54 protein-coding genes and 2 rRNA genes (2 of these 56 only partly in view) are annotated in these 57,071 nt (G+C 50.7%); 28 read left to right on the forward strand and 28 right to left on the reverse strand.

All coding sequences use genetic code 11. The features are described 5' to 3' along the window. The 3 genes from P0078_RS15305 to P0078_RS15315 all read left to right on the forward strand — a co-directional run. Positions 1–1,431, forward strand: a 23S ribosomal RNA gene (locus P0078_RS15305) (it extends 1,451 nt beyond the left edge of the window). A 203-nt stretch (positions 1,432–1,634) separates the two neighbouring features. Next, a 5S ribosomal RNA gene (gene rrf / locus P0078_RS15310) occupies positions 1,635–1,750 on the forward strand. Between the two features lie 796 nt (positions 1,751–2,546). Beyond that, complete coding sequence (locus tag P0078_RS15315; RefSeq protein WP_282930795.1) at positions 2,547–3,539, forward strand: YncE family protein; 993 nt, start codon at positions 2,547–2,549, stop codon at positions 3,537–3,539. A 32-nt stretch (positions 3,540–3,571) separates the two neighbouring features. Here P0078_RS15315 and P0078_RS15320 read toward each other — a convergent pair whose 3' ends face one another. Together P0078_RS15320 and dtd are read right to left on the reverse strand one after the other, a co-directional pair. Further along, positions 3,572–4,102: a GNAT family N-acetyltransferase gene (locus tag P0078_RS15320; RefSeq protein WP_282930796.1), complete on the reverse strand. Its 531-nt coding sequence runs from the start codon at positions 4,100–4,102 to the stop codon at positions 3,572–3,574. Positions 4,103–4,211: 109 nt separating this feature from the next. Beyond that, a complete protein-coding gene (gene dtd, locus P0078_RS15325) occupies positions 4,212–4,649 on the reverse strand; it encodes a D-aminoacyl-tRNA deacylase (RefSeq protein WP_282930797.1) in 438 nt (145 codons plus the stop codon). An 87-nt stretch (positions 4,650–4,736) separates the two neighbouring features. On the opposite strand from dtd, the gene P0078_RS15330 reads away from it, so the two are divergent. The 5 genes from P0078_RS15330 to P0078_RS15350 all read left to right on the forward strand — a co-directional run bounded on the left by P0078_RS15330 (position 4,737) and on the right by P0078_RS15350 (position 11,700). After that, the gene (locus P0078_RS15330; RefSeq protein ID WP_282930798.1) at positions 4,737–6,845 is read left to right on the forward strand and encodes a prolyl oligopeptidase family serine peptidase; all 2,109 of its coding nucleotides are present in this window, start codon (positions 4,737–4,739) and stop codon (positions 6,843–6,845) included. A 230-nt stretch (positions 6,846–7,075) separates the two neighbouring features. Beyond that, on the forward strand, positions 7,076–8,065 hold the full coding sequence (locus tag P0078_RS15335) for an SDR family oxidoreductase (protein ID WP_282930799.1): 990 nt from the start codon (positions 7,076–7,078) through the stop codon (positions 8,063–8,065). A gap of 107 nt (positions 8,066–8,172) precedes the next feature. Continuing rightward, a complete protein-coding gene (locus tag P0078_RS15340; RefSeq protein WP_282930800.1) occupies positions 8,173–8,766 on the forward strand; it encodes a DNA-3-methyladenine glycosylase I in 594 nt (197 codons plus the stop codon). Positions 8,767–8,797: 31 nt separating this feature from the next. Beyond that, positions 8,798–9,619, forward strand: a complete 822-nt coding sequence (locus P0078_RS15345; protein ID WP_282930801.1) for a mechanosensitive ion channel family protein — start codon at positions 8,798–8,800, stop codon at positions 9,617–9,619. Positions 9,620–9,807: 188 nt separating this feature from the next. Beyond that, positions 9,808–11,700 carry a DUF885 domain-containing protein gene (locus P0078_RS15350; RefSeq protein ID WP_282930802.1) on the forward strand — a complete coding sequence of 631 codons (1,893 nt, stop codon included), beginning with the start codon at positions 9,808–9,810 and terminating at the stop codon, positions 11,698–11,700. A gap of 140 nt (positions 11,701–11,840) precedes the next feature. On the opposite strand, the gene P0078_RS15355 is transcribed toward P0078_RS15350, so the two are convergent. After that, positions 11,841–13,058 carry a patatin-like phospholipase family protein gene (locus tag P0078_RS15355; protein ID WP_282930803.1) on the reverse strand — a complete coding sequence of 406 codons (1,218 nt, stop codon included), beginning with the start codon at positions 13,056–13,058 and terminating at the stop codon, positions 11,841–11,843. A 218-nt stretch (positions 13,059–13,276) separates the two neighbouring features. Here P0078_RS15355 and P0078_RS15360 point away from each other — a divergent pair, with 218 nt between their 5' ends. From P0078_RS15360 to P0078_RS15370, 3 genes are read left to right on the forward strand one after another with little or no spacing between them, the layout of a single operon-like run. Further along, positions 13,277–14,056 (forward strand): hypothetical protein, encoded by a 780-nt coding sequence (locus P0078_RS15360; RefSeq protein WP_282930804.1) that lies wholly within the window; start codon positions 13,277–13,279, stop codon positions 14,054–14,056. A 35-nt stretch (positions 14,057–14,091) separates the two neighbouring features. Then, positions 14,092–14,574, forward strand: coding sequence for a GNAT family N-acetyltransferase (locus tag P0078_RS15365; RefSeq protein ID WP_282930805.1), 483 nt, complete (start codon positions 14,092–14,094; stop codon positions 14,572–14,574). Positions 14,575–14,585: 11 nt separating this feature from the next. Then, positions 14,586–15,356, forward strand: a complete 771-nt coding sequence (locus P0078_RS15370) for a VIT1/CCC1 transporter family protein (RefSeq protein WP_282930806.1) — start codon at positions 14,586–14,588, stop codon at positions 15,354–15,356. A gap of 3 nt (positions 15,357–15,359) precedes the next feature. Here P0078_RS15370 and P0078_RS15375 read toward each other — a convergent pair whose 3' ends face one another. Beyond that, complete coding sequence (locus tag P0078_RS15375; RefSeq protein ID WP_282930807.1) at positions 15,360–16,442, reverse strand: GGDEF domain-containing protein; 1,083 nt, start codon at positions 16,440–16,442, stop codon at positions 15,360–15,362. 290 nt (positions 16,443–16,732) lie between these two features. Here P0078_RS15375 and P0078_RS15380 point away from each other — a divergent pair, with 290 nt between their 5' ends. Together P0078_RS15380 and P0078_RS15385 are read left to right on the forward strand one after the other, a co-directional pair. Beyond that, positions 16,733–17,140, forward strand: a complete 408-nt coding sequence (locus P0078_RS15380) for a macro domain-containing protein (protein WP_282930808.1) — start codon at positions 16,733–16,735, stop codon at positions 17,138–17,140. 535 nt (positions 17,141–17,675) lie between these two features. Continuing rightward, complete coding sequence (locus P0078_RS15385) at positions 17,676–18,437, forward strand: hypothetical protein (RefSeq protein ID WP_282930809.1); 762 nt, start codon at positions 17,676–17,678, stop codon at positions 18,435–18,437. A 113-nt stretch (positions 18,438–18,550) separates the two neighbouring features. Here the strand turns inward: P0078_RS15385 and P0078_RS15390 are convergent, their stop codons facing one another. The 3 genes from P0078_RS15390 to thiI form a co-directional block, all read right to left on the reverse strand. Next, on the reverse strand, positions 18,551–20,587 hold the full coding sequence (locus tag P0078_RS15390) for a glycosyl hydrolase family 18 protein (protein WP_282930810.1): 2,037 nt from the start codon (positions 20,585–20,587) through the stop codon (positions 18,551–18,553). Positions 20,588–21,120: 533 nt separating this feature from the next. Further along, on the reverse strand, positions 21,121–22,929 hold the full coding sequence (typA, locus tag P0078_RS15395) for a translational GTPase TypA (RefSeq protein ID WP_282930811.1): 1,809 nt from the start codon (positions 22,927–22,929) through the stop codon (positions 21,121–21,123). Between the two features lie 200 nt (positions 22,930–23,129). Next, entirely contained in the window at positions 23,130–24,611 is a 1,482-nt protein-coding gene (gene thiI / locus P0078_RS15400) for a tRNA uracil 4-sulfurtransferase ThiI (protein ID WP_282930812.1), read from the reverse strand. 101 nt (positions 24,612–24,712) lie between these two features. Between thiI and P0078_RS15405 the strand changes: the two genes are divergently transcribed. From P0078_RS15405 to P0078_RS15430, 6 genes are all read left to right on the forward strand, one after another. Next, positions 24,713–24,961, forward strand: coding sequence for a hypothetical protein (locus P0078_RS15405; RefSeq protein ID WP_282930813.1), 249 nt, complete (start codon positions 24,713–24,715; stop codon positions 24,959–24,961). Next, the gene (glnA, locus tag P0078_RS15410) at positions 24,937–26,343 is read left to right on the forward strand and encodes a glutamate--ammonia ligase (RefSeq protein ID WP_108734896.1); all 1,407 of its coding nucleotides are present in this window, start codon (positions 24,937–24,939) and stop codon (positions 26,341–26,343) included. The genes P0078_RS15405 and glnA overlap by 25 nt, the downstream gene beginning before the upstream one ends. Positions 26,344–26,527: 184 nt before the next feature. Next, complete coding sequence (locus P0078_RS15415; protein WP_282930814.1) at positions 26,528–27,088, forward strand: DUF4124 domain-containing protein; 561 nt, start codon at positions 26,528–26,530, stop codon at positions 27,086–27,088. Between the two features lie 330 nt (positions 27,089–27,418). Further along, entirely contained in the window at positions 27,419–28,501 is a 1,083-nt protein-coding gene (gene glnL / locus P0078_RS15420; protein ID WP_282930815.1) for a nitrogen regulation protein NR(II), read from the forward strand. Positions 28,502–28,504: 3 nt separating this feature from the next. Further along, positions 28,505–29,911: a nitrogen regulation protein NR(I) gene (gene ntrC / locus P0078_RS15425; protein WP_282930816.1), complete on the forward strand. Its 1,407-nt coding sequence runs from the start codon at positions 28,505–28,507 to the stop codon at positions 29,909–29,911. A 245-nt stretch (positions 29,912–30,156) separates the two neighbouring features. Then, complete coding sequence (locus P0078_RS15430) at positions 30,157–30,495, forward strand: PAS domain-containing protein (RefSeq protein ID WP_282930817.1); 339 nt, start codon at positions 30,157–30,159, stop codon at positions 30,493–30,495. 68 nt (positions 30,496–30,563) lie between these two features. Here the strand turns inward: P0078_RS15430 and P0078_RS15435 are convergent, their stop codons facing one another. Next, on the reverse strand, positions 30,564–31,085 hold the full coding sequence (locus P0078_RS15435) for a peroxiredoxin family protein (RefSeq protein WP_282930818.1): 522 nt from the start codon (positions 31,083–31,085) through the stop codon (positions 30,564–30,566). 155 nt (positions 31,086–31,240) lie between these two features. Between P0078_RS15435 and P0078_RS15440 the strand changes: the two genes are divergently transcribed. Beyond that, positions 31,241–31,444: a hypothetical protein gene (locus tag P0078_RS15440; protein ID WP_282930819.1), complete on the forward strand. Its 204-nt coding sequence runs from the start codon at positions 31,241–31,243 to the stop codon at positions 31,442–31,444. Between the two features lie 268 nt (positions 31,445–31,712). Then, complete coding sequence (locus P0078_RS15445) at positions 31,713–32,303, forward strand: bestrophin-like domain (RefSeq protein ID WP_282930820.1); 591 nt, start codon at positions 31,713–31,715, stop codon at positions 32,301–32,303. Between the two features lie 73 nt (positions 32,304–32,376). Here P0078_RS15445 and P0078_RS15450 read toward each other — a convergent pair whose 3' ends face one another. The 11 genes from P0078_RS15450 to P0078_RS15500 all read right to left on the reverse strand — a co-directional run bounded on the left by P0078_RS15450 (position 32,377) and on the right by P0078_RS15500 (position 41,811). Beyond that, on the reverse strand, positions 32,377–33,456 hold the full coding sequence (locus tag P0078_RS15450; RefSeq protein ID WP_282930821.1) for an AI-2E family transporter: 1,080 nt from the start codon (positions 33,454–33,456) through the stop codon (positions 32,377–32,379). 82 nt (positions 33,457–33,538) lie between these two features. Continuing rightward, positions 33,539–34,249: a D-Ala-D-Ala carboxypeptidase family metallohydrolase gene (locus P0078_RS15455; RefSeq protein WP_282930822.1), complete on the reverse strand. Its 711-nt coding sequence runs from the start codon at positions 34,247–34,249 to the stop codon at positions 33,539–33,541. 16 nt (positions 34,250–34,265) lie between these two features. Beyond that, a complete protein-coding gene (locus tag P0078_RS15460; RefSeq protein ID WP_282930823.1) occupies positions 34,266–34,667 on the reverse strand; it encodes a hypothetical protein in 402 nt (133 codons plus the stop codon). Positions 34,668–35,130: 463 nt separating this feature from the next. Next, on the reverse strand, positions 35,131–36,678 hold the full coding sequence (locus P0078_RS15465) for a phosphoenolpyruvate carboxykinase (RefSeq protein WP_282930824.1): 1,548 nt from the start codon (positions 36,676–36,678) through the stop codon (positions 35,131–35,133). Between the two features lie 279 nt (positions 36,679–36,957). Continuing rightward, positions 36,958–37,836, reverse strand: a complete 879-nt coding sequence (hslO, locus tag P0078_RS15470; protein WP_282930825.1) for an Hsp33 family molecular chaperone HslO — start codon at positions 37,834–37,836, stop codon at positions 36,958–36,960. 110 nt (positions 37,837–37,946) lie between these two features. Beyond that, positions 37,947–38,387, reverse strand: a complete 441-nt coding sequence (locus tag P0078_RS15475; RefSeq protein ID WP_282930826.1) for a DUF4124 domain-containing protein — start codon at positions 38,385–38,387, stop codon at positions 37,947–37,949. 25 nt (positions 38,388–38,412) lie between these two features. Then, positions 38,413–39,906: a S1C family serine protease gene (locus P0078_RS15480; RefSeq protein WP_282930827.1), complete on the reverse strand. Its 1,494-nt coding sequence runs from the start codon at positions 39,904–39,906 to the stop codon at positions 38,413–38,415. 85 nt (positions 39,907–39,991) lie between these two features. Continuing rightward, complete coding sequence (locus P0078_RS15485) at positions 39,992–40,369, reverse strand: RNA-binding S4 domain-containing protein (protein ID WP_282930828.1); 378 nt, start codon at positions 40,367–40,369, stop codon at positions 39,992–39,994. 15 nt (positions 40,370–40,384) lie between these two features. Continuing rightward, positions 40,385–41,068 carry a GMP/IMP nucleotidase gene (gene yrfG / locus P0078_RS15490; RefSeq protein ID WP_282930829.1) on the reverse strand — a complete coding sequence of 228 codons (684 nt, stop codon included), beginning with the start codon at positions 41,066–41,068 and terminating at the stop codon, positions 40,385–40,387. A gap of 78 nt (positions 41,069–41,146) precedes the next feature. After that, positions 41,147–41,437 (reverse strand): lysoplasmalogenase family protein, encoded by a 291-nt coding sequence (locus P0078_RS15495; protein WP_282930830.1) that lies wholly within the window; start codon positions 41,435–41,437, stop codon positions 41,147–41,149. After that, positions 41,437–41,811: a lysoplasmalogenase family protein gene (locus tag P0078_RS15500; protein ID WP_282930831.1), complete on the reverse strand. Its 375-nt coding sequence runs from the start codon at positions 41,809–41,811 to the stop codon at positions 41,437–41,439. Before P0078_RS15500 ends, P0078_RS15495 begins: the two co-directional genes overlap by 1 nt. A gap of 202 nt (positions 41,812–42,013) precedes the next feature. Between P0078_RS15500 and cysK the strand changes: the two genes are divergently transcribed. The 5 genes from cysK (at position 42,014) to P0078_RS15525 (ending at position 45,244) form a co-directional block, all read left to right on the forward strand. Next, positions 42,014–42,931 carry a cysteine synthase A gene (cysK, locus tag P0078_RS15505; RefSeq protein WP_282930832.1) on the forward strand — a complete coding sequence of 306 codons (918 nt, stop codon included), beginning with the start codon at positions 42,014–42,016 and terminating at the stop codon, positions 42,929–42,931. Positions 42,932–42,969: 38 nt separating this feature from the next. Further along, positions 42,970–43,806 carry a 3'(2'),5'-bisphosphate nucleotidase CysQ gene (cysQ, locus tag P0078_RS15510; RefSeq protein ID WP_282930833.1) on the forward strand — a complete coding sequence of 279 codons (837 nt, stop codon included), beginning with the start codon at positions 42,970–42,972 and terminating at the stop codon, positions 43,804–43,806. Between the two features lie 104 nt (positions 43,807–43,910). Continuing rightward, the gene (locus tag P0078_RS15515) at positions 43,911–44,114 is read left to right on the forward strand and encodes a hypothetical protein (protein ID WP_282930834.1); all 204 of its coding nucleotides are present in this window, start codon (positions 43,911–43,913) and stop codon (positions 44,112–44,114) included. Between the two features lie 219 nt (positions 44,115–44,333). Then, positions 44,334–44,591, forward strand: coding sequence for a type II toxin-antitoxin system HicB family antitoxin (locus P0078_RS15520; RefSeq protein WP_282930835.1), 258 nt, complete (start codon positions 44,334–44,336; stop codon positions 44,589–44,591). Between the two features lie 47 nt (positions 44,592–44,638). Then, complete coding sequence (locus P0078_RS15525; protein ID WP_282930836.1) at positions 44,639–45,244, forward strand: outer membrane beta-barrel protein; 606 nt, start codon at positions 44,639–44,641, stop codon at positions 45,242–45,244. A gap of 110 nt (positions 45,245–45,354) precedes the next feature. Here P0078_RS15525 and P0078_RS15530 read toward each other — a convergent pair whose 3' ends face one another. From P0078_RS15530 to P0078_RS15570, 9 genes are all read right to left on the reverse strand, one after another. Beyond that, complete coding sequence (locus P0078_RS15530; protein ID WP_282934624.1) at positions 45,355–47,496, reverse strand: TonB-dependent copper receptor; 2,142 nt, start codon at positions 47,494–47,496, stop codon at positions 45,355–45,357. Beyond that, positions 47,381–48,178 carry a hypothetical protein gene (locus P0078_RS15535; RefSeq protein WP_282930837.1) on the reverse strand — a complete coding sequence of 266 codons (798 nt, stop codon included), beginning with the start codon at positions 48,176–48,178 and terminating at the stop codon, positions 47,381–47,383. The genes P0078_RS15530 and P0078_RS15535 overlap by 116 nt, the downstream gene beginning before the upstream one ends. A 328-nt stretch (positions 48,179–48,506) precedes the next feature. Next, positions 48,507–49,898 (reverse strand): DUF58 domain-containing protein, encoded by a 1,392-nt coding sequence (locus tag P0078_RS15540; RefSeq protein ID WP_282930838.1) that lies wholly within the window; start codon positions 49,896–49,898, stop codon positions 48,507–48,509. After that, the gene (locus P0078_RS15545; protein ID WP_282930839.1) at positions 49,895–50,899 is read right to left on the reverse strand and encodes an AAA family ATPase; all 1,005 of its coding nucleotides are present in this window, start codon (positions 50,897–50,899) and stop codon (positions 49,895–49,897) included. The genes P0078_RS15540 and P0078_RS15545 overlap by 4 nt, the downstream gene beginning before the upstream one ends. After that, a complete protein-coding gene (locus tag P0078_RS15550; RefSeq protein ID WP_282930840.1) occupies positions 50,896–52,206 on the reverse strand; it encodes a DUF4350 domain-containing protein in 1,311 nt (436 codons plus the stop codon). The genes P0078_RS15545 and P0078_RS15550 overlap by 4 nt, the downstream gene beginning before the upstream one ends. After that, complete coding sequence (locus P0078_RS15555) at positions 52,196–53,788, reverse strand: DUF4129 domain-containing protein (RefSeq protein WP_282930841.1); 1,593 nt, start codon at positions 53,786–53,788, stop codon at positions 52,196–52,198. The genes P0078_RS15550 and P0078_RS15555 overlap by 11 nt, the downstream gene beginning before the upstream one ends. Beyond that, positions 53,778–54,752 (reverse strand): stage II sporulation protein M, encoded by a 975-nt coding sequence (locus tag P0078_RS15560; RefSeq protein ID WP_282930842.1) that lies wholly within the window; start codon positions 54,750–54,752, stop codon positions 53,778–53,780. The genes P0078_RS15555 and P0078_RS15560 overlap by 11 nt, the downstream gene beginning before the upstream one ends. A gap of 12 nt (positions 54,753–54,764) precedes the next feature. Next, positions 54,765–55,448 carry an RDD family protein gene (locus P0078_RS15565; protein WP_282930843.1) on the reverse strand — a complete coding sequence of 228 codons (684 nt, stop codon included), beginning with the start codon at positions 55,446–55,448 and terminating at the stop codon, positions 54,765–54,767. A gap of 30 nt (positions 55,449–55,478) precedes the next feature. Beyond that, the gene (locus P0078_RS15570) at positions 55,479–56,222 is read right to left on the reverse strand and encodes a DUF2189 domain-containing protein (RefSeq protein ID WP_282930844.1); all 744 of its coding nucleotides are present in this window, start codon (positions 56,220–56,222) and stop codon (positions 55,479–55,481) included. A gap of 171 nt (positions 56,223–56,393) precedes the next feature. Here P0078_RS15570 and P0078_RS15575 point away from each other — a divergent pair, with 171 nt between their 5' ends. Both P0078_RS15575 and P0078_RS15580 read left to right on the forward strand, forming a co-directional pair. Next, entirely contained in the window at positions 56,394–57,017 is a 624-nt protein-coding gene (locus P0078_RS15575; protein ID WP_282930845.1) for a DUF2939 domain-containing protein, read from the forward strand. Further along, on the forward strand, positions 57,008–57,071 hold the 5' portion of the coding sequence (locus tag P0078_RS15580) for a DUF2237 family protein (protein ID WP_282930846.1). Its footprint extends 314 nt past the window's final position; the window shows 64 of its 378 coding nt (coding positions 1–64); its start codon is at positions 57,008–57,010; the stop codon falls past the right edge of the window. The genes P0078_RS15575 and P0078_RS15580 overlap by 10 nt, the downstream gene beginning before the upstream one ends.

Raw genomic sequence — 57,071 nt, forward strand, 5'->3', positions numbered from 1 at the left:
TGTAGGCTGGGGACTTAGGCAAATCCGGGTCCCTAAGGCTGAGAACTGATGACGAAGCCCACTTAGTGGGTGAAGTGGTTGATGCCCTGCTTCCAGGAAAAACTTCTAAGCTTCAGGTAATAGTGAATCGTACTCTAAACCGACACAGGTGGTCAGGTAGAGAATACCAAGGCGCTTGAGAGAACTCTGGTGAAGGAACTAGGCAAAATGGTACCGTAACTTCGGGAGAAGGTACGCCGGTTTTGGTGATGGGACTTGCTCCCTAAGCTGAGGCCGGTCGAAGTGACCAGGTGGCTGCGACTGTTTATTAAAAACATAGCACTCTGCAAACTCGTAAGAGGACGTATAGGGTGTGACGCCTGCCCGGTGCCGGAAGGTTAATTGATGGGGTTAGCTTCGGCGAAGCTCTTGATCGAAGCCCCGGTAAACGGCGGCCGTAACTATAACGGTCCTAAGGTAGCGAAATTCCTTGTCGGGTAAGTTCCGACCTGCACGAATGGCGTAACGATGGCCACGCTGTCTCCACCAGAGACTCAGTGAAATTGAAATCGCTGTTAAGATGCAGTGTACCCGCGGCTAGACGGAAAGACCCCGTGAACCTTTACTACAGCTTTGCACTGAACTTTGAGCCTATTTGTGTAGGATAGGTGGGAGGCTTTGAAGCAATGACGCTAGTTGTTGTGGAGCCGTCCTTGAAATACCACCCTGGTATGTTTGAGGTTCTAACTCTGGTCCGTTATCCGGATCGAGGACAGTGTATGGTGGGTAGTTTGACTGGGGCGGTCTCCTCCCAAAGAGTAACGGAGGAGTACGAAGGTGCACTCAGCATGGTCGGAAATCATGCAATGAGCATAATGGTATAAGTGCGCTTGACTGCGAGACAGACATGTCGAGCAGGTACGAAAGTAGGTCATAGTGATCCGGTGGTTCTGTATGGAAGGGCCATCGCTCAACGGATAAAAGGTACTCCGGGGATAACAGGCTGATACCGCCCAAGAGTTCACATCGACGGCGGTGTTTGGCACCTCGATGTCGGCTCATCACATCCTGGGGCTGAAGCCGGTCCCAAGGGTATGGCTGTTCGCCATTTAAAGTGGTACGCGAGCTGGGTTTAGAACGTCGTGAGACAGTTCGGTCCCTATCTGCCGTGGGCGTTGGAGATTTGAGAAGAGTTGCTCCTAGTACGAGAGGACCGGAGTGAACGAACCTCTGGTGTTCCGGTTGTCACGCCAGTGGCATTGCCGGGTAGCTATGTTCGGACGGGATAACCGCTGAAAGCATCTAAGCGGGAAGCCTCCTTCAAGATAAGATCTCCCTGAGGCCTTGAGCCTCCTGAAGGGCCGTGGAAGACTACCACGTTGATAGGCTGGGTGTGGAAGCGTTGTGAGGCGTTGAGCTAACCAGTACTAATTGCCCGTGCGGCTTGACCATACAACAGAGATGGTTACTAACGACTAGCTAAGCTAGCGGATTGTGAGTTAGAGACATACGATCGCTTGCGGTGTATTACTACAGATTGTTTTACCGACTTATTTGGGGTTATCGCCGGTCAATAATATGACCGAGGCAAACAGCGATAACGCGGCAGGCCAAGCACTTTGCTTATAAGACCAACGCCAACCCAAGCCAGTTTGCCTGACGACCATAGAGTTGTGGAACCACCTGATCCCTTGCCGAACTCAGAAGTGAAACGCAACATCGCCGATGGTAGTGTGGGGCTTCCCCATGTGAGAGTAGGTCATCGTCAGGCTTCTAATCCGAAAAGGGCCACCCAACAGGGTGGCCCTTTTTTTATGGCTGAAAAAATATTTTAAAAAACAAAAATAAAAAAACTAAGAAAGGGAAGAGAGAGAGCAGAAAGTACTTGGCAAAAATTAAATAGAAAAAATAAAAGTAATTCTGAAAAACTTTAATGCTCAACTTTCTATTTAAAAAATCAGTCAGTAATTAAAAAAAAGAAAAACCTAAAACTACCTGAGCACCTTAAACAGACGCTCTCCTAAAAAGCCTATAAAAATAGGTCTTTACCGACCTCCGTAGCACTTATATAAAAAATAATCCAACAAAAATAACTCGCGTAAAAACCAGAAAAGTACCCATGCCACTCCCGCCAAAAATTAAATTTAGCCAGTAAAAATATCGGTGATTTTTTAGTCTCTGCAGTAACCCCCTGTAACCACGGGGCCTGTAGCCCGTTTATTAAAGTTATGCACAACTCTATCCAGACTTTCTGTTAGTAACGTTCTGATCCTACTTTTAGTGGGTAACCTGACACTTTTTTCGTTGGTTTTTTAATCGAATTATTTCATTGCACGAAATTAAAGGCTTCCAGACCTCTATCCAAAAGTTATGCACAGTACTATCCAAGAATTCTGTTAGTAACATCCCTGTAATGAAGAAAACATCTAAAAAGTTCCATTTTTACGATCTATTATCCAGTGTTGCAGTGTATAACCAGGACTGACTTTTCAGTTCTAAAAAGCTGGCTGGGGTGTGCTGTTAAGGAAGCATTCTATTAGCGACAAATTCGTCCGGGAGGCTTGCTAATGAGAGTTCTACTTTTAATTTCCATGTCATTAGTACTTTTAGCTGCTGGATTGCTAAGGGCGCAGACGTTGGTAGTAGGAAATAAATATGAGGGCACGGTGAGTTTTATTGACCTGGCTTCCGGCCAAGAGGTTAAGAAACCGGAAACTGGAGGTTCGCCCCATGAATTAATAGTGTCGCCGGATAAATCTAAAGTTGTGGTAGTTTCTTACCTTGAAGATGGCTACGTGGGAGAAGAGCTGAATGTATTCGATATCGCGAGCGGTAAGCGCCTGAAAAGAATTGATATCAGTCCACACAAAGGCCCTCACGGTATCGCTTGGCTGGGCGATAGCAATAATGTGATTGTTACGACAGAAGAAACCAGCGACGTGATAAAGGTGGATGTGGCTGAAGGAAAAGTATTGGGCGTTGCCCGTACTGATCAGGTAGGTAGCCATATGCTTGCACTATCACCTGATCTGAAGACCGCCTACGTTACTAGCCGGGGGTCGGATACGTTCAGTGTAATTGATACAGAGACTATGGAGTTGAAATCTACAATACCGGCAGGAGACGGGCCGGAGGCGGTGTGGGTAAGCCCCGATAATAGCGAGCTATGGATAGGAAATAATCAGTCAGAAAATATCTTTATTTTTGATACTGAGACGTTAAAGCAAAAAGAAACGATAGATGTTGGTTTTCTGCCTATCCGAATTAGGTTTCACCCTGATGGCGAAGTGGTAGCTGTAGCAGACTTAAATGGTAATCGTATACTCGTGTATGACGCCAAGACCCGTAAACAGTTACATGAGATTGATGTCGGCAGCGCAGGGGCCAGACAGCCAGCATCGCTATTTTTCTCTCCGGACGGAAAGTTTTTATTTGCCGGTTCTCAGAGAGACGGAAAAGTTGTTGAAATAGATACCGCAACTTGGAAAGTTAAGCGTATATTTAATGCGGGACAAGGGTCAGATGGTATTGAGTGGAGCCCAGTAAATATTCAGAAATAAATATTCCTAAACTCCACAATTAAAATAATGAATCAGGTAGGAACTGTGTAGATTTTTAAGTCCTGAAATATTCCATCAATCGAATAATAATTTGGAATAGTTTCACTATGCACTCCACCTACGCGTTCTGCTACGGCTATGCTGGCCCTGTTTTCAGATAAGCAGTGAATTTTCAACGTTTGAATATCGTGCAGATCTTTCAAGTAGCTAGATATTTTATTTATGATTCGAGTCACGATTCCATTGCCATGGCAGCTTTTACATAACCAATATCCTATTTCTGCATTTTGTTTTTTAAGGTCAATTTCCTTGATACCAAAGATTCCGACTACCTTGTCTGAATAGTGGATCTTGTACCAGAATGCTCCGAAGCTATTGCTGAATATTCTGTCGTTAATATATTTTTTTGTGGTTGGGATGTCGATAACGAGCTTTGCCCAATAGAGATATTTCTCTAGCAGTGGTCTGTTATTTTCAATTAAGGTAAAGATGATTTCTGTGTCACTATCCAAGAGTGGATCGAGTTTGATATCACTGTTTACTACTATAGGCTTCTTAGTCATCCTTTTGCCTCTCTATTTTTTAGCGATATTTTCTAGTCGTTAGCAACCTAACCAACTAGTAGAGTTTTCCTGATTAGGTGAAACAACAGAAAGAGCCTGTGGAAGGTCTCTAGGTTTCCAGCATAAAAGTTACCGGGCCGTCATTGACTAGTGAAACCCGCATATCCGCTGCAAATATTCCAGTGGCCACTGGCGTAAATTGGGCTTTGGAACTTTTAACGAAATAGTTGTAGAGCTCCTCCGCGTATTCTGGTGATGCGCCGCGACTAAAGCTCGGGCGTAAACCTCTATCAGTTTCGGCAACTAGTGTGAACTGACTGACAATCAGGAGCCCACCTCCCGCCTTTTGGAGGTTGAGATTCATACGCCCTTTATCATCGGGAAAAATACGGTAATTCAGGACTTTGTGCAGCAGCTTATCTGCACTATCAGTAGTGTCCTGGGCTTCGATACCTAGCAGCAGGAGGATACCTTTATCTATGGCCCCAACGGCCTCTCCCGCTACATTAACCTGGGCATGGCTTACCCTTTGGATCAATCCTTTCATCTCACTTCTCTCTGCTGCTCTGGAACCGATCGTCTAAATCGCCTAGATTAGCGGACTGTTCCCAGTAGAGAAACCGAGAATAACGGTATGAAGAGACAGCTAGTGGCACTGGTTGCCGGTGCACTTGCTGCGGTGAGTGTTCACGCAGCTGATAGCTATCCGGATAGTAAGCCGGGTGCTCAAATTGATGAATATTTTGGTCAAAAGGTGGCTGACCCCTATCGCTGGATGGAAAAAATGTCCACTGATGAGGTAAATAGTTGGGTGGCCAAACAGAATGACCATTCATTACCGCGTTTGAAGGAGCTGCCCGGGTGGCAGAAAATCAATGACCGGCTTGCAGAACTATGGCGCTACGAGCGCTACGGTGTTCCGTACAAGAAGGGCGATAGCTATTACTACAGCTACAACACCGGTGATTGGGATCAGAATGTTTTCTATAAGGCCTCTAGCCTGTCTGCTGAGGGCGATACGGTTTTAGATCCACGCACCCTAAGTGAAGATGGCACTATTGCTGCCAAGCGCCTCAAAGTCAGTCCAAAGGGCCGCTATCTGGCTTACGGTATCTCGGATGGTGGCACTGACTGGACCGACTATCGTATTCGCGACCTAAAGACAGGCAAGGATCTGAAGGAACAACTGACCGGTATCAAGTTTAGTGATGCCAGTTGGGCGCCGGATGAGTCCGGTTTTTACTATAGCCGGTACCCGTTTAACAGAGATGGCACGGCGGATGATAGCAAACAGGTAGCCGTATATTTTCACCGACTGGGAGATGCCCAGGAGAGTGATCAACTGGTCTATGAAATTACTGATCATCCCACCCGGAATCCGGGCGCGTCGGTGAGTGATGATGGCAACTATCTCCTGTTTGGTATCTTCGACGGTTATGACTCGAACGGCTTTTACTATCGCGATTTACGCGATGAAAGCGGCAAGGTAGTTAAGCTTTTGGATGACTGGGATGGCCTATACCAGTATCTCGGTAATAAAGGGAGCACCTTTTACTTTGAGACCAGTGCGGGAGCACCGCTGGGCCGTGTAATCGCTATTGATCTGAATAAGCCGCAGCGCAAACACTGGCGCGATCTGGTGCCGGAAACGACTAGTGCCCTGCAGAGTGCCAGTTATATCGGTGGTCGCTTTGTCCTTCATTATCTGGAGGATGCGAAATCGCGAGTCCTGGTGAGCGATACTAACGGTAAGAAACAGTACGAGCTGAAGCTGCCAGGGGTGGGCTCAGTGAAGGGGTTTAATGGTGAGCCGAATGAAGTCGAGACCTTCTACGCTTTCTCTAATTTTATTACCCCGCCGAGTATCTATCACCTGAATGTACAGACTGGCGAAACCAAACTGTTCAAGCAGCCAAAATATGCAGCAGATTTTTCCGACCTGACTGTGAGCCAGCATTTCTATAAGAGTAAGGACGGTACCCGGGTGCCCCTATTCCTGGTGCATAAGAAGGGAATGAAGCGCGATGGCTCCAACCCCACGCTGCTTTATGGGTATGGTGGTTTTAACTCCGCTCAGTTACCGCGCTTCTACAACCGCTTTGTCGGTTGGTTAGATATGGGCGGCACCCTGGCGCTGGCCAACTTGCGCGGTGGTAGCGAGTACGGCAATGCTTGGCACCAGGCGGGTACCAAGACGCAAAAGCAAAATGTCTTCGATGATTTTATCGCTGCAGCTGAGTGGCTGATCGAGGAGAAAGTCACCTCTCCTGAAAAGCTTGCTATCAGTGGTCGCTCCAATGGTGGACTATTGGCCGGGGCAACGTTGGTACAACGCCCAGACTTGTTTGCAGCGGCATTACCGGTGGTCGGTGTCCTGGACATGCTGCGTTACCACACCGCTTCCGCTAATGCCCGGCAGTGGTCGAGCGATTATGGGCTTAGTGAAAATCGTGATGAGTTCAAAGCGCTCCATGCCTATTCTCCGGTCCACAACACCCGTGAGGGCACCTGCTATCCGGCCACGCTAATCACCACTGCCGATCGCGATGATCGAGTGGTTCCCTGGCACAGCTACAAATTTGCGGCAGCCCTACAAAGAGATCAGGGCTGTGACAAACCGGTCTGGCTTGCCGTGGAAACTCGGGCTGGGCACGGTGCAGGCAAGCCGGTATGGATGCAGGTGGAAGACTTCGCCAATCAGTGGAGCTTCCTTGCCTACCAGCTGGGCATGAAAATCGAGTAGCCTTTTCAACTAACCCAACAAAAGTAATAGCGGGATCAATCAAAAAAACTCCCGGTAGGACGATTGTAGATAGGGTTTAGTTTTGGGGCGGTGTCACTAGTGAAGTTAGTGTGCCGCCCACTCTGTCGGAGTGGTGGTATCGCCAACCGGTCTGCCCTTCCGGAAGGAGGTGGCTTCGATAGAGCTAATCACTGGGTATGAATAACGATAACAACTCATCCGGTGGATTTATGAAACACGCATTTGTAACCGGGGGAACCGGTTTTCTCGGCGCTAATTTGGTAGAGCAATTGGTTGGTGATGGATGGAAAGTTACCGCCATGCATCGGCGCACCTCCAATACCGATATGTTGCGCTCTCTGGGCGTCAACCTGGTTGAGGCCTCTCTGAATGACCCTCAGTCCCTTCAAGCTGCAATCCCAGATAATGTCGATGCGCTTTTCCATATGGCGGCTAATACCAGTATGTGGCGCGGCGGTAATGCCCAGCAATGGAAAGATAATGTTGAGGGGGCGGCGAATATTGCCAAAGTTGCCCGGGAGAAAAATGTAGGGCGTATGGTGGTGACCAGCTCAATTTCTGCTTATGGCTACCATAAGGAAAGAATTACTGAAGAAAGTGATAAGCTGGCAGATGACCCTCATCATCACTATCTGTACACGAAAAAAAGAGAGGAAATTGCAGTTCGCAAGGAAATTGAGCGGGGCCTGGATGCGGTATTTCTTAACCCTTGCGCAATTGTGGGTAAATACGATACCACCAGCTGGGCGCAGACCTTTTTTCTGATTGAGAAAAATCAATTACCAGGTGTTCCACCGGGCTGGGGTTCTTTTTGCCATGCCGGTGCAGTAGCGCGAGCCCATATCGATGCGGTTGAAAAGGGGCGGTGCGGCGAAAATTATATCTTGGCCGGAACGGATGCCAGTTTTTTAGAATTCTTTGGAAAGATCGCTGAGTTATTGCATAAACCTGTACCAAAACGCACCACGCCGGCATTCCTAATTCAATCTATCGCCTGGTGTTCCGACCTCTGGTCTCGTGTGAGTGGGCAAGAGCCGGTTATTACTCCTGAAAAGGCCACGTTGGTAACGAGGAGAGTCGTTGCTAGTAGTGCGAAAGCTGAACGTGAACTCGGATATCAATCGGGTGTGGCTTTGGATATTATGTTGTGCGAATGTCGCGATTGGTTAGTACAGAACAATTTATTGGAGTCGAAGTGAACCGTAATAATATTATTTTTGGGTTGGTTGCTTTACTTTTGGTTTTACAAATTATTCAGCACTACTTTTTTTCCGGCGCAAACTAGTCATTAATTTGAGAGATAAATATGGCAGAAAAGCGTTGTGATTGGTGCCTGTCTACACCGCTTTATCAAAGTTACCACGATGAAGAGTGGGGTAGGCCGGTTACCGATGATCAAACCCTGTTTGAGTTTTTGTTGTTGGAGGGGGCCCAGGCGGGCTTATCTTGGATTACAGTGCTCAATAAGCGGGAGAATTACCGTAAATTGTTTAATAATTTTGATGCTGAAAAAATTGCTCGGTATACCCCTAAAAAGGTAGAGAAACTACTTCTCAACCCGGGAATTATTCGCAACCGGCTCAAGGTTGAATCGGCCATCAAGAATGCACGGGCAACCCTCGAGTTGCGCGATCGCGGTATATCCTTAAAGGATTTTCTCTGGCAGTTCACCGATGGAAGAGTGATTGTTAATCGCCCCCGCTCCATGAAGCAGGTGCCGGCCACTACAGCAAAGTCTGATGCGATGAGTAAGGCGCTAAAGAAAGCGGGTTTTAGTTTTGTGGGATCAACCATTATGTACGCGCATATGCAGGCTACAGGAATGGTCAATGATCACTTGGAAACTTGTCCGGCTCATCAGCGTTGTGTCGATGAAGCGCAGAACTTAGGTTTGACTTGAATTTAAAATAGGGATTTATTTTCGAGGGTCGATGAATATTAATAGCTTGCTCAATGAGTATTGGCCCCAAGTAACTGCACTATCCTTAAAGTTGGCAGCCGCACTACTGGTAGTTTTGGTGACGCTGTTTGTGGCCCATCTTGCTCGGCGAGCGGTTGATCGTATGCCGGACCGGTTTGATATTACCTTGCGCCCGGTACTGCGCAGTATTTCGAGCTGGGCGGTCTATATTGTTGGCGCACTGCTGGTATTGGATGTCTTTGGTATTAACACTACCAGCTTAATTGCTCTACTCGGCGCTACTGGTGTGGCAGTAGCCTTAGCGTTGAAAGATACCCTGCAAAATATTGCTTCGGGGTTCCTATTGCTGGGATTGCGGCCGTTCCGCGTTGGGGATGTGATTCAGTTCGGTACCATAATGGGCACTGTTCGCGAGGTAGGGCTATTTACTACGGAGCTGGATACCACGGATGGGCTGCGTATTACCGCACCCAACAGTGCTATCTGGGGGCAAGTGCTCACCAATTTCAGTCGCAATAAGACTCGCCGTATCGAGATTGTGGCGAGTATTGCCTATGGCGATGACATCGATCGCGGTCTAACAGTATTACGTCGCTTGGTAGAACAGGAACCCCGTATTCTCACTGAGCCAGAGCCAAGTTTCGCTGTTAAGGCGCTTGCTGACAGCGCGGTCAATTTACAATTGCGGGCTTGGGCTGCCAATGACCAGTACTGGGATGTTTACTGGTCCCTGATGCAAAAGCTTAAGCCTGCACTGGAGGCAGAAGGCTTGACGGTACCCTTTCCCCAGCGAGAGCTACATATCGTGGACCGGGCCACAAGCCGGCGTTAGTCCATTACCGCGAAGTCACTTGTGGCAATATCCTGCTCCAGGTATTGGGCCCACCTAGTCCTAAATCTCCGATTTGCCTCAACTCAACGCAAACATGTGGCGTTCTGGGGGGCATGAATCGACACCTCACCGAATTCGTGTCAAAGTTAGCGGCGTTTTTTTGTACAACTTTTGATCGAGATAGGAAGATGCCGATAAAGCTGAACAACCCACTGATCCCCAGCCTGCTGGCTGTCGCTATCCTTGCGGGCTGTCAGGGTGACAAGAGTACCCAGGCTGTAGCCAACGCAGATAAGCCCCAAAATGCGGTTGCCGAGGCCTCAGTAACTGTAGATGCGGTTGCCGAAACCAAGCGCCTGACTGAGTGGCTGGATGAGCGTTATGAGGAACAGCTGCAGTTCAGCCCGATTCAGCTGTCCTACCTGGGTCGCAAAGACCACTACGACCAAATCGACGATATGAGTGAGGCCGCAGAGGCTCGCCGCTTGGTTTGGCAAGAGAAAAGTGTTGAAGAGCTCAAGAAGAATTTCGACTATAGCAAGCTGACCCAGGAAGGGAAAACCTCCTACGATATCTGGATTTATCAGTTTGAACAGGCCAAGGCCGCTGCGCCGTTTATCCGTCACGGCTACATCTTTGAGCAGATGGGAGGTGCACAATCGCAGTTGCCCAACTTCCTGCTGAACTTCCACAAGGTCGACAACGTTGAAGATATGCAGGCGTATATCACCCGTATCGGTGGTATCTCCCGCGCGATCAACCAGTTGCTTGACCGCGCCAAGCTGTCGTCCAAAGAAGGTATCCGCCCCCCGCGCTTTGCCTATGAGGGTGCGATTGACCAGTCCAGTAAATTGATTGAAGGCGCGCCGTTTACCGATGGTGAAGACGCACCTCTGTGGGCCGGTGCCAAAGGGAAAATCGCTGAGCTGCTCGAAGCCGGTACTATTGATCAGAAGCAGGCAGACAAGCTGACTGCGGAAGCGCGCAAGGCATTAGAGACTGAGTTCTTCCCCGCATATCAAGGGCTGGTTACCTGGCTCAAAGCGGATATGCAGAAGGCCTCAGCAGAGCCTCAAGGTGCTAGTAGCTTGCCCAATGGTATGGCTTACTACAATCAGCGCCTGGCCAACACCACAACTACGGACCTGACTGCCGACCAGATCCACAATATTGGCCTGGAAGAAGTGGCGCGTATCCGTGGTGAGATGGAAACTATCAAGAAGCAGGTTGGTTTCGAAGGTAGCCTGCAGGACTTCTTCAAGTTTATTCGCGAAGATGGTCAATTCTACTACCCGAATACCGATGAAGGTCGCCAGGGCTACCTGGATGACTCAACCGCGTTCCTGGACAACATTACCAATAAATTGCCGGAATACTTTGGCCTTTTGCCGAAAGCTGAGTTGGTCGTAAAGCGGGTTGAGTCCTTCCGTGAGCAGGATGGCGGTGCCCAGCATTACTACCCCGGCACACCCGACGGTTCCCGCCCGGGTATTTACTATGCGCACCTGTCCGATATGAGTGCCTATTCCACGACTGATATGGAAACTGTGGCCTACCACGAAGGTAACCCCGGTCACCATATGCAGATCTCAATTGCTCAGGAATTGGAAGGTATCCCGCAGTTCCGCACTCAAGCTCACTTTACTGTCTATGTAGAGGGCTGGGCGCTGTACTCTGAGAAGCTTGCTAAAGAAATGGGGGCCTTCGAAGATCCCTATAACCTGTTTGGCCACCTGACGGCTGAAATGTGGCGAGCCATTCGCCTCGTTGTTGATACCGGCTTGCACGCCAAAGGCTGGAGTGAAGAGCAAGCGGTGGAGTATTTCCTGCAAAACTCCGCAATTCCCGAGACTGCAGTTCGTTCCGAAGTGCGTCGTTACCTGGCGTGGCCGGGCCAGGCGACCGCTTACAAGATCGGTATGCTGAAGATTCAGGAGCTGCGTAAGCAGGCTGAAGATCAGTTGGGTGATAAATTCGATATTCGCGGATTCCACGATACCGTACTGGGTGGCGGTGCTTTGCCAGTGCCTGTATTGGAGAGCCGCGTAGCCTCTTGGGTGGAAACAGTTAAACAGTCTTAAGTAATCCTGTTGATTCTATTAAATTAGCCGGGCATAGTCCGGCTAATTTTTTACCTTTACTCCTTGCGAAGAGCAGAAGATTTTAAAAATCTGATCATGCTACTTTGAGAGCGTAGTACGCAATAAAATCTATATTATGTCTAGTCTAAATCATGTAGGTGTTTAATTATCTTTGCCAGGCTTTTCTCGTTGTCCTTAATGAGCTTGTTAGAGTAATTCTTAAGATGATGTAATAAGTCGTGGTCAAATATTCCTACAAAAGGTTTATTGATATCAACGTTTAGAAAATCGTATTCAATTCGTCCTTTCTCTGAAATGATTTTAGCAACTTCCAGCATATAAAGTTGATTTTTGTCCATTGATCTTTGAATATTAGCCATGGCATCACGGGCCCAGTGAATACGTCCCCATTTCCTTAAAGAGTGATATTTCATACTCGAGCTCAATAATCTTGGGTAACCTGAGCACAAGACCAGAACATAATATTTCTTATCGGGAAAGTCTTGAATAATATCCCTTAATATCAAGCTAGCTGGATTGTTTAGGGCGATTGCTGCATCAGCAAATACACTGCCAAAAATATTTTCTTGTGGCGCTGCGATATCTAAGTGGGATGACTGAAAGTTGGCATTCATTTCTTCAAATGCCACAGGGGGGAATGCGGTTTCTGCACTTGCTGCCGCTGTCATTAACTGATAAAGACTGTTTGTCGGTAAGTTGTATACATTTTCCCCTCTATTTTTAAATAGACATACTTCCCCGCTTTCAATATTGAGAGCGGGGATGATCACGTAATTATCTAGGTCGGTAAAATTTAATTCCTTTGTGTAGTACTTTTCCATGATTTCATGCAAACGTTTTCCAAAGTAAGAGGGTGAAAAAAGCCCCGCACCTGTTAATACTATGTGGTACCACGGAGACTTGAATAGGTAGCCAGTTACACTCTTGTATATATTTATTAAATAGTCTAAATGGGATATTTTTTCACCAAAATGATTAGGTATAGCATTACCCGGTATATTAATTCCGGTTACAATAACTGCTCCAGTAGAAACACCTGTGAAAATATCAAATACCTCATTAATGGGCTTTTTAGAATGTTTCTCGATATGCTTTAGTACATATAAGGGGATGAGGCCGCGGACACCACCTCCAGTCACAATAAGAATTTTTATCGTTTCTTTGTTTTTTAGATAATCTAGATTTTTTGTTGATCGTCTTGAGGCCGGGTTCCTACTGAAGGTTACTGATTGAGGAAATTGGGTGTTGTATATATAAGAAATTAGGGCGTAAGCGCCAGATGCTGCGGCCAGGGTTAAAACCACTTTTTTCGTTAGTTTGGTGGCCAGTTTTAGCATGCGTACGGCCCTGTTTACTAATGTGGCATGTATTTGGCTGGTAACTAATACCTATGCATTATTGTAATGTGAGATGTAAAAATCACTTGCTTTAATTTTTGCCGGTGAAGGGAAGAGTAAACCTCTCTGAGGGATTAAAAAGAACTATAGAGTTGCATTTGCAAGGTTAAGAGAATTATAGTTATTTTCAGAATTATTTAAATTTAGTAGAAATATAAATGAAAAATATTATTTTTTACCTATGCCTCTTGATTGCGCAAATAGTCACAATGCCGATTTGCGCTAAAGCTCTCTCTGAGGGCACGCCCACCAATATTACTATCCGCGCCAAGGCCATGGATGCCAAGTTTATTGGCTCCTCCATCGGTGGTGCCATGGTTATTATTCGCGATGCAGATTCAGGGGAAATTCTTGCCAAGGGGCTAACCCAAGGGAGCACCGGTGATACCACCAAAATAATGAAAACGCCCCGAGAGAGGTTCCAATCTATCGCCGATGGCGCTGCACATTTTACCGCTACACTGAATATCAGTGAGCCGGTGTTCCTGACGGTGGAAGTTCTTGCACCGTATATTAAAAAACAGGCTCGAGTGATGGCGCAGACACAGACTTGGCTGGTTCCGGGAAAGCCTATTTCTGATGATGGGCTGATTGTGGAAATTCCGGGGATGTTGGTAGATTTACTTAGCCCACAGACCCATCTCTATACAGGTTTGGACCAGAGTCCCTTTGAGATTCGCGCTAATGTGGTAATGATGTGCGGATGCTCTCTTACCGATGGTGGTCTTTGGGATGGCAGTAAGATTGAAGTTGTGGCATTGGTTAAAAGAGATGGCAAATCATTTGCTCAAGTGCCGCTGGAGATACAGGAGGCTATGAATACCTTTAGTGCGCCCTTTGCGACGGATTTACCAGGTGTTTATGAAATTGTGCTATATGCCTATGATCCCATGACTGGAAATACCGGTGTGGATCGGGGGAGCTTTATTGTGCGTTAGGCAAGTGCAGCAAGACATCTGAGATATGGATTTCTATGGATATTCGGCAGGCTATAGAGAGTGACCTTGAAGGCATGTGGAGCCTCTTTTTTGTTGTGAGAAACAGAGGGGATCTGCCTTTCTCGAATAAGATCAGTCGAGAAATATTTTCTGCTCAATGGCTTAATGACGACTTACAGACTTATGTTGCCGAAGAGTTACCTCACTTGCTGGGGGTGTATAAACTAGGAGTTAATTTTCCAGGTATTCATAGCCATGTCGCGACAGCTAACTTTCTGGTGCACACAAATGTGCGCGATCGCGATGTAGATCGTGCATTGATCCAGCATGCAATCGCCAGGGCCCAGGACGCCGGCTATTTGGAAATGCAGTTCAACTACGTTCCCAGTGACAATGAGACCGCAATTTCCCTTTATACCGAGCTGGGCTTCACTATTATCACGACGCTTAACAAAGCATTTACTGATCCTTTGGGAAGGTTGCGAGATGCTTATGTTATGCAGCGATTTTTACAGTAGCTCGCCGGATTATGGACCGGCAAAACTCCAAACGCGTACAAGAAAGCCGGGAAGCCCTGATTGAGGAGCATCGACCAGAGCGTATTGAGGCGCGCCTGCGGAGTCGTCCACAATCACAGTGGCTCTCTGATTTTGTTTTGGGGGCGATAGATGGCTGCGTTACTACCTTTGCTATTGTTGCAGGTGCTTTTGGTGCAGGTTTTTCTGAAGCGGTTGTGCTTGTGATGGGCTTTGCCAATCTTATTGCGGATGGCTTTAGCATGGCAGTAAGTAATTATGAGGCTGCCAGTGTGGAGCGCGAGCAACGGGCCGCGGCTATGCGTACAGAGCGTCAGCATATTGCTTTAATTCCCGAGGGAGAACGGGAAGAGATCAGGCAGATTTTCTATCGAAAGGGATTTCGAGGTGAAGTTCTGGATAACATTGTTGCTACTATCACCACGAACCAAAAGTTGTGGATAGAGACAATGCTGGCGGAAGAGTACGGTATAAGTAGTGCAGAGCATAAGCCTCTGGGGGCGGCACTGATAACCTTCGCCGCTTTTTTGTGTGTAGGTGCTATTCCCTTGTTGCCCTACCTATTCCACAGCCTTAACCCCGCTGAACAATTTTATGCAAGCGCCGTCCTATCGGTTTGCACATTTTTTGCGATTGGTTTGTGCAAAGGTCTGGTGTTTTCCCATCACTTGCTAATGGCGGGCCTAAAAACTCTGATATTTGGCAGTGGAGCAGCGGCCTTGGCTCTCGCCGTTGGTTATCTACTGCGCCACTTGGTGAGCTAACGTTTAAGCTGCTACCACCTTATTGCGCCCGCCGTTTTTAGCTCGATACATACGTTTATCTGCTTCAGCTAATAGCTGATTGAGTGGCTTGCCACTGGTGTTGCCTTCGACGACTCCCAGGCTGATTGATATTTTAGCCGGGCGCGTATAGCGGCGGCTCAGAGCCGAAACTCTACGACGCAGTTTTTCCGCAAGGACACTACCGCCTTTCAAGTCAGTATTCGGCAGTAGTAACAAAAATTCTTCACCGCCCCAGCGCGCCACAATATCTTCGGACCGGGTGTTACTTTTCAAAACTTTCGCAACATCTTGCAATACCCGGTCTCCAAAGGAGTGTCCGTAGGTATCGTTGATTGTTTTGAAGTTATCCAAGTCTCCGATAAGAATGACATATTGATCCTGGAGCTCGCCATTGCGGCGTTCGAGTTCGCCAATTGCGCGAAAAGCCTCTCGGCGGTTGGCTAACCCTGTTAGCGTATCCGTCGCCGCGTAACTTTCCAGTTCACCAGTCAATCGCTGTAGCAATTGTTGGGTTTGGTGGCGGCTGCTATCCAGCAAGGCTGTCAGGGCTGTGAGAGCGCCAAATACGGCAATAAAACGAGCACGATAGGCCGTATCGTATTTGGCCGTAAGCCCTGGGAAGTCCGGATAAAACAGGATTGCTGCGGTGGCTAAGCCTATGCCCAATAAGGCTGTTGTCCCGGTTTTATAGCCGTACAAGTTGATAAAGCCAGGGACCAGCATAACCGCCCACATTAAGCCGGTATTGTTTACGCCACCGGTCAGCAGTAAGTAGAAATAAAGTACCAACAAGAGAATGCCAACTAGCATCGGCGTTTTTTCGGTGGGGCCAATGACATTGACGGTAATATATGCGAATAAAATAACCACAGCGACGATGAAGAGTGTCGATGCTTGTAGGATATTAGTGGCGGTGAGGGCAATAATTGCCATAGCCCCGGTGATAGCCATAGCGAATATCAGCATATAAGAGGAGGCCAATATCCGTCTGCGCAGATCTATGCGCTGTACCTCATCAATAGAAGTGGATATTGCGGGGTTTTGATTGTTATACCCTGAGCTCATAGTCATTCCCGTTGCTATACCGACTGCAACCTTCCGCTTGCTCGGGACCGTCCTGCATCATACAACTATGCTGGTAGTCACTGCCGGAGTGAAGCAATGCTGAGTATAGGGGGAATCTGTCACCGACCAAAGTAGCAAGCTACAGTATCAGTAACTCAAACTTTAGAACTGAGAAATCGTGACACAAATTCAGCTGACTTGTGGTGATATTTTGACGATGCGTGGAGATGCGCTGGTATGTCCGGCACACAAGCACCTAATTCGGGGGCGGGGGCTCTCGGCACAGATTTATGCCCATTGTGGGACTCGATTACCCCCAGTGTGCCAATCAAAGAGCCTGCCCAGTAGGTGAAGCTCGCTTGACTCGAGCCTATGATTTACCGGTCGATTACCTATTGCATACTGTTACGCCCCAATGGAGCAGTGGCGATCAATGGGGGAGCCAGGCCATAGTGCTGTTGAAGCACTGCTATGAGAGCGTTTTGGAGTTGGCGAAAGAGCGCGGCTGCAAAACGATACTGTTTCCGGCATTGGGAGCTGGCACTAACCGCTTTCCTCATGAGATTGCGGCACATCAGGGATTGGCCGTTTTACGCGCTTATGCTCCAATATTCGAGAGACTTACAGTTTGTTTGCACTCACAAACTGCATTGGCTCAGTGGCAGAAAGTTGAGCAGCGCTTTTATGGTCATCATTGATGTGTTGCGGGTGATTGAATGGGCAAAAGCCTTTTGAGTTTATCACCTAGTAAATCACTATTGATACTACAGTTAATGGTTCCTTCAATAACCTAATGTCGCGTATATAAGATAGTTCTGCTGTGCAGGCATATTGAGCCATGGCATTTCAGTCTAACAAGTAACAACTTACCAAGTTATCTTCTGATCTCATGAATTGAGATGTATTCATATGTTATACAGCCTTTTCTAATTCTTCCGTTGATTATTAAGTGCTATACCACCATCTAATTATTTAGCTCTAATGTACTAAATGTTACTTTCGTTGGTTGTAAAGAGCCATCTATTCGCTAAAGGTAGTTATTAATGATTTAATAAATACGTCCGGTTTCTATGTGTATTTTTTAAATCTAATAAATTTTTAGTAGCTATGAATTATTGTAAAGTCTGCATACAGGAGCAAGAAATCTATGAAGATTTAGGGCATAGATGTGCTTTGTGTCTAGGGTGGGAGTCCCCTAAAGTAAAAAATAGATCCTCTTTTTTACAGTTCCCAATGCCGTTGCTGAATAGAAAGCGCGTTATTATTCGCTGCAAGTGGGACTGGTTTGTCATCGTGCTTTCCCTTTTATTAGTGGCTATTATAGCTATTTCTTACTTTAAGTTTTTAGTATCTCGGCGAGTAGAGTCTTTATCTGAGGGCGCTATCTTGGCAGACCTTACTAATGAGGGATATATTTTATCAATACTGACAGTAATGTTTATTTCTATAATATTATTTGCGACCCTCTCTAAGCTGATTTCATACTTAATCCCTGCGGCAAGAGTAGAACTTGATAGGGAACTCAGTCTAAGATATTTTGAGGGCTATGGGTTAAAGCAGTCAATTCGTAACAATTTAAGAATTCTCTCGTTTTTTTTGGCTTGTTTTTTACCTTTGATGGTTTTGGGGCTAAATAGTTATCATGTTGTCAGCTCCAACGGGGTGAAATTTAATTCATTATTTTCCCTTTTTCCTAAAGAGTATAATTGGAGCCAAATTCAGGCGGTTGAAACAGTTACTGGTACTGGCGCGGCACGTAGCCGTTGGGTTCCAAAACACATTTTAAGAATGGATGATAATATAAAAATTAATTTAATTAATTATAAGTTGCAGAGATTTATTGCCTCTTACCCCAGTCTCAGAATTTATCTGCGAGATCAAAAGCACATTAAGTACGAGCAAAATTTGACAGATAATGGTATTCGTTGGCTGAGATATAATTTGTCAAAGGATGACTTTGGTGAAGTGATGCATATCTTACAAGATACGCCGTAATAATTATTTTAAACGCAGACTAAATAATAAATAGAAAGGACCCGATAAGGGCCCTTTTATTAGAAGAAACATTCAGCCGCCTTCCTTGAGATGGCGGCCAAAGTGTATCCAGATTACTGGCAGGAACTCGCTTCCCAGTACTGGGGAGCGTTAGCCGGGGACCACCAGTTGGGTCCAAAGGTAGACACGTAAACCTGGCCTTCAAAGGTTACTAGGTCGCCAACTTGATAGCCTTCGTCACCAGCATATGGCTGCTGGAATTCGGGGCAGGAAGCGGTCTCACCTGAACCTTGATCGCTGTCGGTGTTGTCATCGGAACCGTTATCGGCGTTGTCGTCAGAACCGCTATCGGAGCTATTGTCGTTGCTATCGCCAGAGCCGCTGTCGGAACCATTGTCGGAGCCTTCGCCCTCAGTTTGACAGGTGGTTTCGGTCCACAGCGATGGCGCGGAACCTGGAGACCACCAGTTTGGCTCGTGGGTGGACTCGTAGGCGACTCCTTCAAAGACAACAACGTCACCGACTGAATAACCTGGGTCGCCGGCATAGGGCTGTTCAAACGCGACGCAGGCGCTGCTTCCGCCATTATTATTGCCACCGCCACTTCCGGTGTCGCCAGTATCTCCAGTGTCTCCGGTATCTCCAGTGTCTCCGGTATCTCCGGTGTCTCCGGTGTCTCCGGTGTCTCCGGTGTCTCCGGTGTCTCCGGTGTCTCCGGTGTCTCCGGTATCGCCAGTGTCTCCGGTATCGCCAGTGTCTCCGGTATCGCTATCACTGGAGCCACCCTGTCCGAAAACTTCGAGTGCGGCATCGAGTAGTGGATACTGGTATTCATTGTTCTCCAATAACATTCCGCCGCGTAGCTGCCAGATCATCACGCCACCAAGGCCCTGGTCGAGCACATATTGGGCGCGTTCGGCAATAGAGGTGGTATCTTCGAACGAGATAAAGCCGCCATCTTCGAACCAACCGTAGTGGGTGACAGCCTCCGCATCGTAAGCGGTCTGGAATGAAGAGTCGCTCTGCATTTTCTCGACGATCTGGTAGTAGCGCGTCTCGGTGTCAGAGCCCCAGTGCGCCACGTCTTGTCCGGATGCAGCTTCACCGATTGCGGTGGCGCCAGCCACGCTGCGGCCGTAGTGGGACATACCCAGGGTGATCTTCTCAGCAGGAATATTGCCCTCAGTCATCCACATATTGCGGCAGCTGTCTGCGTCGAAGCCTTCGTTGACCTGGCCTTCATAGGGGTACAGCGGCGAGGTGTGCTGGGCTACGGTATCCCAGTCGCCACCAAAGTCATAAGTCATCAGGTTGACATAATCGAGGACTTCGCCCACAGCAGCAAAATCATAACCCTCTTCTGCAATCGAGGGGCCACAGGCCACGGCAGCGGTCAGTTCCAGATTTTTGCCGGTCTCCGCTTCAACCTCATCGAAGCGCGCGCGCAGCTCTTGCAGCAGGGTGGTGAAGTTTTCTTTGTCGATCGAGCGGCCGCCGTTCGGCTCATAGCCGGGGTATTCAAAATCGAGATCGAGGCCATCGAAATCCCAGTCAGTAAGCAGTGTCACTGCATTTTCGATAAAGGCTGCACGCGCGGTGTCGCTCTCCATCATCTCGGAGACTTTATGGGAGAGGGTCCAGCCGCCCATGGATAGGATTGCCTTGGCGCCGTCGTCGTGTACCGATTTTACGAAACCTGACTCGTGGTCATTCCAGCCTTGGCAGACCGCAGGCTGAATACTGGAATCGTATTGGCTGTAGGGGTGCCAGAATTGCGGCGAGCATTTTACGGGACCATCACCGGCGCCGCCGGAAAATGATTGGGCGCCCAGGCCGTAGAAAACGTAGGGATCGGTAAAGTAGATGTTGCCGTTTTCGTCATTCCAGGCAAAGGCGTACTGAACGTGAGTGAGCTTGGAGAAATCCACGTTGTCATGGGTGAAGGACGAGTCGGCCCAATATTCCCAATCGGCCCAATAGGCAGATACACGTTTTTCAGTTTCTTGTGCGCTGACATTTCCGCTGATGGCGATTGCTGCTGCGAGAGCTGCTGCTGCTTTTAATTTAAACCCAAGTTTATTAAATCCGCGCTCACTGCGGCTGCCCTTCAACATCCCTGTTCGATCCTGGGATTGCAGGAAAGAAAACATTAGATTGACCTCCCATAGGTCTTATTTATGTATGAAGAGATTTGTCGTTATATTTGAAAAAATTGGAATAAATGGCGGGGTAAAAGTTCCGCGGGAAAATGTGAAATAAATGTGCAAGCCACGGAGAACAGTGGCTGAGTGGCTATATTTATTTCTGCTGTAATTTTGTGAAGGGGACAATAAAAAGTGCGTACATAAATTTAATTGCACCTTCCAGGAATAAATATTTGAGCAGGTCAACGATAAAAATGGTCGATTATTTAATATAAAAAGAAAATAAATTTCCTTTTTAAGTTAAGAGGTGGGAGAAAAATACCGGTTACTGGCGAGCGTTATTTGCGGCCTCTTGCAGGTAGTCTCCCCCGCAGTTTAGTGCAGCACGGCCGCTGTCGAGTTAATCAATCACCTCTTTACTATGTAATGTTGCTACGGAGCAGTTTTTGATTATCTCTCTTCAGGGGTTGAGGATGTCATGAAATGGTAAAACAAAAAAGGGCCCAGGGGGCCCTTTTTAAAGTTGAAGAAAATACTAATTATTTCTTCGCGCGCTTGCGCATATTTTCCTGCAAAATTTTCTTGCGCAGGCGGATAAAGTTAGGAGTCACTTCTACCAATTCATCGTCTTCGATAAATTCCAGAGCCTGCTCAAGGGTATGACGAATGGGTGGTGACAGAGTGAGTGCATCGTCAGTACCTGACGCGCGCACATTAGTGAGCTGTTTAGCCTTGGTGGGGTTTACCACCAGGTCGTTGCCACGGGAGTGAATACCGACGATTTGGCCTTCGTAGACCTCTTCGCCGTGGCCCAGGAACAGGCGACCACGATCTTGCAGTGCGAACAGACCATAGGCGAGGGTTTTGCCTTTGACCATGGAAACCAGTACACCGTTGATGCGCTTGGCCACTTCACCTTGCTTCACCGGACCGTAGTGGTCGAAGATACTGGTCATAATGCCAGAACCACTGGTGATGGTAAGGAATTGGGAGCGGAAGCCGATCATGCCGCGCGAGGGCACGATAAAGGTTAGGCGCACGCGACCTTTGCCATCGGGCTCCATATTGGTGAGATCGGCCTTGCGCAGGCCCAGCTCTTCCATAATGGGCCCCTGATGAGGTTCCTCAACATCGATAACCACTTCTTCATAAGGCTCGTGGATCTCTCCGTCGACCTCTCTCTGCACCACTTCGGGGCGGGAAACGCCCAGCTCGAAACCTTCTCGGCGCATGGATTCGATCAGGACAGACAAGTGCAATTCGCCACGGCCGGAAACCTTGAACTTATCAGGAGAGTCGCCTTGCTCTACACGCAGGGCCACGTTGTGAATCAGCTCCTGGTCAAGACGCTCTTTGATGTTGCGCGAGGTAACGAACTTGCCGTCCTGGCCAGCAAAGGGGGAGTCGTTGACCTGGAAGGTCATGCTTACGGTGGGCTCGTCCACGCTCAGGGCGGGCAGGGCTTCTGGAGTATCCAGATCGCACAGGGTATCGGAGATATTTAGCTCACCCACACCGGTGATACACACGATATCGCCAGCACTGGCTTGCTCCACTTCTACACGCTCCAGGCCGAGGTAACCCATAACCTGCAGGACCTTGGCTTTGCGCGAGTTGCCCTCGCGATCGAGAACTACCACTTGCTGGTTCGGCTTCAGGGTACCGCGAGTGATACGGCCAACGCCGATTACGCCTACGTAGCTGGAGTAGTCCAGAGCGGAAACCTGCATCTGGAAGGCGCCGGTGGGGTCAACCTTCGGGGGCTCAACCTTGTCCACAATCATCTGGAACAGCGGCGTCATATCGTCGGCCAGGTCGGTGTCGTCGAGACCGGCGATGCCGTTCAGGGCGGAGGCGTAGACAACCGGGAAGTCCAACTGCTCGTCGGTGGCGCCGAGGCTGTCGAACAGGTCGAATACCTGGTCCATCACCCAGTCGGGGCGAGCGCCGGGGCGGTCGATCTTGTTAATCACCACGATCGGGTTGAGGCCCTGCTCAAACGCCTTCTGGGTTACGAAGCGGGTCTGCGGCATGGGGCCATCTACTGCGTCTACGAGCAGCAGAACTGAATCCACCATGGACAGTACGCGCTCTACCTCGCCGCCGAAGTCGGCGTGCCCTGGGGTGTCGACAATATTGATGCGGTAGTCATTCCAGCGGATAGCGGTGTTTTTCGCCAGGATGGTGATGCCACGCTCACGCTCTTGATCGTTGGAGTCCATGACGCGCTCGGCGCCTTCGTCGCGGCGGTCGAGAGTGCCGGACTGGGACAACAGCTTGTCCACAAGGGTGGTTTTGCCATGGTCTACGTGGGCGATAATCGCAATATTGCGCAGATTCTCTATCACTGGGGGCCTCTGGGCGTTAAATCTTGGTAAGTCGGGGCGGGGGCCTGCGGGGTTTCTACAGCAGCATTCCGGCCAAAGGCGGCGATTATAGGGGGGCCGCATGACAATTGGGAGTGATTTTGAGTAAAAAATCACCGCCCCGGGGCGCTGATCGCTTTAAAACCCGCGCGGGCGGTGATTGCCCGCGCCTTGAGCAGAAGTTACTTCTTAATGGTTTCCGGTCTGTGGGGAATCAGCGGGCGCAGCACGCCCACATTGCGAAAACCTTCGTCCAGCAGGTGTGAGGCGTGCAGGCGGCTCATAACGCCTTTGGAGCAATACAGGAGGTACTCGCGTTCCTGGTCCAGGTGGGCGAAGCTGTTGTTGAGGCGGTAGAAGGGAATAGTCTGCACCTCACAGCCTAGCTCCAGTGGGTCCAGCTCCTCTTCATCCGGGTGGCGGATATCGATTACCACGGCGCTGCCCGGCTCTTCGCGGATCTCCACATCCGGTGCTTCGCCATCGACTTCTTCGATCACCTGATCAATATTTTGCATCACCCGATTGCTGATAGCGCGATCGAGGACGGTGAAATCGAAGCGGTTTTCCTCGGACTCCACTTTTTCAATCTTGGCGCGGGTGGTGGGTTTTACCGAGATAACGCCGCAGTACTCCGGCATATTGGCGGCAAACTCTTCGGTGCCGATGGCCCGGGAGGTACGGATAATATCGGTCTTGTCGGTGGTGATCAGTGGGCGCAAAACCAGGGTATTGGTAACACTGTCGATCACCGACAGATTTTTCAGGGTCTGGCTGGAAACCTGGGCGATGGCTTCACCGGTGACTACGGCGTCCACCTCCAGCTCCTTGGCGATTACATCGGCAGCGCGCAGCATCATGCGTTTCAAAATGACGCCCATATGGGAATCGTCGACCCGCTCGAGAATCTCTGCCACTACTTCGTCAAACGGCACGGTGATAAAGCGCACCCGGTGGGAAGCGCCGTATTTGTTCCACAGGTAGTAGGCGACTTCTTTCACGCCCAGCTCGTGCTGGCGTCCGCCCAGGTTGAAGAACAGGAAGTGGGTGCGGATACCACGCTTCATGGTCATGTAACTGGCCACGGTAGAGTCGAAGCCACCGGATACCAGCGACAAAACCGGGTCTTGCGTGCCCAGGGGGAAGCCGCCCAGGCCGGGATGTTGCTCTTCGATCACGTTGAGCTTGTCGTGGCGGATCTCCAGTTTAACGGTGATGTCGGGGTTTTTCAGTTTGACTCCGGATGCCTCGGTATTCTTGTTGAGGCCGCCGCCCACATACTGTTCCACATCCAGGGACTGGAAGTCGTGTTTGCCGGTGCGTTTAACCCGTACACAGAAAGTCTTGTCTTTCAGGGCTGCGCCCCAAACCGACAGGGTTTTCTCGTACATGTCGTGCAGGTCACCCAGGGGGAACTGGCGCACGCGGGAGAAGTTGGCGATGCCGGGGGTGTGAGAGAGCACCTCCTCGATACGTCCACCCAGGTGGGACACAGCATCGGGCGCGATCACATCGATCTTTTCCCAATCCTTGCGCACCTGGATACGGTCGTCCAGCTGGCGCAGCAGGCGCTGCAGGTTGTCCTTGAGCTGGCGCGACATGCGCTTGCGCACAGGGTTGCTCTTGATGGTGATCTCTGGAAAAAACTTGACGACAAAGTGCATGGGAATCCGTGGGGTACCGCATGTTGATAGAAGGTGCGGCATTATAAACTAGCCGGAGCCAAGTTGGTTGTGCACTGTTTGCGGGCGAAGCGAGAGCAAATATGATCTATTTTGGTGCGTATTTATGTGGCTGCTCGGCCACAATACATCTATCCTGGCTGCGTCAGCACTTTGCTGGGGCTCGCACCGGCGCCAACCGGGACTATGAGGCGATTGCCCTAATTTGGCACACTCCTTGCTTTATTTCACGCCAGGTAGAGAGTGAATGCCGGCAGCGACAGCAAGGCATAGCGACCAATTACTTTTCAAGACCTGGAGGACTGCAATGTCAGCGAAAACGCTCGGTTTGATTAATGAAAGTGAAGCGAAATGGATAGACCTGCGCTTTACCGATACCAAGGGTAAAGAACAACACGTTTCCATCCCTGCGTCGGAAGTTGACGGTGAGTTCTTTGAAGAAGGCAAAATGTTCGATGGTTCTTCCATCGCCGGTTGGAAGGGCATCAACGAATCCGACATGATCTTGATGCCGGACGACGAGACAGCTTTCCTCGACCCCTTCACCGATGAGAGCACTGTTATCATTCGCTGTAACATCGTCGACCCAATTACTGGTCAGGGTTACGAGCGCGATCCTCGCTCCATCGCATTGCGCGCTGAGGAATACCTGAAGTCCACTGGTCTGGGTGACACCGCTCTGTTCGGTCCCGAGCCCGAGTTCTTCGTATTCGACGATATTACCTGGGGTGCCGAAATGGGTGGCGCCTTCTACAAGATCAACTCCGAAGAAGCAGCCTGGTCCTCTGGTCACAACTTTGCCGAAGGCAATATTGGTCACCGCCCCGGCGTTAAAGGTGGTTACTTCCCGGTTCCTCCGGTGGATTCCCTGCACGACGTTCGCGCCGCTATGTGTTCTGCGATGGAGCAAATGGGCCTGCGCGTAGAAGTGCATCACCACGAAGTGGGTACTGCTGGCCAGTGTGAGATCGGCGTTGCCGCCAACACCCTGACCAAGAAAGCGGACGAAGTACAGATTCTCAAGTACGCTGTACACAACGTTGCCCACGCCTACGGCAAGACCGCGACCTTTATGCCCAAGCCGTTGGTTGGCGATAACGGTTCCGGTATGCACGTTCACCAGTCCTTTAGCAAGGATGGCGTAAACCAGTTTGCCGGTGACGCCTACGCTGGTCTGTCCGAAGCTGCTCTGTACTACATCGGCGGTATCGTTAAGCACGCTCGCGCCCTGAACGCGCTGTGTAACGCTTCCACCAACTCTTACAAGCGTCTGGTACCTGGCTTCGAAGCGCCGGTAATCCTGGCTTACTCTGCGCGCAACCGCTCTGCGTCTATCCGTATTCCTTTCGTGCCCTCCCCGAAAGGCAAGCGCATCGAGACTCGCTTCCCGGACCCGACCGCCAACCCATACCTGTCTTTCGCCGCACTGCTGATGGCGGGTCTCGACGGTATCAAGAACAAGATCCACCCTGGCGATGCTGCGGACAAGGATCTGTACGATCTGCCGCCGGAAGAGCTGGCTGAGTACCCGACTGTCGCTTCCAGCCTGGAAGGCGCCCTGGATGCTCTGGACCAGGATCGTGAGTTCCTGACAGCCGGTGGTGTATTCACTAACGATGCTATCGATGCCTACATCGAGCTGAAGCGTGAAGAAGTAGAGCGTCTGAACATGACCACTCACCCGGTCGAGTTCGATATGTACTACTCTGTGTAATGGCGACCGGCATCTCTGTGATGCCGTCGAGCCGTTCTCGAAAAGCCCGCGCCACTCTGGTGCGGGCTTTTTTATTGCGGGTACACTGTCGGCTGGGACTTAAAGGCGCAGTATTTTGTATCTGTAAAAAACGGTGCCGATAGTATGAAAATCTCTATGACTGGCGTAGGAGAGGAGTTAAAGGATGGCCAATAGCATGTTGGGAGTGCAAACACTACTGAGAGCTGTTTTATTGATTTTGCTCCTAGTGGCTGTGGTAGCCTCCGCAGAAAGTGGCGCTATTTATAAAATAGTGGGTCCCGACGGCCAGATAACCTTTAGCGATACACCGCCACCAAACGGCAGCTCGGAAGAGGTTGAATTAACCCCGCTCAATGTCCAGCCGATCGCCTTGCCGAGGCAACTACCCTCCCGAAAATTGTCTCCGAACACCAAAGGTGAAAGTTCTGAGCCTGTTTCTATCCAGATTGTGAGCCCAATCAATGAGGCCACGATCCCCCCTGGGCAAACCCTGATCGCGCTACAGATACAAGTAACTCCAGCCTACCCAGAGGGTTCGAGTTTTTATGCGATTATTGATGGCCAACGTTGGCAGGGGAGTGCGTACGGTAATGCCTTGGATATTTCGGCCCTTGAGAGAGGAACTCATACCTTACAGGCCGTCTTGGTGGGCTCGAATGGGCAGGTGCTGGCTCAGTCCAAAGTGGTCACCATTTATGTGAAGCGCCCCATAGCTCGGGGTTGATTAACTGCGAGCGAAAGCTCCCGCAAATCCTGCAGCCCCCTCACTTCCTGTTTACGTCTAACCCCAACTGTCTGTTTTTTGACCTTTGCACCGTTGTGGTGCATTCTCCTTGTGGCTGGCGGCATCGTATTTTTTGAGCTCGGTAACTCGCTATGTCACTACAGCTAGCTGCGCACTGAATGTGTCCGGTTGTAGCTACGCCGGCCGGTAAATGCCAGCTTATGCGCCATTTTGGTTTGCTTTTTGCACTGACTGGATACAGCACTTGTCTGCTGGGGGTGACTAAATGGAGTTTGGTCAGAGCCTCGGAATGAACCGGAAATTTTGTGAATGCTGAATGATCGCCAGTTGCGCCAATTACTCGATAGCCTGACTTCCGCAGTGTTGGTATTGGATGAAAACTTATCGCTTTGCTACTTGAACAATGCCGCTGAGGACTTGTTGGCCGCTTCCAGTACCCGAGTCAAAGGCTCGATGTTGGAGGAGGTGGTGAAAGAGTCTCCGGCTGCCTACGAGGCGATGCGGGAAGCGCTGCGAAAAAATGAGAAGTACACAGTCCGCCGCGCCAGTTGGCGACTGAATAATCTTGAAACCCGAACTGTGGATTACTCAGTCAGCCCGGTCCCCGAGTTTTCCGTGTTGCTTGTGGAAGTGCAGCCGATGGATCGCCTGTTGCGGATTGCCAGGGAAGACGCGCTGCTCAGCGCCCAGGAAACGACACGAAACCTGGTTCGCGGTATGGCCCATGAGGTCAAGAACCCCCTCGGTGGTATCCGTGGGGCTGCACAACTATTGCAGCGCGAGTTGCCGGACCGGGAATTAGACGAATATACACAGATTATCATTGAGGAAGTGGATCGCCTGCGCAATCTGGTTGACCGTTTATTGGGGCCACGTCAGCCGGTAGTACTACAACCGGTTAATGTGCACGAGGTTCTGGAGCGGGTTGCCCAGTTGCTGGATGCAGAGTGTATCGGTGAGCTTCAAATTCGCAGGGACTACGATCCGTCTATTCCCGATGTCCCCGCAGATAGCGAACAATTGATTCAGGCGCTGCTCAATATTGCCCGCAATGCCATGCAAGCCATCGATGAAAGTATTGGTCTCAGCAGTGGGGAGATGGTACTGCGCACGCGTATCCAGCGCCAATTCACCATTGGCCGCCGCAATTGCCCATTGGTCTGCCGTATTGAAATTGAAGATAACGGCCCGGGCATACCGGAGGAAATTCGCGAGCGGATATTCTTCCCGATGATCTCCGGCCGCGCCGAGGGTTCAGGTCTTGGACTTTCGATTTCCCAGAACATTATCAATCAGCACAAGGGGTTGATTAAGTGTGACAGCCAACCCGGCCGTAGCATTTTCCAAATTTATCTCCCCCTGACTACCGAATTAGCAAATACAGGAACCTAGAGAATGAGTAATCGCGTTTGGATTATTGACGACGACAGATCAATCCGCTGGGTGCTGGAAAGAGCGCTATCGCGTGAGGGGATTGATACCCAGTGCTACGAAAGTGGTGATCGCGCCCTGGATGATTTTTACAGTGATTCACCGGATGTGGTAATTAGCGATATTCGTATGCCGGGTTCCGATGGTTTTAAATTGTTACAGCGCTTCCAGGCTGAACGACCGAGCTTGCCGATAATTATTATGACTGCGCACTCGGACCTGGATAGCGCTGTAGCCGCTTATCAAGGGGGCGCCTTTGAATACCTGCCCAAGCCATTTGATATTGATGAGGCCGTAGCGGTAACCCGACGCGCCTTGATGCACGCTAGTGAGCAACGTGCTGAAGAGCAGGTTGAGCCGGAAAATGGTCAGGGTAGTAAAGAAATCATTGGAGAAGCGCCGGCGATGCAGGAGGTCTTCCGTGCGATTGGCCGTTTGTCTCATTCCAACATCACGGTTTTAATCAACGGTGAATCCGGTACCGGTAAGGAGTTGGTGGCGCAGGCTCTGCACAATCACAGTCCGCGCAGGGATAAGCCATTTATTGCATTGAACATGGCGGCTATACCCAAGGACCTGATGGAGTCTGAATTATTTGGCCATGAAAAAGGGGCCTTTACCGGTGCCAGCTCCCAGCGTGCCGGACGTTTTGAACAGGCCAATGGTGGCACCCTGTTTCTAGATGAAATTGGTGATATGCCCGCAGATACGCAAACCCGGTTATTGCGCGTGTTGGCTGATGGTGAATTTTACCGTGTCGGTGGCCACACCCCGGTCAAAGTGGATGTGCGTATTATTGCGGCGACTCACCAGGATCTGGAAGAGTTGGTATGTCAGCATAAATTTCGCGAGGACCTGTTTCACCGCCTGAATGTTATTCGCATCCATATTCCAAGACTCGCGGATCGCCGTGAGGATATTCCGCGATTGGTGAGGCATTTCTTTAATGCTGCGGCAAAAGATCTGGGGGTGGAGTCAAAGATCCTAACCAAGGAAACTGAGGAGTACCTCTCTGGGCTGGATTGGCCCGGTAATGTACGACAACTGGAAAATACCTGTCGCTGGATTACCGTGATGGCCTCCGGGCGCGAGGTGCATATTGAAGATTTACCACAGGAGTTACACCAACAGGGAGTGGCGACAGAAACACCGGCGGATTGGCAAAAAGCTCTGCGCCTATGGGCCGACCAGGCCCTGTCTTCCGGCCAGCGTGAAATTTTAAATGAGGCTGTTCCTGCATTCGAACGTGCACTGATAGAAATTGCTCTAAAGCATACGGCGGGGCGCAAACGCGATGCAGCTGATCTGTTGGGATGGGGTAGAAATACCTTGACGCGAAAATTAAAAGAGCTGGAGATAGGCGGAGAATAAATAACGCATAAGGTCTTTCTGGATAAGATAGGAAGACCTATCTAAGACGTCTCTGAATAAGTCTGTAGGCCAGAGGTATCACGGAGTTATTCAGAGGCTCTCTAATTTAATTTATTTTTCTCCTTATAGGTTTTTATTCAATGAAATAAGCCCCTGAATTTAGCTATTTGGAGATAGCCTGAACGATATGCTAATTGCCTGCTAAAATCAGACTTAATTGATAATGTCTGGGTGGTATAGGCGATATGACTGCTGATGAATTGCGAGTAGTTGCCGAGGTTCCATTTTTATTTTGGGTAAAAGATCAAACAGGCGTATATCTATGGGGTAATCGCCAAATATGTCAATTGGCTGGTGGTGAAGTCATTGGTAAGACAGACCGGGAACTTCCCTGGTCAAATAATGCTGATGCATTAAAAGCTGCGGATGATCGGGTTTTTTCCTCAGGGAAACCCGAGCACCTGCAAGAGTATGTCGATAAATCCAGCCGTGGAGAGGTTACGTTAAATGTCTGCAAGTGGTTGGATGAATTTGAAGGGCGGGATTGCTGTTTTGGGATATCTTTTGTCATTGATTCCCAATAGCCCAATAGAGCATTGGGCTATTTCATCGTATATTCAGAGGCTTCTTAGTCGCTCCGGACTATTTATTATCAGGCTGACTCCTTTTTAACACCCAATTCACCAAGCGTTCGCGCTATATCTTCTGCGCTGGTAGCCGGCTTAATATCCTTGTCAATTTTTTTAATTCGTCCATCTTTACCGATATAAATGGTAACGCGACGGGCGATATTCATTACGGGAACAAGTACATCGTACGCTTTAGCCGTTTCACCGGTGGGGTCACTGAGTAACGGGAAGTCCGCTTCGCTTTCTTCAGCAAACCGGGTGTTATCGTTAAGATCATCTGTACTGGCCATAAAGTAGGTGACTTCATAGGCTTTAATTTTATGACCGTTTTGGGCGAGCGATTTACACTCTATGGTGCAGCCACGGGTGAATGCCTTGGGAAACCAGGCGATCACAACAGCGCTTTTGCCTTGGAGGTCCGCCAATGTGTGGGTTTGGCCATCAGACCCCTGCAGAGTAAAATTTGGCGCCATTTCACCAACTTCCAGAGCGAGGCTGGGAAGGCTGATAAACGCCGTAATTAAGAAAGTCAGCAGATATTTCACGAATATTTCCCTTGTAGTTTACCGATACGCCTATGCTACTGCCCTAAGGTCTAACTGGCCAATAGCTCTTCTATAACTGCTATGCTTTATGCGCCAAAGTAAGAAAATTGGTGCGTCAATGCACTGTTTGGACTTGCCGTTTTGCAGGGGCTTAAATGCGCTTTGACAGCCTTTTCTATACTCTGCCACTTCCACTGATCTATACCATTTCAGTTGCCGTAGTGCTTTGCGCTTTAGCTGTGGGAATTTATCTGGGGCAGCGGCGGGTATCGAAAGCCAGTATCAAGGAGGACGCTTCTCTCGGTAGTGCGGTAGCTGCCACTTTGGGCCTGGTCGTATTCGTTTTGGCATTTACCTAAGGAACCTCTGAATAACCCCGTAATGCCTCTGCGGGTCTTGAAGGCTGCAGATGTTAGGCGCAGCTTGCCGCGAATGGCTCTAGCCCTTTGCAAGGGCTGCAACGCAGCAGCTGTGGCCTTCAAGGCCCGCCCTTCGGGGCTTGCAGAGCGATTCACACTCCGCGTTACGACTTCTTGAAAGGTCTGGACATTCCTGCGAAGCCGCGCCTTGATTGTGAACCGCTCTGCATGCCAGAGGTATCACGGAGTTATTCAGAGATTCCTTGATATGACAGCCGACCGATTTAATGAACGCAAGGCATTGCTGTTGCAGGAGGTAAATACCATTCAGGCCGCATATTTGAATGCGAGCTTTCTGCAATTGGATAAGCGGAATAAGGCGCGAGACTTAATAGCTGAATATGTAAATCTCAGGGATATTGACCCATCAATCGCCGTCACTCCGGAAGATGTAGCTCGCAGTGAGGAAATTCACAAAGCTCTTTGGCGTTTGATCGAGGCGCATATCGCACAGGATTACAACGCCGATTATTTACGCCAGTTTGCCGAGCAGGTTAACGGGATGGTAGATCTGCACCGTGCCAGGGTTGTGGTTGGGCTGCAATATCGTATACCGGGTCCACTCTGGCTATCCCTGTACTTCATGACCATTTTGGCGATGCTGGCAATTGGATACCAGTTGGGTATAAGTCGCGGGGGATCTGCCCAGGTAGTTGTAGCTTTAGCCCTGACTTTCTCAACAGTGATTTTACTGGTGGCGGACTTGGATCGGGCAAACGAGGGAGCACTGCTGGTTGATCAGTCGCCGATGAGCGATCTCAATTTGCAGCTAAAAGAGCTACAGGAGGCTGCCCCCTGAGCTGTTGTGTGAACTGACTTTGCATATTAATAGGATGGGGCGGAATTAAGGCTTTTCCGCCCCGGGGAACAGGTTAAAGATCTTCAGGTTTTTGTGGCATTAAGACATCTTCGGGATGCACAAACTCACGCATAAAAATCTCCCAGAAGGCGAGGAATAATGCAGCGAGCAGAGGCCCTATCGCAAAGCCACTGATTCCAAACATAAACAGACCGCCGACAGTGGAGAAAAGCACTAAATAGTCAGGGAGTTTTGTGTCTCGACCGACCAATATTGGGCGCAACAGGTTATCTACCAGGCTGATCACGGTGAAACCATAGGCGAGTAAAATCGTTGCCTTCATAGGTTCGCCAATAGCATAGAGGTAGATAGAAGCGGGGAACCAGATCAATGCGGCACCGACGGCGGGCAATAATGACAACAGGGTCATTAAAACACCCCAAAGCACCGGTGCCGGTAAGCCCAGCACCCAGAAAATAATTCCGCCCAAGCCGCCCTGGGTAATAGCGACTACCAGATTTCCTTTGATGGTTGCGCGAGTGACTTCAGCAAACTTTGCCAGCAAAAGGTGCTCGCGCTCATCACCCAGTGGCAGGGCGTGGATAATCAGGTTTACCAGCCTTTCACCATCGCGAATCAGGAAGAAGGTGAGGTAGAGCATTAAGCCCAACATAACGAAAAAGTTAACAGTATTCTGTCCGACTTCAATCGCATTTTTTGCGACGAAGCTACCGGCATTCATCACACCACCCATCAGGCGCTGCTTGGCTTCCTCGACATCCACGCCAATATTTTCGAGTGTGCTGTTAACCCTGGGGAAAGCACTGCGAATCTGCTCAAAGGATTTAGAAACATCAATTTGTCCTTCCTGAATCCGGTGATAAAGAGTTACCGCTTCATTAATAAAAGAGGTGGCCACTACCAATACGGGTATCACCAATAGAACGATACACATAAACAGGGTTAGCAGAGCCATTAAATTAGGCGAATTGGGAAAGCGCTGCATCAGCAGACGGTAAACGGGATAGAAAATCAGTGCGGTGGCACAAGCCCAAAAAATAGGGGTAAAGAAGGGTTTTATTAGGAGTAAAAAAGCTACGCTGACCAATAACAAGGTCAATATAAATGAGCGCCTTTCCAGTTTTTCTTGCACTGCGACTTCCTCTGCTTCTCTTTCGGCAGCCCAGTGGTAGGGCGCCTAATTTTTGCTCTATCTAAGCAGATGCAGTGGGGTTTTACCAGCGTCTATATCCGCACGTATCCACGTGAAATCGAATGCCCCGATAAATTCCCAGGCCCATTTGCCACTCGCGGCCGTTGCGCTTGTGGATATCCCTCAGTACGGGCACCAATTGCTCTCGGGAGAACTTCTTTTTCGGAACTATATCCAGCCCGCAGAAATGCAGGTGTTTACTTCCCTTGGAACCTCCGGCCTTACGGTTGTAATCTACCGTACGCCACCCGGAGACCACAGTTACCGGGCCGACGCGGGGCACTATTTCCCGCTCGATTACCCGCAGAGTATTTACGATGCCCCACCAGAGCTCCTTGGGAGGGATGGCGAATGCGGGTTCGTCCAAATCCTGCCAGTCACTGCCCTGACGCAATAGCTCATAGGGTTGCACAACCTGTTCAACCCGGTTGGAGCGCAGGAATTTTTTGAGTTGAGTAAAGCGTGCATGGTTATTGCCTTTGCTCAGGAAGCGGCTGAATACCCTCTCGGAAGCTGCCGGATAGCCCTGGATATCGTAAACCTCCGGGATCATTAGCAGCGGTAGGATATCGATAGGGGATTTCACCCGGTCATCAGCCTCGCGCGCTCGTTCGTAAGTAAAAACAAATAGACCGGTGAGAATCGCCAGTGCGATTGCCCCAATGATGATGATCCGCCGGCGCAGTTGACGCTGGCCGATTTCTACGCACTCTTTGTTACTTTGCATAACCATCGGGCAGCTCCCTCAATTACCAGGTGCGATAGCCACAGGTATCGACATGAAACAGGACATCGTCAATCAGGCCCATCCCGACATTGCTGTCGGGACCGAGGCGTGCGTGCAGTGTGCTTAGCTCTTCAGCGAGTTCGTTTTTACCGATATTGGAATTCGGAATTAAGTCCAGCCCGCAAAAGTCACGGTGGCGGGGCTGGTCTTCGGTCGCAAGTTTTCGGTTGTAGGCATCAGTGCGGTAGGCGGAAACCACAGTGACAGGGCCAATTAGCGGTATTACCTGGTCTCGCACCAGGGTGAGGGTTTTCACAATATTGGACCACTGGTCCCTGGGCGGAATGGCGAATGGGGGCTCCCCCAGTTCCAGCCAGTCCCCCCTGTCGCAGAAGATCACGAATAGGAAAAACCTCGGCGACACCCCGGTCCCGAAGCAATTGATTGAGTGCTTGTACGCTGGAGCGGTTACTGCCCTCTCGCAGGAATTTGTTAAAGGTCTCCTCGTTGGCGATGCGATAGCCACGCTGCTCGACATAGGACTTCTCTTGCGAGGAGAGGAATAGGTAGAGCCAGAGGGTAAACAGGATGGCACTGAGTATTAAAGTGAGGGCACTGACGACCACCCGATTGACTCTTTGTCCGGGCGGCTTGTGTGGGAACAGAGTTTCGAAGCGAGTAAACGAGTTACCTGCGGACATAGTGCTCGCGATTGCTGCTGAGAGAGTTATTCCACCGACGCTAAAATCGTCGGCGCCTGTTTACTCACTATAGCCGCAAAAATCGACGGGCTGCGGGCTTGGGATCAGCCACAAAAAAAGCCGCTGGTCCCGGGGGAGCAGCGGCTTTTGGGTCACGGACAGCGCACTGTGCCCGACAACCTCTACTTAGGCTTTAGGGCCTGCATTTTTAACGTCTTCGCTGACATTGAACTTCTCAATGTTCTCGGCGAACAGCTTGGCCAGCTTGCCTGCCTGATCGTCGTAAGCAGCTTTGTCAGCCCAGGCTTCACGAGGGTTCAGGTAAGACTTGTCCACGCCGGGCACTTCCATCGGGATATCCAGGTTCAGGGCATCCAGGTGCTCAGTGGCAACGCCTTCCAGGGCGCCGCTCTGGATAGCGGCAACGACAGCGCGGGTTACCGGAATCGGGAAGCGCTTGCCGTTGTCGCCGGAGCCGCCGGTCCAACCGGTGTTTACCAGGTAGACCTTGGAGCCGAACTCTTCTATGCGCTTCATCAGCAGGTCTGCGTATTCGCGCGGTGCACGGGGCATAAACGGCGCGCCAAAGCAGGTGGAGAAAGTCGGGTGGATACCGGCCTCTGCGCCCAGCTCGGTGGAGCCTACGCGGGCGGTGTAGCCAGACAGGAAGTGGTAAGCCGCAGCCTCTTTGGAGAGGATGGATACCGGTGGCAGTACGCCGGATACATCGCAAGTCAGGAAGATAACGTTCTTCGGCTCGCCAGCGCGGTTTTCCAGCTGACGCATTTCGACGTGCTCCAGCGGGTAGGAGCAGCGACCGTTTTCAGTCAGGCTGGTGTCGCAGTAGTCAGCAGTGCCGTGATCGTTGGTTACCACGTTTTCAACGATGGCGCCGAAACGAATGGCATCCCAGATTACCGGCTCATTTTTCTGGCTCAGGTCGATGGTTTTAGCGTAGCAGCCACCTTCCATATTGAAGACGGCACCCTTGGTCCAGCCGTGCTCATCGTCACCGATCAGGTAGCGCTCGGGATCTGCGGACAGGGTGGTCTTGCCGGTACCTGACAGGCCGAAGAACAGGCAGGTATCGCCATCTTCGCCGACGTTAGCCGCGCAGTGCATGGGCATTACGTCTTTTTCCGGCAGCAGGAAGTTCTGTACGGAGAACATTGCCTTTTTCATTTCGCCGGCGTAGCGCATACCGGCCAGCAGTACTTTGCGCTGACCGAAGTTGATAATTACGCAGCCTTCGGAGTTGGTGCCATCGCGCTCGGGCTCACAGACAAAGTGAGGAGCGTGCAGGATTTGCCACTCTTCCTTGGACTTGGGGTTGTACTTTTCGGCGCGGATAAACATGTTGCGGCCGAACAGGTTGTGCCATGCAGTTTGGGTGGTCACTACCACTGGCAGGTAGTGGTCTTCATCCTGGCCCACATGCAGGTGCTGAACAAAAGTATCGTGACCGGCAACAAAAGCCTCTACACGATCCCACAGGGCGTCAAACTTATCCTGCGGGAAAGGACGGTTGACGTTGCCCCAGGCGATGCTGTCGGCAGTGGAGGGCTCTTCTACAACAAAGCGGTCAGCCGGGGAGCGACCGGTGCGTGCGCCGGTTTCAGTCACCAGAGCGCCTGTATCTGACAGCTTGCCCTCGCCGCGCGTCAGAGCCTGCTCTACCAATTGTGCCGGTGATAGGTTCTTGAAGACCATCGCGGAGTCGTCGATCTGTGCCATTCGTGGAATACCCGTGAAAGTTGGACAGTAAATAAAATGGGGCTGCCCAAGGTTTAGACAGCCGTAGAAAATTTTGGGGGCGCATTATTGCAAAATTCAAAATATGCGGATACCAACTATGGCTATTTTGTAGTCAATGACAGCGCTGTCATGGAAAATAATGTCGACTTAAATTCATGATATTAATGACCCAGTTCTTGATTATTCTTTTTCTGAATTTAACAGGGGCAGGTGGCAGGGCTGCGCTGAGGATTTGGCGGTTGCGCAGCCCTGCGCGGATTAGTGAAGAGTGTGGGGGGGAGCGTTGAGGAGTGACTCAATTTGGTCCCGGTCAAAGCGGTACTGGGTGTTACAGAATTGGCAGTCCGCGATAATCTCACCCTGTTGCTCTTCCAGCAGGCGGTAGACATCCTCTGCACCCAGGGAAACCAGCGCGCGGGCGCTGCGCTCTCTCGAGCAGCTGCACTTGAAGCGAATAGTGTCGGTACCCAGGGTTGCCGGCTCCAATTGGTGGAATAGGCGGTGAATCAGCTCTGGGTGGGGAACGGTAAATAACTCCTCGTCAGTTACGGTCTCCGCCAAGTGAATCGCTGTTTCCCAGGCGTCCTGATTTTCCTCTTCCGTGGCGGCATTATTGCCCGGCAGAATCTGTAACATAAGACCGGCGACGGTATTGTCACTGCTTTCCAGCCATACGCGGGTAGCCAGCTGTTCCGATTGCTTAAAGTAGTCTTCCAGGCAGCCGGCCAGGTTGTCTTGCTCCATGGGAACCACACCTTGATAGCGCTCACCGCGCTTTGGCTCAAGGGTAATGGCCAGGGCTCCACGGGGGCCGATCATATCGCGCAGGGTGGCGTTTTCGTCGATTTGTGCACCCTCGGCAACTCGGGCGATGCCGCGCAGGTCGCTGTGGTGAGTGCACTCCGCCATAATCATCGGCACATCGCCTTCGCCACGGGCCTGGAGGCTCAGGACACCTTCGAACTTCAGTGTGGTTGAAAGCAGGCTGGCTGCAGTGAGGAACTCCCCCAGCAGGCGGGCTACTGGTGTAGGCAGTGGATTGTGTTCCAGTACATCGCGGTAGGAATCAGTAAGTGTCACCACCTGTCCGCGAATATCGTGTTTGGAGAAAATAAAGCGTTCCAGCTGATCGGACATAGGTCGGGGGCTCTCGGTATTAAAACCGCAGGATTTTAGAGGTGGATATGCCTAAATGGTAGCTGTCGCTGATCAACGGGGGATAGTCGCGTCTGTGGAGACGGGTAAAGTTAGCCGCAATATAGATTTACCTGGCGTTGATAGTCCTCTGCCATCTGTTCCCGCTCCCTCTCGGTGCGGCGTATTTCCTTGCCGTTATCATCTAAAAATATTACTCGCCCCCTTAAAATCTCAAGGTCTTTGCGGGCTTCGCTACACGCCTTATCCACTTGTTGGCGTCTTTCTTGTGCTTCGCGATTCAGGCGCTCCTGATATTGCTGTTCGATATTCCGAGGTTGTTTTGACTGGCTGCGCTGCGGGGCTGTGGTGGCATCGGCAGAGTTGATGGGGGTCAGGTTACCAGAGACATTCTTGGCATCGGCATGTGCTGGGGGGCGGTCCCCAAAATGTACTCGGCCATCCTCATCGACCCAACGATATAGTTCCCCGGCACTAACATTGGCGGCCAGAAGCAGGCCGCCGAAAATACTGGATAAGTACTGTAACTTCACGGCTGTCCTTCGCCCTTTGTAGTTTCTACTCTTCTTTGTTAGCCAATTGGCTGAACAGCCCCTGTGAATGGCGCTGAGGGATATGGTAGGTCTGGAGAATCAGCGGTTGCTGCTCCTGGGACTCTGCTGCATCCAGTACCATCCGGTAGCCGGAGCGATCGCGCAAATCCACAAAGTCCTGTTTATTGCCCTCCATCAATTGAGCGAACTCGTCGAAGTCTTTGACGCTGTGCCCATTCACTGAGTCGATAATCCAATTCTTCCAGTCGTGATAACCGAGATTTACATTGGCCGGCAACACTTTCAAGGCGACAACTAATTCACGACGTTCCTCATTGCTCCACTGATTGCGGGCATAGAGATAATCAATAGGTGCTTTGGAGTGCCAGTTCTTGCCCCAGCGTTTGATCAGATTCATGTTAAGGGGCACAAAGACCACTCCGCCATAGATATAGTAGCGGGGCTGGCGGTCAAATTGCTCTCCCAGCACCATAGCGCGTGAGGGAGGTGTTGCGGCCAGCGTGACCTCAGCGGTCTGCTCTTTACCATCGCGGGAGAAGCGCACCGGTAAACGCTCACCGACATGGTGGCGGTCCACGGCGTAGTGGTAGTTGGTGCGCTGGTTTTCCCTCCATTCCACCGTCCGGTCCGCCGCTACTTTAAAGCCATCGACTTCTAGCAGAACATCGCCGGGTTTAAATACTTCGGCCGCAGGGGAGTTGTCGAACACTTTTACGATCATGGCGCCATCCTGGTCTTCCTCGAGACCGGCCGCCTTTTTCATCGATGGGCTTTCCAAGCTCTGGGTTACCAGCCCCATTTCGGGGAACCCTTGGTGAACATTGTCCTTGGCATCTTCTAAGACATGAGCGATTACGCTGGGCGGTACAAAGTAGCCCAGGTTTTCAGCACTTTGATTGGTTTGCATGGCCACGCCGACGATGCGGCCATTGGAGATAACCGGACCGCCGCTGTTGCCCGGGTTGATGGCCGCATCTATCTGGCCCGCCATCAGGTAACTTTCCGCATGGGCATAATATTGGTGCTCCACGCGGGAGAGTACTCCGCGGGTAATCGAAAGGGATTTGCCGCCAATTGGATAGCCGTAGACGGTGACCTCTTCCTGCAGATCGGGCAATTTGCCCAGGGTCAGGGGGCGAGTATCGTTGAAAAAGCTTTCGTCATCGACGGTCAGCAGGGCGAGGTCGGCATCGTGAGAGACAAACTTCACTCGGGCGCGGAATTTCTTGGCATCGCCGTGGCGCTGTACCTGGATAAAGCTGCCGTTGGCCACTACGTGTGCGTTGGTCAGAATTTGCTGGTTGCGGATAACGGCACCGGAGCCGGACAGCTGCTTGGGGTTGAGCAGGGCCCAGGGGTTGAAATAATCCGGGGCGGCGGCGGTGGTGTAAATCTTGATGATTGAGCGCTTGAGCTGCTCGTGTTCTCGGCTGTCTGCTAGGGCGGTTTGGGTACCGAGCAAAATCAGCAGGGAAATGGCGATCAGTCGTTTCATCATGGCTGTTTTCTATCCGGTTGAGTGGGGGCAGTTTAGCAGCTAAAGTGGGAAATGGCGGAAATTTCACCACTTTTGTCTGCCGAGTCTACTCTTGTTCCCGCAGGAAGCGGTGTATCTGGCGGCGTTGCTTTTTATTGGGTCGCTCCTGTTGCATCCCGGCATTGGCTGCCTGTCGCTCGGTTTTCTCTTTTTCCCGGCGGGCGATACTGTCTTCGGTCTCGCGGTATAAGGTGCGCGCAATCTCGGCGCCGCGCCGCTGATCCGATAGAGCGATTACTTCAACTTCCAGTAAATCCCAGCCCTGGCGGATGCTCAGTTTGACACCGGTAGTGACTTCCTTGCTGGCTTTGACCCGCTGGCCATCGGCGTGGACTTTTCCACCTTCGATCGCTTGCTTGGCAATACTGCGAGTCTTAAAGAAGCGCGCGGCCCAGAGCCACTTATCGATACGTACTTTTTCCATGGTTTCCTTGTGAAATCAGGCGGACCCGGTGTCCAGTCTGCTGCGGTTAAAAGCCATGATCTCATCAAAATGATGGATCGCCGGGAAGTTGGTGATTTCCCGTTTGGGCCCGCGGCTATCCGGTTGGCGAATACACAATAGGTGGGCGATACCGTAGTCCTGGGCCGCGCTCAGAACAGATTGGTTATCGTCGACAAACAGGGTGTTTTCCGGATCAAATTCCAGGTTATCTCGCAGGGAGTCCCAGAAATTGGCACTCTCCTTGGCATGCCCATAATCATGGGAGGAGATGATGCCGTCAAACCAGCGGTCGATACCGGTGATCTCCAGCTTGTGATCCAGCCCTTGACGGTGCGCATTGGTCACAAGGTAGGTGGGCTTTTGCAGTTGTTGCAGGCCGCTCAGAAACGCCTCAGCGTGAGGGCGCAGGGCGATGCGGGTCTCGATCTCGCGCAATATGCTGAGGATATCCAGCTCCAGTTTTTCCGCCCAGAAGTCCAGGCAGTACCACTCCAGAGTGCCGCGGCGGGCATTGATCTCAGCCTCGAGCTTCAGCTGGGCTTCCTGTGGGTCAAAGCCGTGGACTTCAGCGTAGCGCTTGGGCAGGTGCGTGAGCCAAAAATGATTGTCGTAATGCAAATCCAACAGGGTGCCGTCCATGTCCAGCAATACGGTATCGATACTTCGCCAATCGAGCATGGGAGCTATGTACCTCTTTGAAATGGGGCGGGAAGACAAGTTTAGTTGGCTTGCCACTGCCTTCCCGGATCGTTTGCATTATGCCTGGGCGCGGCGGATTCCGTACAGGATACACAGTTGCGCACTGTAGTAGGTGAGCATGATAGCGGCATCGGCTAGCGGTAGAGGGGTGATGAACTTGTTAATAGCAATCAATGTATCTGAAGTCATAAAGATGACAGCCCCGGCAAATAGCAGGGTGGAGTCGCCCTTGTGCATTGCGGCTGCGACCGCCATGGCGAGGATAGCCAACAGGTACGCTAATACCGGCGGGGCTAAATCCCCAGCAGCAGGGAGGATAATTTGTGCCAAAAGCAGTGCGGCAATCACTACTGGCAGTGTCCGAATAAGAGTGCGCCGATTGGGGGCTCCGCAAAACGCAGGAAGCCCAGCGCGTAGATTAGCTGGGCAATAAGAAAAGCACCCAGTCCAAACACAAAGTGTTGGGGGAATTGCATTTCGAGGAGTACATCCCCGATGGCGGAGAAACTGAGGGCTAGGAAAGTGAAAAGTAGGGTTTTGCCCCGCAGCTCTAGTCTGGCAATCACCATTAGACACAGTATTGGCAGTGCTTTCAGCGCGGGCATCCACAAGTTATCCAATTTCCAGGTATCCAGAAAGATGAATAAAGTGGCACTGACCAGGAACATCGGTAACAGGTAATTACGAAAGTTGTGCTGGGGTGCGGAATTTTCTACGGGCATAGGTACTTACCTTATTTTTATTTTGTATACCTACCCATCAATTTAACGGTTTTCCTCCGCATCATCGATAGCTTGTACTCTCTAATTCCAATTGAGTTTTCTCCAGTGCCGGTTGCGGGACATTTCTGGGGTAATATGGAGCATCGAACATACATGCCCGGCAGTTGTTTGCCTTGAGCACTAGTCATGGAGAGCCTCACCGATGAAAGCGGCCAATATTCTGGAAACAATCGGCAATACCCCCCACGTAAGAATCAATCACCTCTTCCGCCCCGATATAGAGGTTTGGATGAAGGTAGAACGCTTTAATCCGGGCAGCAGCATTAAGGACCGAATTGCCTTGGCGATGATTGAGGATGCGGAGCGTCGTGGGGCCCTGCAGCCCGGCGGGGTAATAATCGAGCCGACCTCTGGTAACACGGGTATTGGGTTGGCGATGGTTGCTGCCGTGAAGGGTTATCGCCTGATCCTGACCATGCCGGAGTCTATGTCGGTAGAGCGTCGCCAGGTCATGAAAGCAATGGGCGCAGAATTGGTCCTTACACCTAAAGAGCGCGGTATGGGTGGCGCTATTGCTAAGGCGGAGGAGTTATTGGCCTCACATGCGAATAGCTGGATGCCCCAACAATTTAATAACCGCGCCAATGCCCAAGTGCACCGGGATATTACCTCCAAGGAAATCTTGGCAGATTTTCCTGAGGGACTGGATTATATGATTACCGGAGTGGGGACTGGCGGGCATATCACGGGTTGTGGTGAAGTGTTAAAAGAGCACTTTCCTAAATTACAGGTCTATGCGGTAGAGCCGGAGAAATCACCGGTGATTAGCGGTGGAGAGAAAGGCCTGCATCGTTTGCAGGGTATCGGCGCTGGCTTTGTACCCCAGGTGCTCAATACGGAAGTACTCGACGGTACTGTATTGGTGAGTGAGGAAGATAGTTTTGAAATGGCGCGTCGCTGCGCACTAAAAGAGGGAATTTTTGTGGGTATCTCCTCCGGTGCCAGCCTTGCGGCCCTGAAAAAGCGCGAGGGTGAGATGGATGCGGGCAGCCGGGTACTGGTGTTCAGCTATGACACTGGTGAGCGCTACTTGTCCGTACAGGACCTTTTCTCCGCCTAAGACTTTATAATGATGAGTTCACAGAGTATGGAGTTGTAATGGATAAAGCACTTTTAGAACAGGTGATAGAAATCTGTAAACGCGCGGGAGAAGCGATTCTCGAGGTGTATCACAACAGCGCTGAGTTGGAAGTCGAGACGAAGAAAGATGATTCCCCAGTAACTGCTGCAGATCTGGCCGCTCACAAAGTACTGGAGCCGGCGTTGGCACAGCTTATCGAGGGAGTACCGGTTTTATCAGAAGAGCAGGAAATGCCCTCGTTCGAAGAGCGCAGTCAGTGGCAGCGTTACTGGATTGTCGATCCGCTCGATGGCACCAAAGAATTTATCCGACGCAACGGTGAATTTACCGTAAATGTCGCGTTAATCGAAAATGGCGAGCCCGTTTTGGGGGTGGTGTACGTACCGGTACTGAATATCACTTATGCCGGCTGCAAGGGCGAAGGGGCCTTTAAACGCGATGCCAATGGCGAAACTGAAATTCGGGTGCGCCCACTGAAGCCGCGCCTGGATAATAGTGAAGTTGTTGAACTTGTGGCCAGCCGCAGCCATGGAACCGGCACCGTCGACCAGTTGGTACAACGTATCGAGTCTGAACTGGGAGCTGTTGAGTGCAAAAATATGGGCTCCTCGCTGAAATTATGCCTGGTTGCTGAGGGTGCAGCAGATCTGTACCCGCGTCTCGCACCTACTTGCGAGTGGGATACTGCGGCAGCTCAGGCTGTAGTTGAAGCAGCAGGTGGTATTGTTGTGGACGAAGAGTTTAATTTGTTGCGCTACAACACCAAAGACTCTCTGCTAAATCCCTTTTTCTATGTAATTGGCGACTCTTCTTTTGATTGGCAATCCCTACTGCTGGATAAGTCCGCTGCTTAGGGTGTGACGCCAATAAACATATAGAGAGTATTTTTGTGCCTCCACCACCACTGGTGGAGGCTTTAAAGGGGATCTGGATATTTCCAAATTCAGGAGACTCACTGATGTCTGGACCCGATCTGCGCTTTAACCAGGATAAAGGTGAAATTCGCTGTTTGCGTCGGGAACTGGAGGAGGAAATAAGCTGGTTACAGCGGCATTTTGAAGCCCTCTCCAATGCAGTCGATGCAAATGATATTGCATTGCGGCGCACCTATAACAGCATGCTATTTTCCCGCCGGGCCCTATTAGGTAGGATGCCCCGTTAACTAAATTCCAAATATTTTCTTGTGTGAAAAACTGTAGTGCTGCAGGTTTTAATTTGAATGCGGCAGTTCTTCCTACTTAATGCTGTCACTTATAGTGTTTAATCTGTACCAGCGCGAAATATTATTTCCTGGCTAATTAGCTAATTTCTTTGCCAAATTCCCCCGTAAAATGCAAAGCAGTCTACGCTTTGGAAAGCTAATACATAAGAGTATTTTTCAATGCGCTACCCGGTTGTGGTGCACAATATTGAGTATGCCGGATTCGGTGCCATTGCGCCGGATCTACCCCATTGCCACTGCCATGCCGATACCCTTGAGGGAACTCTGCAAAAAATGGCTGAAACTATTTTCCTGCGTCTTGAAGAGCTTCGCCAGGCAGGACAACCAATGCCGCAGGCTGGCGATGTAGATGACCTGAAGAAAAATCCGGCTTTCGTGGGAGGCGTCTGGGCAATTATTGATGTAGAGACAACTTGAAATAATTCATAGGCTTTATGATGACTGGTTTTCAGATGTGAGTGGCGATGATAAAGCTATCCGTCTACCTGCTTTCCTTTTTTATAGCTGCGACCAGTTATGGATTCGAGGCGAATAATCCTTTTGATGGTGTCGCTACAGGAGAGTACCGGATTATCGGTACTGTTGGTTTTGGGAGTGGCGAGCAGCAGCTAAATAAGCAGCGGGATTCATTTGGCTATGCCAGCCTTGGGATTACGCCTGCAGTGGGAGTCTGGCAAGTTGAGCTGCGGGCGTCACATTTCGATGATAATCATGTCACAGTAGATCAGGTAGGTTTAAATTTTAAAATTGATTTTACCCTGAATTGTCACGTTCAATGTCTCTATTGGATGGTGGGATATAATTATGCTGATGTGGATTTGAATAATGTTATAAGAAGAGGCTATTGGTATCGAGAATACCCACCATTCTATCCGGATGACCGCTATATCTATATTATTGATGCCAGTGGCAGTGATACCTTTTGGAATGCCGGAGTGGGTTACCGAATTATGTGGACTCAGGATTTCGATACTTCATTAGAGTATAACTACAATAATATTGGCAAAATTGAACGTGTTAATCTCGGGCATCTGCGCACCCTGAGTTTGAATTTTTCCTACCGATTTTAGTATGTTTTCCACTTTTTAATTTATTTTTAAATAATTTATTCGTAGAAATTTCTTAATTAAATTCTTATTTTGGGGGGATGGCAAAGGGGGCTTGGAGCCCCCAATAGCTTTTAAATTCGATAAATGGCTTTTAGCCAGAAGGTGCGTCCCGGTTCGTTAACCCGGGTCAACTGGTCGAAACCAATAATATTAGCCCCAGAGCGACTGATATGCTCTGCGTAAGTCTCATCGAATAGGTTATCGATACCGGTAGTTACCAATACACTTTTACTGGGTTTCCAGCCGGCATTGATGGAAATGACGTTGGCAGAGTCGGTTGCACCAATATCCTGGCCAACAATATTGCCTTTGCCGATATCCACTCGATCCTGGCTTGCAATAGCGCGCCATAAAACACCTGCTGACCACTGGGCCTGCTCATAGTAGAGTCCCAGGCGGCCCTCCAGAGGAGGCAGTTGTGCCAGGGTGGTGCCATCGGTTTCGTTGGCACCGCGAACTGATGTTACGGTGAATTCAGTGCGCCATTGCTCGCTGAGCTGGTAAGAGGAGTCAAACTCCAAACCCCAGGAGCGCGCCTGGATGTTTCTGACAATGGAGGTGGTGCGAGTATCGGAGGAGTCCATACTATCCATACTCATACTGCTCATAGAATCCATGCTACTCATTACTGCTGCTTTTTCGTAATCCGTCTCAACCATCAGGTAGTCATCAATCTGATTGACGAATCCGGAGACACTGGCGGAGAGTTTTTCACCGCGATAGATATAGCCGATATCCAGCTGGGTGGTCTTTTCTGATTCGATATCCAGTGCGCTGTAGGAGTCTGCTGTCTCGTAGGAAAAAATTTCCCAATAATCAGGGAAGCGCTCGGTGTAGCCGAGCCCGGCAAAGAGTGTGGCAGAACTATTGGGGCCGCTCTCGAGACCATATTCATAGCGCAGGAAGCCGCTGCTCAATAGCTCTGAGCGAGTTTCTCCCGCAGTTGGGTTATCCACTGAGGACATCATGGATAGAGCAACCTCATCGCGGAGATCTTTTACTTCCCAATCATCCACTCGTGCGCCGGCAATCCAGCGCTGATTGGCTGCGACCTGCCAGCTGACCTCGGAAAATAACCCCAGCTGGCTAAATTCGGCATCGGCTTCTCGTTCCATATCCCGGTAGTCCATAGAGGACTGGTCCATGGTCGAGCGGCCGGTGTGGCGATTTTCCCGGGCATCAATGCCACTGGTCAGTTCTACGTCGTCCATAGGCGTAAACATCAGAGCCATCTTGAAGCCTGTGGTCTCGCTATCGAGATTCATGACCATGGGGGTAGCGGTGCTGGATAGCTCGCGCAGGCTGTAGTTATCCATGATGTGGTCGATGTAGTTGTAGTAGGCCTGGAGCTCAATTGAGTCGAGCCAGCTACTGATATTGCTGCGGACATATTTAGCTTTGTGGCTCTCACGGGCAAACTTGGAACCGTCGACTCCCCGATCTGCATAGGCAGCTTCACCATCGCTAAATACAGTATCAAACTCGACCCGTGTATCGTCGCTGGGTGTCCAGGCCAAATTGACCTGGCTGCTCCAGCGCTCATAACTGGAATTTACCTCATTGCCATCCCCGTCTTCGTAGTCGTCCGCAGATGCCGAGGTCGAGGAGCTGCGGATAGAAAACTGCGGCGAACTATAGGAGATATCGAATAGACCATCGCGGCGCTCGGCACTGGCGCCGAGCAGGCTCGCATGCATATTCCAGTCACTTTCAGTGGGGCGCTCCTGCTGCTGATTAAACACAACTACGCCGGCGGAATTTCCCGGGCCATAGAGGACGCTCTGTGGCCCTTTAATAACTTCAAGTTCGTCCATTGCCTCGGGAAAAATATAGGCTGTAGGTGGGTCCATTCGGCTGGGACAACCACCCGCCATTGTTTCTCCATCCACTACCATTCCCAGGCGCGAGCCCCCCATTCCGCGAAGCATCGGATCGCCACTGGTGCCGCCTTTACGCACTACGGAAAATCCCGGAATTGTTTTCAGGTAGTCGGCGCCGTCATTGGCAGGTAATGGCTGACGGGGTTTTTTCGGGTCGGTTACCAGGTTGAGGGGGAGTTCAGTCTTTACCCCAGTAACCACCATTTGTTCCATTTCACTATCTTTTAATGGTTCTGGCTCTTCGGATTCTTCCGCTGCGAGATGTGCTGAAAAGGTACAGCAGGCAGCGAGTGCCAGGCTGAGAGGTTTTTTCAGAAAAATTTTTGCGTTGATGCTCTGATGCATGGTTTTCAATCCTTTTCGCTGGCGTTTCGAACACGCAGCAGTGAGCGCGCAGGCCTGAGTAATATTTGGCGCACGCGACATATCCCCACCTGAAAAAGTGGTCGTATTTTGGCAAGATCCAAAGCGCTGAAAATGTTAAGACAGCAATGAGACTTGCGGTCCACAGCGAACTGCGGAGTGATGATGTTGGAATAAAAAAGGAATTAAACCGGGGGGCGCGAATCAGTGGGCGGCTGTAAGCGTTAGAGATAACGTGGAAAAAAGCCGGATAAGAGGGCGGTTGAGTAAAACCGGTTAGGACTATTTCCAGTTCTGTTGTTTGTGCGCTGGCAATACTGGCAGCGGCGGAAAAATTACAATGGTTATCGGCAAATGAGTGAGCGGTAAGCGTATCGTGGTTGTGGCTTGAAGAGTGGTCGCCGTGATGATCGCTGTGGGAATTCGCTTTGAGGGCATTGAGCAATAATGCGCTGCGGCTATCGCCATGGCAGAGCCCATAGGGCGTTCCCGCTGCAAAATCTGCCGGCATAAAACCGGCAGGAACCAGGCCTCGCGCGCTGAGAAATACCAGCAATAGCAATAGCGCCTGCCACTGGGACAGACGGGAACAGTATTGGATGGTGCGCTTACCGCTCATAAATAAGAAGGTCTGTACTTTGCCCGGGCCCATTTTAAATACCCGGAGATGAGTAACAAGAGGTTAACGGGTGATACAGCAAAGTGCCACTGCCCCAAGTTAACTTTTGCGAACTAATACGAGGTAAATTGAGCTTTATCAGGTTTTGTTGGAATTTAATTTCTTTTCTTCAGCGCATTCTAAAAATAAATCTAACTTTGCTGGAAGCTAAAGGTTCCAGGAGGTAGCGCGCTCAATAAGAGATTCCCGGGATTGGGGAGAGTTCCCGGACAGCCCTGGATTATTGTGAGTAGTGGGAAGGTTATAGAGAAGGTTTAAATAGTGGGGGCTCGGAGAGTCCCCACTCGGTGAATTTGACGATTCAGATTCTGCCGCTGCGCTTTAGGCGCCAATAGGCCTCTACCAGAGACTGGTGCAAAAGCTCCGGCCTCGAGTCAACCACTATGACATTGTGTGCCTGCAAATGCTGAAGTAATTGCTCCCTGCGGCGCAGGAAGTCCCTCGCTGCTGCGCTGTTTACTGCACTATCAAAGTTCTGAATCGGCTGTTGCAGCAATTTGTCCACAGAAGTCTCCCGCAGACTGGCAATCATCACCAGGTGATTGCGCGACAGCAATTTGACTGCGGCTAGGAGTTCATCACTATCTTCATCGCGCAAGTTGGTAATCAGGATTACCAGGGCACGGCGCTTGTGGTGGGCCATCAGCTGTTGTGCGGCGCTAGTGTAATCTGCGCTACTGGTGCCAGAGTGGAGGTCGTAGACATTATTCAACAGCAGGTTGATAGCGCTTTCGCCTTTTACTGGCGGCAACTGTCCACCACTGCTCTCCTGTGCCGCCGCAAATGCCTGCAAGCCGACTGCGTCCCCCTGTTTAATGGCGACATAAGCTGAAAGCAGCAAGCCATTGAGTGCGTGGTCAAAGTGACTCAGCTCGCCGTCTTTAGCGCGCATTCGGCGGCCGCAATCCAGCATATAAATAATTTCCTGGTCGCGCTCGTCCTGGTATTCACGGCTGATCAGTTTGCGTAACCGTGAACTTGCGCGCCAATCCACTTGTCGCTGGCTGTCTCCCTGGCGGTATTCCCGCAGCTGGCGGAAGTCCATGCCCTCACCGCGACGCTGCTGCTGGTGCAATCCCATCAGGCGCAGGCTCTGTTCGGTGGAGAGAGACTGCAGCGAGGAGATACCGAGAAAATTGGGGTAGACCTTGACGGTCTGCTCCTGTCCCAACCATACCCTTGTCTGCCAGAGTCCCCAGGGGGAGTTGGCCAGTACCTCGATTCGCCCAAAAGAGGCGCTGCCGCGGCGGCGGGGTACCAGGTCGTACTCGATGTTGATTTCTTGGTCGGGGTTAAGTTGTGCGGAGCGCGGCAACCCTGTCGATCCCAGTTGCTGTGGGATTGAGTCGGAAACCTGGAGTAATAGTGGGCGTGGGCCGGTATTGTGAAGTTTTAGCCGCGCAGTATTGCGTACGCCCAGGGCCAGGTTGCCTGGCAATCGCCGCAGCCCCTGCAGACCGGTTACATGGTAACCGGTGAGATAGTCCAGCAGGGTGGCGCTGATTAACAGCGCACTCGCTCCCCACCAAAGGTTGCCGATAAATGAGCTGGCCTGCGGAAACCAAATTCGCACTGCTGTAATTGCCAGAGCTGCCAGGCACCAGTAGCCGAGCAGTTTGACCAGGCGCGGACTCGGGCCGGTGCGACCGCTTTGTGCTGCCTGTTGCTCTGTTGCAGCTACAGTCTGTGTCACAGTCGCGGTGCCTCAACACTGTCGATAATCATTGCCAGCGCCGTATCAGCAGTTTCACCGTCAATTTCCATATCTGGAGATAGGCCGATACGGTGGCGCATTACCGGGATTGCCATCGTCTTGATGTCGTCTGGCAGTACAAATTCACGCCCCTGCAACAAAGCGTTGGCGCGGGCGGCCTGCAGCAAGCCGATACTGGCGCGGGGGCCGGCGGGACTGCGCAGCTGGGGGGATTGACGGGTGGCACGTACCAGGCGCACGGCGTAATTCAATACCTGCTCGTCCAAGCCCACCTGAGGCACCAAAGCTTGAAGCTGCTGGAGTTCCTCGACAGTAATTTCCCCGGCCAGCTTCTCTTGCAAGCTGCGCTCAATGCGGCCACTGCTGGCGGCGGCAGCCAACTTCAGTTCCGCCTCGAGGCTGGGGTAATCTATCAGGACTTTTAGCAGGAAGCGGTCCAGCTCCGCCTCTGGCAGCGGGTAGGTACCTTCCTGCTCTATGGGGTTTTGAGTGGCGAGTACCATAAATGGGCTGGGTACTTTCAGTGCCTGGCCGTCGATAGTGACCTGCTTCTCCTGCATCACCTCCAGCAGGGCGGCCTGGGTTTTGGCAGGGGCGCGGTTGATTTCATCCGCCAGCAGCAGGTTGGTAAATACCGGCCCGCGACGCACTTCAAAGCGGCTCTCTCCCATGTTGTACATGGCGTGGCCGGTAACGTCGGCGGGCATCAAATCCGGGGTAAACTGGATGCGACGGAAATTGCCGCCAAAGCAGTTGGCCAGGGTGCGCACCAGAAGGGTTTTGCCGAGTCCGGGTACACCTTCGAGTAGTACGTGGCCAGAAGCCAATAGAGCTACGAGTACCTGGTCAACTACCTGCTCCTGGCCAATCAGCAACCGGTTGATATTGTTGCGCAGTATCTGAAGTTTGGCGGACGCAGCCTGCCAGTCAGGTGACGGGCCCGTGGTTTGTTGTTCTGGTTGAAGGGTGGTCTCGTTCATAGGACTGCCTCAATTCGCTGCAGATTACGCATGTGTTCAGTAAATGTTTCTTCGGTTGTGGGGGGCTTTCCCCACAGGGTTTCCACCAGCTGCTGCTCATCCATGCCAGTGGATGCACAGAGCTTGTCGCATAGCTTACGTTTTTTGCCGGCGTTAATATGAGTGGCACCAAGTTGCCGTAAAATTTCTTCGCGGTGGCCGCGCAGTAGCGCTTCACACTGGTCGTCCTGCCAGTAATAGTGCCCGCAGGCGGATATATGTTCCAACAGTGAGCGGCGGGATACCTCCGGCTCTGGTTGTAAGGGACCAAAACGGCGTCCGTGCAGCAACAACCAAGCGAGTAGGGCCAGGGCCCCGGCGATAAAAAATTCGGCGGCGTATTGGCGCGCTACCTTGGGTAGGGATTCAAAGCGTGGGCGAGTGAGGAAGACAAACTCTCCTTCACCTGCCAGCAGCTGTAAGAAGTAGGCGTGATCGAAATGGCCGATGCGCTGGGACTGCCACAGAGTGCTGTCTGTCATCAGGGTAATTACACCGTTGCCGCGCTCGAACTGCATAAAAGGTACGCCGACGTCGTCGCGCCATACCTTTGCCCAAAAGACAGGCCCGTCGGTGATAGTCTCGTCATTGAACGAAGGGTGGTAGAGCAGGTGGCTGGCATTGAGATACAGCTGTATTTCGCTGCCGCCCTCAACAGGCAGGGTTACCAAATTTTCCTCTGACACATCGGGGTTGCGGGGCTCTTCTTGTTTTTCTGATCCCTCTTCCGTCTCACCTTTGTCAAGATTGCGATTGTGTTCCCGCATGGCGTCGGCAGGACTTTGCTCAGGCTCAAGAACGGCATCCTCGCCGAACAGTTGCTCAAGTGTTTCTTGTAGCTCAAAGTCGCTGTGTCCCTTTCTAAGGGAGACGTTCATACTTTCAAGCAGCCAGTCGCGGTTTTCGCTTCGCCCGGTGTCGCTATCGAAGTTGCCAGTGTAGGCCACTACGATTGCATGGCCGCCACGTTGTACCCACTCAATCAGTTCCTGTGCCTTAGTCGGGTTATAGACCTGGCTGGAGCTGCTGATGAACAGGGTCGCATCCGGCGTGAGTCCTTGAAGTACAGAAATATTATCTGCTTGTCGAGGTGTCAGCTGGATATTGGTGAGATATCGTTCGGCAGCCAGGTAGGGATTGCGCCTGGCCTCCATACTCCAGCCACTATCGATCTCCTTGGAGTAGCGCTCGTAAAACGTGAGGAAAAGCCATACAAGTGCAACGCCACTTATGACCAAAGCTGCCAACAGAATTCTCTTAGCGGTCATTGCCAAATTCCTCCTGCCATTGGCTACAAAGTGAGCTTACCTGAGCCTCTTTTGGCGGCCGGTGGGCATAGGCAAGCTGCTGCCAGTTTGCAGTAAGCTCTTGTACAAATTGACTCAGGGCGGGACTTACAGGGCGTTGTACTTCATTCGGCTCCTGTTGCCTTACTTGTACCAGCTGTGCGCATTCACTTTCGGTAAGGTGATCACCAAAATAAAACTCGAAGTCTTCAATCAAGTGAGAGAGGGTGGCGCGATATAAAAGTCCAAGGCTAGCGCGCTTATCACCTTCTACCCACAGGCGCATAACCTCAGCACATACGTCATCAGGCAGGCTCGACTGACGTACATCCAACCCGAAGAGGGTTTCGGGAGCTGGCTGTATTTTCTTTGGCTTGGATTGCCACTTTAAGCTCTGAAGAATTTTCTCGTGATGCCTCCAAAGTAAATAGCCTAGGCTGCAGACCAGTCCAATCCACAGTAGTAGCTCCAGGATTTTGGCAATTGTTGAGCCCCATTTAACTTCATCGTCAATTTCAGCTTCAGCTTTATCTTTAGAGTTCTCAAAAAGCCATTCGATAAAGTTGATTAACCACTCAGGAATTTTTTCCTTTGCGGCCTCGGTTTCAGGCTTTTCCTTTTTGCGCCAACCGCTGATTTCTCTTACTTGGTGAAAGTCCTCGTCGGCGAGGATCTCATCAATATGTTCCTGGGCTTGTTGCGGGGTTTCCACAGGTGCGGCGCTGGCGGAAGGGGACGGTATCAGCGCACCAAAAATAAGGCTGCAAAGGAAAATCAGGGTGGTGGCGCCTGGTATATGCCTACGCCGGGACTCTTGCTCCCGCTGCTGGCGCTCCAATAGATCGCGGAATTGGATTTCTATATCCCAGCCTTCCAGCTCGATACGACGGCCGATATAGAGGCAAAACCCACTGACTATATAGAAGGGGGCAACAGCTGCCATGACGAGTAAATACAGCGAGAAATAGAGCCATTTGACCCACAGAATATCCCCCTGTAACAAGGGAATCCACTCGATTCCCTCGACGTACTGTTCTGGTATAAACAGAAATACCAGCATCGATAAAGCAATCAGTAGGAAAGTTTCGATGTGGAAAAGCGTGAGCGTCAGCCAGGTAGCGGCGCCAGAGTGTTTGCGATGCAGTACACCGATGCGTGAAGTGCGAGCCCTGCCGGTGGATTGCTCCAACACAGTAATTGGCATATCAAAAGAGCGAGTGGGGCTCAGGCGTCGTAGAGTTAGCCCTAAGAACCAATCGCGACGATTCACGCTAAAAAAGTGCTTCAATGCTGTACGTACTGATTCAGGAGAGCCAAATAGAGCACGGCTGATCATAAATAGGGGCAGCCGATCAAATACCGGTTTTAACCACCATATTAAAAGGATCGAGAGAACTGGCGATTCAGGAAACAGCCAATAGCAGAGGGCAAGTAACGGCGCTGCAGGTATCAGCCAGGCTATAAACAGCTTCCCCCAGTGCTTTCGTGCCAAAGCGATACCGAGATCAACCGACTCCCAAGGGAAGCGTAAGCGGGCACGTACAGCCAGATTCTTAATTTGCATGGGTTGCGTCCTCCCTACGCCCGGCCAGGATAAAGTACGCAAAAACCAGCACCCAAAACAGGGTGCCAACTCCGAGCTTTATCGCAATTGGTGTGCTGGCATTGGAGGACCAGAAGGCTTCGAGGAAGGCGGCAATCACCAGCATCAGGAAAGTGCCGTACATAATTTTCATTGCTTCGACCGCAGCCAGCCGCAGTGCGACTGTGCGCCGGTGCTGGCCCGGATCCACGAGAGAGCGTCCCAGTATCAGGCCCGCTGCACCGGCCAGTACTATGGCGGTTAACTCAAAGGCGCCATGGCCGATCACAAATGGGTAGAAAGTGGAGATAAAGCCCACCCGGGTAATGTGTCCGAAAGCTGCGCCAATATAAATGCCGTTAAACATCAGGAAGAAAATTGAGCCCAGGCCAAACAGTACACCGCCAGCAAAGGTGCGAAAGGCGATGCCAATATTGTTTTTGATATAAAAACCGAACATGAACAGATCGGTATCAGAGCCGCGCTCGCGGCCCAGTACCCGATTGCCCGGGTCATACATGGACTCAAAACCCATAACCTGTTCCGGTGACATTACGGCGTACACCAGGGCATCGTTGTTGTATGTGCCGACTCCCAAAATCAGGGCAGGGATTAAAAATAGAGCGGAGGCCAGCAGTACGGCCCGGCTGTTAGCGCGCACAGCTTGGGGAAAGCCCGCCAGCAAATAGTGCAACCATCCCTTGCGGCGTAGGGTCTCCTGACGGTAGACACGATGGTGCGCTGCCATGACCAATTGGTTGAGGTGGTCGATCAGGCGATTGGTATATTGCCGCTCCTTTGCCATTGCCAACTGCTGACAAAGATTGCGATAGGCGACAGGTAGGTCCAGGGCTGCTGTTTCAGCCTGTTTATGGTCTGTTTTTAGCCAGGCTTCCAATTGCTCCCAGCTATCGCGATAGCGATTTTCAAAATCTCTTTGTTTCATGGGTACCTCTGCCTATCCCCTGCCGCCGAGTAGCCAGCTGCCTACCGAGCGAAGGTAGCTGAGGGCATCGCTGCCTTTTTTACGGGTAATGGGTTCAAGCAGGTTGGCAAGTTCTTGCTGGCGCGCCTCACTTAAATCCTGGTGGCGCTCCAGGAGACTGACCACCGCCTGCTGATCCTGCTGGCGCAGGTTTTGTGGTGGCGGGAGCGGGGTGGTATCGGGCAGGGCAACCGGTGCCCTTTCTTCTTCGCGGTAGACCACTAGTGTCGCCGCAGCCAGGTCTCCAAGGCGTTGGAAGTGACGCCCCAAGGTCATGCTGATAATGCCGGTCGCATAGGCAAATGGCAGAAAATCAGCAAAGCGTAATAGATTGCGTACAAAGGATGCTCCCCATGATATGGGGGTAAGGTTATCGTTGACCACCATTAGGCCAAAAGCTTTTTTACCGGGCGTTTGACCGCCACGTAAGACTTCAAAAAATACCGGGTAGAACCATTCGAGAAGAAAAGCGCAGACTAACCAAATACCGTCACCCGCAATGCCGGCAAATAGCAGTGCAAAGCCAACTGCTGTCAATATCAGTGACCGATAAAATACGTCTACGGCATAGGCGAGGATACGGGGCACGGGCCCGGCAGCCCGCGCGCGTAAATCGATCCCCTCGGGTGTTTCGACGTTATAGGTGGTATCCAGCAAGCCACCGCTCCTGTCTGGTAGTACTAATGATTAGTTGTGATTGGGGGTGCCGAAGACCTGGCGGTAGGCAACGCCGTATGTCGCACAAATCCAAGGAAGGGCAAATATTAACCCAATGAGAAACAGGAGGCTGCCTGCAATGTAAATGACCATCATTACCAGCAATAGACCAAAAAAGGTGAACCAGTTTTTGGTGATGGCTTTACGTGACGCCTCCATTGCCTGCCAGGGGCTTAAATTGTGATCAACAACAAGTGGCAGTGCCATCATGTAAGCCACTGAAAGATAGATACCGGGAATTACTAACAGGTAAAAACCAATTGTTACGAAGAAATATAATAAAACCATCGCCAGGCCGAGAGGCACAATTTTATCGAAATAAGAGAATACTTCGGTAGCGCTAGTCTTTTCTCCCCTGGCAATTTTTATACACACCATCATAGAGCCTGCCATAATGGGGGCCGTTATCACTATTAGTGCGATAGGCCCTAAGAAGGCTAGGAATACCACACCTGATAAGCCGCCAGCTGATGATACAGCACTCCACATTAGTGCGATTAAGATAAGCATTACTGCAGATATGCCTAGTGTGTAAAGGATAAAACTAAGCCAAATAGTTCCCATATTACTTAGTGACAAACGCCAGCCTTCGCTGAGAGCTTCACCGAGAGAAAACGAATAGTCCCCAGCTATCCCCTTCTCTACAGAGCCCAACTCCTCCATTTCTCTTGTGCTTGCCAAATCGGCTTTTGGTGCCGTATAGATGTCACTCATCCTGTTAGCTGTCCTTATTGAGATTTAGATTATTTATGGGGTGCAGAGTCTTGGGAGGGAAATATCTCACAGGCGGGAGTAGTGAACAATGCCACGCCAATACACCGGCAAATTAGGTGATACATCTTTCTCAGCATAAAATCCCAAGGGAGTGATTAAGGAATAGAATTGATGAAAAAAATACTGTGGACGAGCGGCCTGATTTTTGTGTTGATTATCGCCGGATATGTTGCTTTGCCGTTTTATTCCATCGAGCAATTGCAGCGTGCGGCGGAAATGGCTAAGTCCGATCAGCCGCAGATCAGAACTGAGAGTATCGATACATTAGAGCATTATGTCGATTTTCCTGTTTTACGTGACAATTTAAAAATCCGCTTGCAGCAGCAGCTTCGGAGCTCCTTAAGTGATTCTATTCCTCAGGAGTTTGATGAGTTACTGAGTGCTGGCGCAAATTTTTTTATGGAGCCACTGTTACAGCAGTTTATTACCCCTGAAGGTATTGCCGATCTTCTTCGTGGAGGAGAGGATCTGGAGGCCTTTGAGCGGGAAATTTATCGGCAGGGTAGTGAAGCGGCAGATGGCTCCGAGAGTGGGCCATCTACGCGGGAAGAGAAAGAGGATTCCTGGCAGCGCATGGGGTGGCATTTTACCGACCTCAACCATTTAAGTGTTGATTACGGCGAGCATGGCCGACCTGAATTGCGTCTGCTGATGCAGCGTAATGGCCTGCGCTGGCAGTTAGTTGATATCCAGTTACTCAGTGTTAAGAATGGAGAGGGGCAGGGATGGAGATAGATAAATCGGTCAATGTATTTGGCGACCCATTGGTGCCCTGTAGCCTCGATCCCA

It is taken from the genome of Microbulbifer sp. VAAF005 (genome assembly GCF_030012985.1).
Classification (GTDB): domain Bacteria; phylum Pseudomonadota; class Gammaproteobacteria; order Pseudomonadales; family Cellvibrionaceae; genus Microbulbifer.

Excerpts from the sequence above, each read along its gene's own strand:
- glnL (WP_282930815.1), top strand. The coding sequence starts at position 27,419 with ATGCTGAATGATCGCCAGTTGCGCCAATTACTCGATAGCCTGACTTCC.
- P0078_RS15405 (WP_282930813.1), top strand. The coding sequence starts at position 24,713 with ATGATCTATTTTGGTGCGTATTTATGTGGCTGCTCGGCCACAATACAT.
- P0078_RS15365 (WP_282930805.1), top strand. The coding sequence starts at position 14,092 with ATGGATATTCGGCAGGCTATAGAGAGTGACCTTGAAGGCATGTGGAGC.
- thiI (WP_282930812.1), bottom strand. The coding sequence starts at position 24,611 with ATGCACTTTGTCGTCAAGTTTTTTCCAGAGATCACCATCAAGAGCAAC.
- P0078_RS15575 (WP_282930845.1), top strand. The coding sequence starts at position 56,394 with ATGAAAAAAATACTGTGGACGAGCGGCCTGATTTTTGTGTTGATTATC.
- P0078_RS15520 (WP_282930835.1), top strand. The coding sequence starts at position 44,334 with ATGCGCTACCCGGTTGTGGTGCACAATATTGAGTATGCCGGATTCGGT.
- ntrC (WP_282930816.1), top strand. The coding sequence starts at position 28,505 with ATGAGTAATCGCGTTTGGATTATTGACGACGACAGATCAATCCGCTGG.
- P0078_RS15445 (WP_282930820.1), top strand. The coding sequence starts at position 31,713 with ATGACAGCCGACCGATTTAATGAACGCAAGGCATTGCTGTTGCAGGAG.
- P0078_RS15380 (WP_282930808.1), top strand. The coding sequence starts at position 16,733 with ATGCCCATTGTGGGACTCGATTACCCCCAGTGTGCCAATCAAAGAGCC.
- P0078_RS15355 (WP_282930803.1), bottom strand. The coding sequence starts at position 13,058 with ATGCTAAAACTGGCCACCAAACTAACGAAAAAAGTGGTTTTAACCCTG.
- P0078_RS15360 (WP_282930804.1), top strand. The coding sequence starts at position 13,277 with ATGAAAAATATTATTTTTTACCTATGCCTCTTGATTGCGCAAATAGTC.
- P0078_RS15550 (WP_282930840.1), bottom strand. The coding sequence starts at position 52,206 with ATGACCGCTAAGAGAATTCTGTTGGCAGCTTTGGTCATAAGTGGCGTT.
- P0078_RS15320 (WP_282930796.1), bottom strand. The coding sequence starts at position 4,102 with ATGACTAAGAAGCCTATAGTAGTAAACAGTGATATCAAACTCGATCCA.
- cysQ (WP_282930833.1), top strand. The coding sequence starts at position 42,970 with ATGGATAAAGCACTTTTAGAACAGGTGATAGAAATCTGTAAACGCGCG.
- P0078_RS15390 (WP_282930810.1), bottom strand. The coding sequence starts at position 20,587 with ATGTTTTCTTTCCTGCAATCCCAGGATCGAACAGGGATGTTGAAGGGC.
- P0078_RS15485 (WP_282930828.1), bottom strand. The coding sequence starts at position 40,369 with ATGGAAAAAGTACGTATCGATAAGTGGCTCTGGGCCGCGCGCTTCTTT.
- P0078_RS15515 (WP_282930834.1), top strand. The coding sequence starts at position 43,911 with ATGTCTGGACCCGATCTGCGCTTTAACCAGGATAAAGGTGAAATTCGC.
- P0078_RS15525 (WP_282930836.1), top strand. The coding sequence starts at position 44,639 with ATGATAAAGCTATCCGTCTACCTGCTTTCCTTTTTTATAGCTGCGACC.
- P0078_RS15330 (WP_282930798.1), top strand. The coding sequence starts at position 4,737 with ATGAAGAGACAGCTAGTGGCACTGGTTGCCGGTGCACTTGCTGCGGTG.
- yrfG (WP_282930829.1), bottom strand. The coding sequence starts at position 41,068 with ATGCTCGATTGGCGAAGTATCGATACCGTATTGCTGGACATGGACGGC.
- P0078_RS15465 (WP_282930824.1), bottom strand. The coding sequence starts at position 36,678 with ATGGCACAGATCGACGACTCCGCGATGGTCTTCAAGAACCTATCACCG.
- hslO (WP_282930825.1), bottom strand. The coding sequence starts at position 37,836 with ATGTCCGATCAGCTGGAACGCTTTATTTTCTCCAAACACGATATTCGC.
- P0078_RS15415 (WP_282930814.1), top strand. The coding sequence starts at position 26,528 with ATGGCCAATAGCATGTTGGGAGTGCAAACACTACTGAGAGCTGTTTTA.
- P0078_RS15555 (WP_282930841.1), bottom strand. The coding sequence starts at position 53,788 with ATGCAAATTAAGAATCTGGCTGTACGTGCCCGCTTACGCTTCCCTTGG.
- P0078_RS15385 (WP_282930809.1), top strand. The coding sequence starts at position 17,676 with ATGCCGTTGCTGAATAGAAAGCGCGTTATTATTCGCTGCAAGTGGGAC.
- P0078_RS15570 (WP_282930844.1), bottom strand. The coding sequence starts at position 56,222 with ATGAGTGACATCTATACGGCACCAAAAGCCGATTTGGCAAGCACAAGA.
- P0078_RS15560 (WP_282930842.1), bottom strand. The coding sequence starts at position 54,752 with ATGAAACAAAGAGATTTTGAAAATCGCTATCGCGATAGCTGGGAGCAA.
- P0078_RS15480 (WP_282930827.1), bottom strand. The coding sequence starts at position 39,906 with ATGATGAAACGACTGATCGCCATTTCCCTGCTGATTTTGCTCGGTACC.
- P0078_RS15345 (WP_282930801.1), top strand. The coding sequence starts at position 8,798 with ATGAATATTAATAGCTTGCTCAATGAGTATTGGCCCCAAGTAACTGCA.
- P0078_RS15535 (WP_282930837.1), bottom strand. The coding sequence starts at position 48,178 with ATGGGCCCGGGCAAAGTACAGACCTTCTTATTTATGAGCGGTAAGCGC.
- dtd (WP_282930797.1), bottom strand. The coding sequence starts at position 4,649 with ATGAAAGGATTGATCCAAAGGGTAAGCCATGCCCAGGTTAATGTAGCG.
- P0078_RS15370 (WP_282930806.1), top strand. The coding sequence starts at position 14,586 with ATGGACCGGCAAAACTCCAAACGCGTACAAGAAAGCCGGGAAGCCCTG.
- P0078_RS15350 (WP_282930802.1), top strand. The coding sequence starts at position 9,808 with ATGCCGATAAAGCTGAACAACCCACTGATCCCCAGCCTGCTGGCTGTC.
- P0078_RS15375 (WP_282930807.1), bottom strand. The coding sequence starts at position 16,442 with ATGAGCTCAGGGTATAACAATCAAAACCCCGCAATATCCACTTCTATT.
- P0078_RS15315 (WP_282930795.1), top strand. The coding sequence starts at position 2,547 with ATGAGAGTTCTACTTTTAATTTCCATGTCATTAGTACTTTTAGCTGCT.
- cysK (WP_282930832.1), top strand. The coding sequence starts at position 42,014 with ATGAAAGCGGCCAATATTCTGGAAACAATCGGCAATACCCCCCACGTA.
- P0078_RS15440 (WP_282930819.1), top strand. The coding sequence starts at position 31,241 with ATGCGCTTTGACAGCCTTTTCTATACTCTGCCACTTCCACTGATCTAT.
- P0078_RS15545 (WP_282930839.1), bottom strand. The coding sequence starts at position 50,899 with ATGAACGAGACCACCCTTCAACCAGAACAACAAACCACGGGCCCGTCA.
- P0078_RS15430 (WP_282930817.1), top strand. The coding sequence starts at position 30,157 with ATGACTGCTGATGAATTGCGAGTAGTTGCCGAGGTTCCATTTTTATTT.
- P0078_RS15500 (WP_282930831.1), bottom strand. The coding sequence starts at position 41,811 with ATGCCCGTAGAAAATTCCGCACCCCAGCACAACTTTCGTAATTACCTG.
- P0078_RS15340 (WP_282930800.1), top strand. The coding sequence starts at position 8,173 with ATGGCAGAAAAGCGTTGTGATTGGTGCCTGTCTACACCGCTTTATCAA.
- P0078_RS15335 (WP_282930799.1), top strand. The coding sequence starts at position 7,076 with ATGAAACACGCATTTGTAACCGGGGGAACCGGTTTTCTCGGCGCTAAT.
- glnA (WP_108734896.1), top strand. The coding sequence starts at position 24,937 with ATGTCAGCGAAAACGCTCGGTTTGATTAATGAAAGTGAAGCGAAATGG.
- P0078_RS15455 (WP_282930822.1), bottom strand. The coding sequence starts at position 34,249 with ATGGTTATGCAAAGTAACAAAGAGTGCGTAGAAATCGGCCAGCGTCAA.